The organism is Mycobacterium sp. 852002-51152_SCH6134967 (genome assembly GCF_001667105.1).
GTDB lineage: Bacteria > Actinomycetota > Actinomycetes > Mycobacteriales > Mycobacteriaceae > Mycobacterium > Mycobacterium neumannii_A.
Genome location: NZ_LZIK01000001.1, coordinates 1 through 57,671, shown reverse-complemented (window position 1 = coordinate 57,671; position 57,671 = coordinate 1). Strand labels below are relative to the sequence as shown.

Genomic DNA, 57,671 nt, shown 5'->3' with positions numbered 1-57,671 from the left:
GTCTACCTCATCTATGGCATCGCGATCGTCGCGCTGCCGTTCGTGATCCTGGTCAGCCTGATCCTGTCGCGACAATGGAAGCTGCTCGCCGCCTACGCCGCAGCGGCCGTCATCGCCGGATCCGCATTGTCGATCAGCGGCCTGGGGCTGACCGCACCGCGCTGGCACTTCGACCTGTCCGGGCGCCTCGACACGTTCGCGTCCCAATTCGTCGACGACCCGCGCTGGATCGCGATGCTCGCCGCGGTGCTCACCGTCTCCGGCCCCTGGTTGCCTGCCCGATGGCGGCGCTGGTGGTGGACGCTGCTGCTGGCGTTCGTGCCAATCCACCTGGTCGTCAGCGCGGTGGTGCCGGCCCGCTCGCTCGTCGGGCTGGCGGCCGGCTGGTTCGTCGGCGCCCTGGTGGTGCTCGTCGTCGGAACCCCCGGGCTGGAGGTCCCCCTCGACGGCGCGGTGCGGGCGATGGCCCGGCGCGGATGCGTCGTCACCGGCCTGCGGGTGGTGCGCCCGGCAGGCGCCGGACCGCTGGTGCTGACCGCCACCTGCGAAGACCAGCAGACCGCGGCGGTGATGGAACTTTACGGACCCCACCAGCGGGGCGGCGGCGTGCTGCTGCAGCTGTGGCGAAAAGTGCGGTTGCGCGACCGCGAGACCGCGCCGCTGCACGCGTCGATGCGCCGCCTCGTCGAGCACCGCGCCCTGATGGCCATCGCGATCGGCGAGCTCAAGGTCGCCAACGCGTCGACGATCGCCGTCGCCGCGCTGGACCGCGGCTGGACGCTGTACGCCCACACCCCGCCCCGCGGAATTCCGATCAGCGAGTGCGCCGACTCGATACCCGTCGGCCGGGTGTGGGAGTCGCTGCGCGACCTGCACGACTGTCAGATCTCCCACGGCGACCTGCGCAGCAGCGAGATCACCGTGGACGGAGACACGGTGCTGTTCGGCGGATTCGACAACGCCGAGTACGGCGCCACCGACGCCCAGTTGCGCAGCGACATCGCTCAGCTGCTGGTGACGACGACGCATCTCTACGACGCGGGTTCGGCGGTGCGGGCGGCGATCGACGCGTTCGGCAACGACGCGGTGCTGACCGCATCGCGGCGGCTGACCATGGCCGCGATGCCGATGCGCATCCGCAACTCCGTGACCGACCCCAAGGCCGTCATCTCCGCCGCCCGTGACGAGGTGAAGCGTCAGACCCGCGTGGACGAGATCCGCACCGAGACCGTCACGCGGTTCACCCGCGGCCAGGTGATCCAGCTGGTACTGCTGGCCGCGCTGGTCTATGTCGCCTACCCGTTCCTCTCCTCGGTGCCGACGTTCGTCACCGAACTGCGCACCGCGAACTGGTGGTGGGCGCTCCTCGGCCTGGCCGCCACGAGCCTGACGTACCTCGGTGCGGCGGCGGCGCTTTGGGCGTGTGCCGACGGGCTGGTCAGCCTGTGGGGGCTGATCGTGATGCAGGTGGCCAACAAGTTCGCCGCCACCACGACGCCCGCTGGAGTGGGCGGGCTGGCGCTGTCCGCGCGGTACCTGCAGAAGGGCGGTGTCAGCCCGATGCGCGCCACCACCGCCGTCGCGCTGCAGCAGTCCGTCCAGGTCATCACTCACCTGGGGCTGCTCATCTTCTTCTCCACCGCGGCCGGCGTATCGGCCGACCTGTCGCGCTTCGTCCCCAACGTGACGCTGCTGTACCTGATCGGCGGTGTGCTGCTCGGGCTGGTGGGCACGTTCTTGTTGGTGCCGAAGCTGCGGCGGTGGCTGTCGACGGCGGTGCGGCCGCGGCTGGAGGAGGTGGTCGGGCACCTCATCGCACTGGCCCGGGAACCGCGACGGCTGGCGATCATCATGGCGGGCTGCGCCGCGACGACGCTGGGCAACGCGTTCGCGCTGTGGGCGGCGATCGAGGCCTTCGGCGGTGACACGTCGTTCATCACGGTCACCGTGGTGACAATGGTGGGCGGCACGCTGGCCTCGGCCGCACCCACACCGGGCGGGATCGGCGCGGTCGAGGCGGCGCTGATCGGCGGTCTGGCGGCGTTCGGGATGCCCGCCGCCGTCGCCGTACCGTCGGTTCTGCTCTATCGGGTGCTGACCATCTGGCTGCCGGTCTTAGTCGGTTGGCAGGTGATGCGCTGGATGACCAGGAATTCGAAAATCTAGGCCTGATGTCGTGGTGCCGCCCCTCACCACCGCAGCACTCGGAGGTACTGTTTCACCATCGTGTCGAGAAAAACTGCGCGATAGTCGAATATTCGTCCCTCGATCAGTTTCTAAGGGTGGGCCGTGGTGGGAACCTCAGATACACAGCAGAGCTCGACAGACCAGGCGCAGTCGAAGTGGCTGTCCAAATCCGCATCGCAGACGCGCGGATCGGACAAGGACGAAGTCCAGTTCCACTACGACATCTCCAACGAGTTCTTCAAGCTCTGGCAGGACCCGTCGCAGACCTACAGCTGCGCGTACTTCGAGAAGGACGACTACACGCTGGAGCAGGCGCAGCTCGCGAAGGTCGACCTCTCACTGGGCAAGCTGGGCCTGAAGCCCGGAATGACGCTGCTCGACATCGGCTGCGGCTGGGGTTCGACGATTCAGCGGGCCGTCGAGAAGTACGACGTCAACGTCATCGGCCTCACGCTGAGCGAGAACCAGAAGCGCCACATCGAGGAGAACCGGTTCGCCAACATCAAGAGCGACCGGAAGATGGAAGTCCGGCTGCAGCCGTGGGAGGAATTCGAGGGCCGGGTCGACCGGATCGTCTCCATCGGCGCGTTCGAGCACTTCGGCTTCAACAAGTACGACGACTACTTCAAGAAGACCTTCAACTGGATGCCCGACGACGGCGTGATGATGCTACACACGATCATCATTCCCGAGGACGAGGAGATCAAGGCAAAAGGACTGCCGCTGACCATGTCCCGGGTGAGATTCATCAAGTTCATCATGGACGAGATCTACCCCGGCGGACGTTTGCCGCTGGCCTCGATGGTGCGCGAGCACGCAAACAAGGCCGGCTATACGGTCACGCGTGAACAGCACCTGCAGTCGCACTACGTCAAGACGCTCGATACCTGGGCAGCGAACCTCGAGGCCAAGAAGGACGAGGCGATCGAAATCACCTCCGAGCAGATTTACGAGCGCTTCCGCAAATACCTGACCGGTTGTGCCGATCTTTTCCGCGACGGCTACACCGATGTCGCTCAGTTCACGTGCGAGAAGGCGGCTGCTTAGCCGGTTTAGGAAAAATGCGATATAAAGCTTGGTCGTTACGGGGTCGTCGGGGTCGCGTAACCGCATAGGAGGCCAAAGGAAATGTCGGATAATTCGGGGACGACGATGAAGGTCGCGTACGAGGACGTTCAAGCCCACTACGACCTTTCGAACGACTTCTTCGGCCTCTTTCAGGATCCGACGCGGACCTACAGCTGTGCGTTCTACGCGCGTGACGACATGTCCCTCGAGGAAGCGCAGTACGCCAAGATCGACCGCGCGCTCGCCAAGCTCGACCTGAAACCCGGGATGACGCTGCTCGACGTCGGCTGCGGCTGGGCTTCGGTGATGAAGCGGGCGATCGAGACCTACGACGTCAACGTCGTCGGGCTGACGCTGAGCCGTAATCAGCACGCACTGGGCCAGCAGATCCTCGACGCGGTCGAAACGGACCGGTCCCGGCGGGTGCTGCTCAAGGGCTGGGAGGAGTTCGACGAGCCGGTCGATCGCATCGTGTCCATCGAGGCGTTCGAGGCGTGGCCCAAGACGAAGTACAAGGCGTTCTTCGACACCTGCCACCGCGTCATGCCCGCCGACGGCCGGATGGTGCTGCAGACGATCATGGGGCACCCGCTCAAGCGCTGGCCCGAGCTGGGCATCCCGATCGTGATGTCGGACCTGAAGTTCATGCGGTTCATCGCCAAGGAGATCTTCCCCGGCGGCGCCGTGCCGTGCGACGAGGACGTCTACGAGTTCGCGGGGAACGCCGGCTTCACCGTCGCCGACTTCGACGATATGACCCCGCACTACGTCCGCACCCTGGACACGTGGGCCGACAAGCTCGAGGCCGCCAAGGATCAGGCGATCGCGGTGACGTCGCAGGAGGTCTACGACCGCTACATGAAGTACCTGCGCGGTTGCTCGGACTTCTTCAGCCGTAACGTCAGCTACGTAGGACAGTTCACGCTGACCAAGTAGCCGCTAGTAGGCGCCGAACACCAACGACACGTTGTATCCGCCGAGCCCGAACGAGTTGGTGACCGCGTACCGGTAGTCGGCGCGGCGCGGACTCTCGGCAACCACGTCGAGGTCGATCTGCGGGTCGAGGTCCTTGAGGTTGAGCGTGGGCGGTACGACCCCGTCGCGCAGCGCCTGCACCGTCAACACGGCCTCGATCGCACCGGCCGATCCCAGTGAATGCCCCAGCGCCGCCTTGGGCGCGTACACCGCAGGTGAGTGGTCACCGAGCGCCTTGCGGATGGCCTTGGCCTCGGCCAGGTCGCCGTGGACGGTGCCGGTGGCGTGGGCGTTGATGTGGTCGATGTCGGTCGGGCTGAGGCCGGCCAGTTCGACTGCCCGGGCGATCGCGTCGCTGGCGCGCTCGCCGTCGGGATCGGGCTCGGTGATGTCGTAGGCGTCGGAGGTCATGCTCGCGCCCATCAGCCGGGCCAGCGGTTGCGCCCCGCGCGCCTTGGCGTGCTCCTCGGTTTCGATGAGCATCAGCGCGCCGCCTTCGCCGAAAACCATGCCGTCGCGGTCCTTGTCGAAGGGTCGGCAGGCGCCAGCGGGATCGTCGTTGTTGGTCGACAACAGTTCCTGCAGGCTGAAGGCCGCAACCGGGACCGCCTCGATGTGGGTCTCGACGCCGCCGCAGATCACCATGTCGGCCTCGCCGAGGACGAGGTGTCGCCAGCCCTGGGCGATGGCCGCGGCGCCCGACGCGTCGGCCATCACCGGCGAGATGATGCCCGCCTTCGCCTTGCGATCCAGGCCGACCGCGGCGGCCGCCCCGTTGGGCATGTACATCTGGATGGTCAGCGGCGACACGGCGCGCAGGCCCTTTTGCCGCCAGAGGTCGTGCTGGAGCGGGATTTCTTCGGTGCTGCCGAGCGCGAGGCCGACCGACACCGCCAGCCGGCGGGTGTCGACGTCGGGGTTGCCCGCGATCTCCCAGAGCCTGCGGCTCAGGACGGTCGACATCTTCTGCATGTACGACGTCCGGCGCCGTTCGACGCGGTCCAAATGCTCGTCGAGATTCTCGAGGATCGCGCCCCCGATGCGGACCGGCGAGTCGAACTCGTCGATGAACCACTTGTCGAGCGCCCGGATGCCGCTTCTGCCCTGCTGGAGCAGCCTCCAGGTCTCTTCGGCGTCGGTGGCCAACGCTGTCGTCGAGGCGACAGCGGTCACGACGATGTCGGGAAATCCGTCGCCAGTCCTGAGCGCGGCCATGCCGGATGCTCCTCGTTCACTCGAATATGTTCGGGTAGTACTGAATATTAGGACCCTCCGAAACGATGGACGACTGGTGGCTGAACTCAATGTGCTCGGCGAGCCGCTTCAGCCGTGCAGTTCCGACCCGCTGACCGGCTTCTACAGGGACGGGTGCTGTTCAACCGGGCCCGAGGATCTCGGAAGCCACACGATCTGCGCGGTGGTGACGGCGGAGTTCCTCCGGCACCAGCGGTCGATCGGCAACGACCTGTCCACCTCGCGACCGGAGTACCGCTTTCCCGGTCTTCGGCCCGGCGACCGCTGGTGCGTGACCGCGGTGAACTGGTTGAAGGCCTACCAGGACGGCTTCGCCGCGCCGGTGGTGCTGGCGTCTACGCACGAGCGGACGCTCCAGGTGGTTCCGCTGGAGGCGCTGCGCGAACACGCCGTCGACGTGCCTGACGACCTCGGAAGCCTTTGACGCATTCGGTCGGCGAGCGATTGATTGCGCATGCCGCGTCGCCATGTCAGACCGGACGTCGGCGGCGGTCTGCAACCCGGTGTCCGTTGGTCCGCTCACAGCGCAATCAATGCACGGCGTTGAACTTCACCGAGAGGATCGCCCGGCCCGGTCAGCTGACTTGACGTCGGCTCGCGACCACGACGGTTGGGCCGAACGGGCGGGTGCGAAATTTGACGGTGATCTCCGGACCGGCGTAACGCGCGAGCGCACTCAATGCCGACGGACTGTAGGCACGTAGTGAGCTGATTACCCCGTCGTGCAGCAGCGGCATCAGCGGGCAGAACGGCAGCGTCGCTGCCAGCACAACCGCATGCACGGGCGCCGGCGGTCGGCGCAGGTCGATAATCATCAGCTTCTTCGCTGCCCGCGTTCCCTCGGCGAACACAAGTGCGGCCTGTGCGGGTGGCAGGTGATGCAACGACAACGCGAACACGGCGAGGTCGTAAAACCCGTCGGGGGCGTCGATTTCGGTGGCATCCATTTCCCGCACCGTGGCACGGGGATCACTGCCGAGCCCACCCGCGGCAACAATCCCGACGAAGGAGGGATCGATGTCGGTTACCGTGACCCGAGCAGTGGGGTGGCTCTCGAGCACTTTCTCCGACAGCCCGCCAAGGCCCGCTCCCAACTCCAGAATCTTCGGCGAGGAGAACTCGGCCACCTCGTCGAGCACGACCTTGGCGATCTTGCCGTAGACGCCCAACCGTCGTCGCCGCCCACCGCGGTCGAGGGCCACCACGACCTTTCGTTTCAACTCGTCGACGTCGTCGCGGTCGAGGTACTCGAGCCGATGCGTCTGCAACCGCCGGTCCAACCACGACGCCTCAGGACCGCCGCGGGGCATGTCGACTATGTCGAGTGTGCTATCGGTCATCGCGCTTCCAGTGCCTGCTTGAGTTGTCCGACATACCTGCCGAGCGACTCGCTCGTCAGCATCTCAAGGTGTGAGCAGTCGACAGCGTACGTCGTGACGTCACCCGTGACGTAGGGCTGCCAGGTCCGGACTGGGCATGTCACGTCGTCGTGGCTCGCAGAGAAGACGACCATGTCGCCGTCGAATACCTCGGGAACGTGATCCTGTAAGTACCGCTGATTTTCGCTGAGACACTGAACCATGAACTGCAGCAACTCTTTCGACGGGAGTACGAGCTCGGCCTCCTCGAAATGCCGATAAACCGATTGCACCGCCTCGGCGGAGGTCAGCGGTTCCTCTCGGTACGGGACGTCGATACCGTTCAGTTGCAGGATCTTTCGCAGGATGTCACCCGGTTCGGAGGCTTGCTCCGTCACCATCACTCGGTTCGCGCTGAACGCGTCGTCCAACAGGACCAGGCTCTGAACGACACATCCGCGGCGCTGCAGTTCGACGGCCACGGCCTGGGCCACCACACCGCCGAGTGACCAGCCAAGGAGCTTGTAGCGACCGTTGGATTGGAGGGCCTGAATTCTGTCGGCATAACGTGCCGCCATTTCGGAAATGGTTCGGGGCACCGTTTCGCCTTCAGGCGCGGCCTGGTTGATACCCATTATCGGGCAGTCCAGATGATCGGCGAGGATCCGATATACCCAGCTGAGTCCGAATCCTCCGTGAATGCAGCACAGCGGCACGCCGACACCATCTTTGAGTACCTCGACGGGCACGACCTCCGCAACGCTGTCCAGAGTCCCCAGTTGCCGGCTCAGGCCACGGACCGACGGTGCGTGGAACATCGTGCGCACCGCCAGGTCAGTGTCTAGCTCGGAATTGATCGCTGCAACAACGCGGATCGCGCCCAGCGAGTCGCCGCCGAGGTCGAAGAACGAGTCGTCAACGCCAACCCGCTCGAGGCCGAGGATCCGGGCGTAGATGTCACCGATGACCATCTCGGTGGCCGTTTCCGGCGCCCGGTAGGCCTTGGCCCCCTGGTATTCGGGCGGAGGTAGGGCGCGGACGTCAAGTTTGCCGTTAACGGTTAGCGGCAACGCGTCGACGACCACGATGGCAGCCGGCACCATGTAGCTTGGCAAGCGCTCGGCGAGTACGCGTCGGATGTGTGCGGGATCGATTGTAGCCGAGGAACATTCGGTCACATAGCCGACGAGGCGGTCGTCGCGTGCAACCACCGCAACCTGCTCCACGCCGACGACCTCGGCGAGCGCCGCCTCGATCTCACCTGGTTCGATGCGGTGGCCGCGGATCTTGACCTGCTCGTCGGCGCGCCCGAGGTAGCGCAGTTGCCCGTCGGCGCCCCACCGGACGACATCACCGGTGCGGTACATCCGTCGTCCCGATGCTTCCGCGTCGGCGAACGGACAGGCCACGAATCGTGAGGCGGTCAATCCGGCACGGTTCACATATCCGTAGGCCAGCCCGTCACCGGCCACATACAGCTCGCCGACCACGCCCGGAAGCACCGGCCGCAGCCAGTTGTCGAGGACGAAGAATGCCGCTCCCGAAATCGGTGCACCGATGGGTACCTCGTGCGATCCCGCCATTAGCGGCGCGCTGAATGACGTGTACCACGTCTCCGTGGGGCCGTAGCCGTTCACCATCAGCCGACCATCCGCCCACCGATCGACGAGGTTGGCTGGACAGGCCTCCCCTGCCACCACCAACGCCACTCCGTCGAGGCCGTCGGGGGAGAGCAAGCCTGCGGCCGACGGTGTCTGGTTCAACACGCTGACCTTTTCGTCGATCAGCAGCGCGTGGAAGTCCCGTGGCGACGATGCCACCTCCTCGGGGACGACCACCAGTCGACCGCCACGCAGGAGAGCACCGAATATCTCCCACACCGACACGTCGAAGGCGAGCGAATGCCACTGTGTCCACACCCCCGCCGGTGGCAGGCCGTCGTCGGTTGCCTGCACCAACTGGGTCACCGTGCGGTGGGCGACGGCCACCCCTTTGGGAAGTCCGGTGGTTCCGGAGGTGTAGATGACGTAGGCAAGGTCGTCGGCGGCGGGCAGCGGCAGCGCGGAACAGGGATGGACGTCGATGCAGGGCCCGGCGACATCGACGACCGGCATGTTGCGGCCGCCCAGCCGTGCGGCCAGCCCGGCCCGGGTGATCGAGGCGATCGGTGCGGCGTCTGCGAGCATGAACTCGAGGCGCGCGTCGGGATGCGCGGGATCGATCGGCAGGTAGGCCGCACCCGTCTTGAGTACCGCGAGAATGGCCACGACCGCCTCGGCGGAACGCTCCAATAGCAGCGCTACCGACTCGCCGGTCCGCGCACCCATGCTGATCAGCTTGTGTGCCAGCCGATTCGAGTCGTCGTCCAGTCGTCGGTACGTCATCGACCGACCGCCGCAGCTCAGCGCCTGCGCCTCGGGGGTGCGCGCCACCTGCGCGGCGAACAACGCCGGGATCGACACCTCGGGATAGGCTCCTCGCGCCAACACCGCGCGATTGCCGACCTCGTCCAGCAACGCTTGCTCGCCGGTGTCGAGCAAGCCGATGGACGACATCCGCTGCTGCGGGTCGGCCGTCATGGCCACCAGGACCCGCTCCAGCCGTCGGATCAGGGTTTCGATGGTCGCCACGTCGAATATGTCGGTGCGGAACTCGACCTCGCCGCGTATCCCCCCGGGCTCGCCGGTGTCGGTCCAGTTCTCGGCCAGGTGGAACACCAGATCCATTCGGGCGGTGCGGATGTCCACCGGCCTCTGGGTGACTTGCACATCACCGAGGCTGAGCCCGGCGGCGTTGCCGTGTTCACCCAGCACGTTCTGCCAGGCAAGCATCACCTGCACCAGCGGATGATGGGTCAGGCTGCGGGACGAATTGAGCCGGTCCACGAGTAATTCGAATGGCACGTCCTGGTTTTCGTAGGCGGACAGGCTACGCCTACGCACCTGGTCCAGCACTTCGGCCAGCGTCGGATCACCGCCGAGGTCGACCCGCAGAACCAGCGTGTTGACGAAGAATCCGACCAGATCGTCGAGCGCACGGTCGACCCTACCGACGATCGGGAATCCCACGGCGACATCGTTGTTGGCGGTGATCTTGGCCAATAGCACCGCGAGAGCGGACTGAAGCACCATGAAGCTGGTCCCGTTGTGTTCGCGCGCCACCTCGCGGACCAGATTCTGCAAATCGGCCGGCCAGTTCACGGCCACGCTGGCTCCGCCCTGATCGGCCACCGGTGGATAGGGCCGGTCGGTGGGGAGTTGCAGCCGTTCCGGCAATCCCGCCAGGGCATCCCTCCAGTACGCAAGTTGCCCGGCGATCGGGCTGTCGGCGGCATCGACATCACCGAATTCGCTGCGCTGCCAGAGCGTGTAGTCGGCGTACTGGACCGGCAAGGACGGCCAGTCGAGCGGCTGTCCGCTGCACCGTCTGGCGTACGCCACACCGAGGTCGCGCATCAGCGGGCTCACCGACGAGGCGTCGGCGGCGATGTGGTGCACCGCCGCAGCAAAAATGTGTTCCTGGTCTGAGACACGGAACAGCGTTGCCCTGAACGGCATTTCGCTGGCCAGATCGAAGGAGTGACGCACTGTGCGCTCGACGGCCTCTTCCAGCGTGGTCGCCGACCAGTTGCGGGCGTCGACGACGTGCCAGCCGTAGTCGGCGCGCTCGGGTGGTACCACCAGCTGGTAGGGCACCCCGTCGGTCGCCAGGAACAATGTGCGCAGCGTCTCGTGGCGAGCGACAACGTCGTGCAGTGCCAGGCCCAACGCATCGGCATCCAGGCGTCCGGACAGCTCCAGCACCACCGCCATGTTGTAAACCGGTGAGGGACCGTGCAATTGGTCGAGGATCCACAGCCTGCGCTGCGCGAAGGAGAGCGGGACCTCCGCGGGCCGTTCGGCGGGCACCAACGGTGCGCGCCGGCCGACCGCCTCGCTCACCCGAGGCGCCAGTTGCGCGACCGTGGGTACGTCGAACAGGGCACGCACGGAGAGCCCGGAATCGAATGCGGTGTTGATCGCCGCCACGGCCCGCATCGCTGACAACGAATCGCCGCCGAGGTCGAAGAAGGAGTCGTCGACGCCGACCCGCCCGACATTGAGCACCTCGGCGTAGATGTCGGCCACAATCTCCTCGACCGCATTGCCCGGGGCCCGATAACGCTCACCGCCGTACTCGGGGGGCGGCAGGGCGCGGGTGTCGAGCTTGCCGTTGACCGTCAGCGGCAGAACGTCCAAGACGACCACGGCCGCCGGAATCATGTACGCCGGCAGCCTTGTGACCAGCTGGTCGCGAATGTCGGAGGAGTCTGCCGTCCCGACCACGTAGCCCACGAGGCGTTTGTCGCCGCAGTGGTCCTCGCGAGCGATCACCGCCGCCTGCTCGACGCCGTCCAATTCGACCAGGGCGGTGCGTACCTCACCGAGTTCGATGCGGTAGCCGCGGATCTTGACCTGCTCGTCGGCGCGGCCCAGGTACTGAAGTTGCCCGTCGTCGCCCCACCGCACCAGGTCTCCGGTGCGGTACATCCGGGCGCCCGGCCCACCGAATGGACAGGCGACGAACCGCGCGGCCGTGAGCCTAGACCGCCGCCAGTACCCCTCTCCCACGCCGCGGCCGGCTACGTACAGTTCGCCGACCACGCCGGCGGCCGTCGGCCGCAGCCACCCGTCGAGCACGAACAACGCTGCGCCTGCGACCGGGGCGCCGATCGGCACCGGACCCGGCCCCGCCGTCAACGGCGCGCTGATCGTCGCGTACACCGTCGTTTCGGTGGGCCCGTATGCGTTGATCAGCACCGCGTTCTGCGCCCAGCGCTCGACCAGCTCCACTGGGCAGGCCTCCCCGGCGACCACCAACGCGGTCGACTCCAGTCCCTCGGGCGAGAGCATTGCGGCCGCCGAGGGGGTTTGGCTGAGCACGCCCACGTCTTCGGCCAGCAGCAACTCGCGCAGGTCTTCCGATGACGCCGCCACCAGGTCGGGGACCACGACCAGCCGGCCGCCGCGCAGCAGGGCGCCCCAGATCTCCCACACCGAGACGTCGAAGGCCAACGAATGCCATTGCGCCCAGACCGCCGTCAGCGGCAGGCCGAGGTCCAGTGAATCAAGGTGCTGCGTGACGTTACGGTGCGAGATGGCAACACCTTTGGGCACGCCAGTGGTGCCGGAGGTATAGATGATGTAGGCCAGATCGTCGGGTGCCGGCGGTGTTAGCGCCTCGCTCGGTTGCGCGTCGATCGCGGGGTCGTGCACATCGATGGTGGGCGACCCCGACCCGGCGAGCCGATCGACCAGTCCGGCAGACGTCACCGTGGCGATCGGCGTGGCGTCTTCAATCATGAACCTGATTCGGTTCGGCGGTAGCGCGGGGTCGATCGGCAGGTAGGCCGCACCGGCCTTGAGCGTCGCGAGTATCGACACGATCGCTTCGGCCGACCTCTCCAGCAGGAGTGCCACGCACTGCCCCGGTCCGGCACCATGCTCAATCAGCAAGCGCGCGAACCGGTTCGACGCATCGTCGAGCTCGTCGTAGGTCCACGAGCGCGTTTCGTCACTCAGGGCGACCGCATCAGGTGTGCGCGCGACCTGCGCGACCCACAGAGCCGGAATCGACGCGAGCGTCGCAGGCTGATGCAACACCTCGCGGTTACCGAACCGGTCGAGCTGGGCGTGTTCGGCGGCATCGAGTACATCCATCGACGACAGCCTTTGGGTGGGATCGGCGGTCATCTCCTCGAGCACCCACTGCAGGCGTCGCATGAGCGCGTCGACTCGGGTCCTGTCGAACAAATCGGCGTCGAACTCGATGCGCAACCGCAACTCCTCGGCCGACCGTGCCTGCAGCATCAGAGGATAATGCGTGGACTCGGTGCCGACGATCTCGGTGATCGCCAACTCGGTCACGTCTGCCAGGGCGCTGGTGTCAACGGGGTAGTTCTCGTATACGAACAGGGTGTCGAACAACTGGTCGCAGCCGGTGACTTTGTGAATCTCGTTGAGCGCTAGATGGTGGTGCTCGAGGGTGTCGACGTGGGCCCGTTGTAGTTGGGTGAGCAGGTCGCCGACGGTGGTCGCTGCGTTGGCGTCCGCGCGCACCGGCACCGTGTTGATCAACAGCCCGACCATCGTTTCGGCCCCGACCACTTCGGTGGGTCGCCCGGAAACCGCGGCGCCGAACACGACGTCGTGGTGGCCGGTCGCCGACATCAGCACCTGCGCCCAGGCGGCCTGCAGTACGATGTTGACCGTGGTGCGTTGCGCGCGCGCGAAATTGTTGAGGGCGTGGGTGTTTCGTGCCGGCAGTGAGATCGAGGCGGTGCCCCGCGGCCCCGGCGTCAGTCGGCCCGGTGAACCGACCAGGGTGGGTGTGTCGAAACCGGCCAGCACTTCGCGCCAGGCGGCACGAGCCGCGTCGATGTCCTGTTCGGCCAGCCACGCGACGAAGTTCCGGTACGGCGTCGCCGCGGGCAACCGCTGCCCGTAGTAGGCGGCGAAGAGCTCCTGCATCAGGACCGGCAACGACCAGCCGTCGAGCACGATGTGGTGATTGGTGAGCACGAACCGGTGCCTGTCCGGCGCGACGCGGATCAACGCCGCTCGGAAGGCCGGCGGCCGGGTGAGGTCGCAGACCGCGGCGCGTTCCTCGGTGCGGACCTCCTCGACGTGATCACCGGGGTTTCGGCCGTTGTGGGTGAGGTCGATGTACCGCCAGGCCGGTGCCGGGTCGGCCGGGATGATCTGCACCGGTTCGTCGGATTGCCCGCAGAATCGCGCGGCGAGGTTGGGGTGGCGGATGGCGACGTTATGCACCGCGTCGCGGAGCCGGTCGCGGTCGAGTGGGCCGGATATCGCGATGTCGAGCTGCATCGCGTAGACGTCGTCGGCCGCGCTTGTCGTGGTGCTGGCGTGGAAGAGCAGTCCCTGTTGCAGTGGGGTCAGCGGCAGGATGTCGGCGATGCGCTCGTGTGCCTCCAGCTCGTCGATCTGGTTTTGGCTGAGCCGGGCGGGGGCGATGTCGGAAGGCGTGAGCCCACCGCCGCCACTCGCGACATGAGCGCAGATGCCGCGCAACGCTTGGAAGAACAGCATGCCGAACCTGCCGGCTTCGGTGTGGTCCAGCGCTGAGCGCGCGAACGTCCAGTTGGCCCGCAGAGTAGGACCATCGGCGGTTTCGACGGCTGCGGCGTTGAGTTCGAGGGTGTGGGCCAACGGCATGGGTACGGCTGCGGCAGCTTCAGCCAGTGTCAAGCCGCCGTGGCTGACACTCCACATCTCCTCGGACAGCTGCGCAGCGCCAGCACCGAGGCGACCGAGGTAGTTGAACCCGAGCGACGGGTCGGGGCCGGCCAGGTCCACCTCGGGGTTGAGGTAACGCAGTAACCCGTAAGTGAGCGGATCTGGGTGGGTGCGCAGTTGCTCCTTGAGGTCTTTGACCACCGCTCCCAGTGTTGCGTCTCCGGCGGTCACGTCCTGCCAGTTCAGCTTCCGCACTGTCAGCGCGACGGGATGTTTCGTGGTGAACCATCCCACCGTGCGGGACAGGTCGACATCCTGGGCGAGGTGTTCGTGGCGGCCGTGGCCCTCGACGTCGATGCCGACCGACGCTGCGCTGCCGACGAATTCGGCGCACGCCAGCGCGTACGCGATCAACAGGATGTCGGAGATGCCCGCGTGGAACGCGGCAGGCGCCTTAGCGAGCAACGCGCGAGTGCTGGCGACGTCCAGCGACAGAGACAGATGCCCGGCGTCAGCGTAGGTGTCGACCTCGGGTGCGGGAGCGGGCAGCGTGGGATCGGTCGCGGTGATCTGCCGCCAGGCCTCCGCGTGGGCCAGCGTCGCTGCATCCTGGGCATAGTCGGCCAGCCGGGCGGCCCACTGCCGGAACGAGGTGCCGGTCGGCGCCAGCGCGATGGCTTGGCCGTTGTGGTGTTGAGCCCACGCGATGTTGATGTCTTCGATGAGAATCGGCCACGAAACCGCGTCGACTCCGAGGTGGTGAATGCTCAATGCCAGTTGTCCGGTGGACGGCACCCACAGCGCCGCCAGCATCCTGCCCGCGGCTGGATTCAGTTGCGCGCAAAGGTTTTTCATCGCAGATTGGGTCAGTTCGTCGGCCATGTGCAGACAGTCCGTGGACTTCACCGACCCCGGCGCGGGAACGGTCATCTGGCCGTTGTCTGCGACGTGCAACCGCAGCATGGCGTGCCGGTCCAGTAGCGCCTGCAACAGCATGACGACGTCGGCGTCGGTGACTCCCGCGGGCGCCTGCAACACCATCGTCTGGTTGAACTGATCGACCGGGCCGTCGACCTCGCGGAGCCAAGCCATGATCGGGGTGGGCTGCACGGGTCCGGTGCCGTCATCGACCGTGGCGGCCGCGCCGCCCGCGGCATCGGCGACCCGGGCGAGCCGCGCCACCGTCTGCTCGACGAAGACATCACGCGGCCGACACCGAAGCCCCGCGGCCCGGGCGCGGGCCACCACTTGCATCGACAGAATGCTGTCGCCGCCCAGATCGAAGAACGAGTCGTCGACACCTACCCGCTCCAACCCGAGCACCTGCGCGTAGATGCCGGCCAGCACCTCCTCGACCGCATCGGCCGGGGCGCGGTACTGCGGCGCGCTCTGGTAGTCGGGCGCGGGCAGGGCGCGAGTGTCGAGTTTTCCGTTGACAGTCAACGGGATCGAATCGACCGCAACCACCGCGGCAGGCACCATGTAGGCAGGCAACCGCTCGGCTAGCGCGGTGCGCGCCGCGGCGGGGATGGCGGTGCCGGTGGTGTAGCCGACCAGACGCTTGTCGCCGGGGCGGTCCTCGCGGACGACGACCGCTGCCTGTTCGACGCCGTCGACTTCGGCCAGCGCGCTTTGGATTTCACCGAGTTCGACGCGGAATCCGCGGATCTTCACCTGCTCGTCGGCGCGACCGAGATATTGCAGTTGACCGTCGGCGCGCCAGCACACCAGATCCCCGGTGCGGTACATGCGTATGCCGGGCCGGCCGAACGGGCAGGCCAGGAACCGTCCCGCAGTGAGCCCGGCCCGGCCGAGGTAACCCATTGCCACGCCTCGGCCTGCCACGTACAACTCGCCGACGACGCCCGCCGGCACCGGCCGCAGCCACTCGTCGAGCACGAACAACGCCGCGGTCGGGACCGGCGCACCGATCGGCGCGGCCCCCGACCCGGCACTCAGCGCACGGCTCATCGTCACATAGACCGTGGCCTCGGTCGGCCCGTAGGCGTTGATCACCACCCGGCCCGGTGCCCACCGATCGACCACCTCGGCGGGACACACCTCACCGCCGAGCAGCACTGCCACCTCTTCGAGCCCCAACGGATTCAATGCGGCAACAGCGGAGGGGGTTTGGGTCAGCACGTTGACCCGTTCACGCACCAACAGCTCGTGGAAGTCGTCGGGCGAAGCGGTGACCGCTTCGGGGACGATCACCAGTCGTCCGCCGCCGAGCAGCGCCGCCCAGACTTCCCACACCGAGAAGTCGAAGCCGTACGAGTGACACTGTGTCCAGACCTGCTGGGTGGGTAGGGCCGTGGGCATCGACTCGGCCAGATGAGCCAGGTTCTGGTGGGTGATCGCCACACCTTTGGGGGCGCCGGTCGTGCCCGACGTGTAGATCAGGTAGGCGATGTCATCGACCGCAGGCGACGGCAGCGGTGCGCACGGGTATTCGGTGACGGCGGGGTCGTCGACGTCGACCACCGCGACGTCGCTTCCCGTCAACAGTTCGGCGAGCGTGGCCGTGGTCAGGACCGCGATCGGCTCGGCGTCGGCCAGTAGGAACTCCCGGCGCGCGGACGGCAGCGCCGGATCGATCGGCAGGTACGCCGCCCCGGCTTTGAGCACCGCCACCATGGCGACGATCGCTTCGCAGCATCGCTCGAACAGCAGCGCGACACGCGAGCCGGGTTCGACTCCGCGCTCGCTGAGCAGGTACGCCAACCGATTCGACGCGTCGTCGAGGTCGCGGTAGGTCAGCGTGCGGTCCGCGCCACGGACCGCCACCGCATTTGGGTGACGCCTCACATGTTCGGAGAACAACTCCGGGACCGACCGCGACGGCGGTGCGGCTGCGTTCAGCACCGGTCGATTACCCAGCTCTGCCAGTCGGTGGTGCTCGGAGGGCTCGAGGAGGTCCACCGCGGAGACGCGGCGGTGGGGATCGGCGGTCATCGTCGTCAACACCCGCTCGAAGCGGCCGACGAGCGCCTGGATGCTGGTCGCATCGAAGATGTCGGTGCGGAACTCGACCGCTCCCCGAATGCCGTCCGGCAGACCGGAATCAGTGAAGTGCTCCGACAGCGAGAACGTCAGATCCATTCTGGCAGTGTGGGTTTCGACGGGTAGCTGCATGACGTCCAGGTCGCCCAGCGTCAAGGCGGCCGCGTGATCACCGCCGAGGCCGGGCAGGTTCTGCCAGGCCAACAACACCTGAACCAGCGGGTGGTGCGCCAGTGACCGCATCGGGTTGAGCCGCTCTACCAGCAACTCGAACGGCACCTCCTGGTGGTCGAACGCCGCCAGACTGCGCCGCCGCACCTGGTCGAGCAGTTCGGCGAAGCTGGGGTCGCCGGTCAAATCGACCCGCAACACCAACGTGTTGACGAAGAAGCCGATCAGCTCGTCTAGAGCGGGATCACTGCGTCCCGCAATCGGGAAGCCCACCGCCACATCGGGGCTCGCGCTCAGCCGCGACAACAGCACCGCCAATCCGGCCTGCATCACCATGAAAGTGGTCGCGTTGTACTCCGCGGCCGTTTCGCGCACCCGTTGCTGCAACTCCGCGGGCCAATGCACCGTCATGACGGCGCCGCGCTGATCGGCGAGCGCTGGATAGGGTCGGTCCGTTGGCAACTGCAGGCGCTCGGGCAGGCCGGCCAACGCCTGCTGCCAGTGCTCCAGTTGCGCGGCGATCGGACTGTCGCTGTCGTCAAGGTCACCGAATCGCGCACGCTGCCACATCGTGTAGTCGACGTATTGCACGGGCAGCGGCGCCCACCCGGGAGCATCTCCGTGTCGGCGTGCCTCGTAGGCAACGCCCAGGTCGCGTACCAGCGGGCCCAACGACCAGCCGTCGGCGGCGATGTGGTGCACCACGCCGACCAACACATGGTCGTTGTCGCCGATACGAAAGACGCCGGCACGCAGTGGGATATGCGTAGACAGGTCGAACGGCTGAGCCGCCGCGGCGCCGATGGCCGCCATCAGCCTGTCTTCCGACCATCCGCGGGCCTCGACGACCTGCCAGCCCACATCGGCGCACCCGGCGGCAAGGACCAGCTGTTGCGCGGTGCCGTCGGGCGCCACGAACAGCGTGCGCAGGCTTTCGTGGCGGTCCACCACGTCACCCAGTGCCGCGCGTAGTGCGTCGCCATCGAGGTGACCGCGCAGCCGCAAAGCCACCACCATGTGATAAACCGGCGAGGGGCCGTGCAATTGGTCGATCACCCACAGTCGGCTCTGGGCGAACGACAGCGGAACGACAGCGGGTCGCTCACCAGCGACCAACGGCGGGCGACCACCCGCGCAGCGGCTCAGGCGTGGCGCCAGCCCACCGATCGTCGGCGCATCGAACAACGCGCGTACCGGGAGGTCGGCGTCCAAGCCCGCATTGATCGCGGCGACGACCCGCATCGCCGACACCGAGTCGCCGCCGAGGTCGAAGAAGGAGTCGTCGACACCCACGCGTGGCAGCCCGAGCACACGGGCATAGATACCGGCCAGCATCTCCTCGATGTGGCTGGCTGGAGCGCGATACCGAACGGCGTCGACATACTCGGGGGCCGGCAACGCGGCGGTGTCGAGCTTGCCGTTGACCGTGACCGGCAACCCGTTGAGCACCACCACCGCCGCCGGCACCATGTAGGGCGGTAGCCGGTCGGCCAACGCCGCACGCACCGCCGCCGCATCCACCGCGCCGGTCACATAGCCCACCAGCCGCTTGTCTCCGGGGCGGTCCTCGCGCGCGATCACCACCGATTGCTGCACCCCGGCCAGCCCGGCCAACGCCGCCTGCACCTCGCCCAGTTCGATGCGATAGCCGCGGATCTTGACCTGCTCATCGGCGCGCCCGAAATACTGCAACTGGCCGTCTGGACGCCAACACACCAGATCCCCGGTGCGATACATCCGCTGCCCCCCGCCGGCGAACGGACACGCCACGAACCGCGACGCGCTCAACCCCGCCCGACGCCAATACCCCACGCCCACACCGCTGCCCGCGACGTACAACTCCCCGACCACACCGGGAAGCACCGGCCGCAACCACCCGTCGAGGACAAACAACGCCGCTCCTGTGACAGGTGAGCCGATCGGCGGCGCACCCGAACCCGGCGTCAGAGGCGCGCTCTTGGAGGCGCACATCGTGGTTTCGGTGGGGCCATAGACGTTGAGCATCACCCGACCCGGCGCCCACCGGTCCACCAACTCGGCGGGGCAAGCCTCAGCGCCGATGACCAACGCGGTGGAGCCCAGGCCTTCGGGCGTGATTCCCCTCACGGCAGAGGGTGTCTGGGTAAGCACGCTGACGTGTTCGTACCGCAACAGTGCGTGGAAGTCTTCCGGCGCATGGGCCACGGTCTCGGGCACGATGACGAGTCGCCCACCATGCAGCAGTGCGCCCCAAATCTCCCACACCGAAAAGTCGAACGCATAGGAGTGGAACTGCGTCCACACCTGTGCCGGTGTCAACTCCAGGCCGGTGTCGAGTCGGTCGAACAGTTGCACGACGTTGTACTGAGTGACTGCAACACCTTTCGGCACACCGGTGGTCCCGGAGGTGTAGATGACGTGCGCGATGTCGTCCGGACGGGGTGCGGGCGGCGCGGTGCTGGGCTGGGTGTCGACGCGCGGGTCGGCGGCGTCGATGACCTCGATGTCGCACTCATCGAATCGGTGCGCCAGAGCGGCGGTGGTGACTGCTGCGACCGGCGTGGCGTCCGCGATCATGAACTTGATCCGGGTGGAGGGGTGGGCGGGGTCGATCGGCAGATACGCCGCACCGGACTTCAGCACCGCGAGGATCGCAAGGATGGCCTCGGGGCAGCGCGAAAACAGCAGCGCCACAGACTGACCCGGGCGAGCACCGTGTTCGGCAAGCAGGTGGGCCAGCCGATTGGACGCCTCGTCGAGTTCCCGGTACGACCACGCAGACTCGCCACAGTTCACCGCGATCGCATCGGGGGTGCGAGTCACCTGGGCAGCAAACACGGCCGGAATCGACGACGGCGTCGCCGCCGGTTGCGTCAGCACCGCGCGGTTGCCCATCTGGTCCAAGCGGGCATGCTCGTCGGCGTCGAGCAGGTCGATCGACACGAGCTGCCGCGCCGGGTCGGCGGTCATCGCGACCAGCACCTCCTGCAGACGCCCGATCAGCGTGCGTACTCCGGCCGGGTCGAACACCTCGGTGTCATACTCGAACCGAAGCGCGAGTTCGCGCCCCGGCATGGCCTGCAGCGTCAGCGGATAGTCGTTGCGCTCGCGGGTGCTGAACTCGGTGACGGCCAGCCCGTCGAAGTCGAGCAAATTCGCCGTGTCGACCGGGTAGTTCTCGTAGACGAAGAGCGTGTCGAACAACTGGTCCAGCCCGGTGATCCGGTGGATCTCGGCAAGCGAAAGATGCTGGTGCTCAAGGGTGTGGGCATGGGCTGTCCGAAGTTGTTTCAGCACATCGGACGTCGTGGTGTCCGGCGTGAAGGTCGCCCGGACGGGCACCGTGTTGATCAGCAGCCCGACCATCGACTCCGCGTCCGCGAGGTCGGCCGGACGGCCGGACACCGCAGTGCCGAACGCGACGTCCCGCCGGCCGGTCAACCACGTCAACAGATGCCCCCAAGCGGCCTGAAGCACGGTGTTGACGGTGGTGTGCTCTGAGCGCGCCAACACCTCGACGGCTCGACTGAGGTGCTCGGACAACCGATGCGACTCAACCCCCCGGCGCCCGGGCCGGCCGGGCGGGGCGACCATGGTCGGCGTGTCGAATCCGGCGAGGACTTCGCCCCAGGCCGCCCGCGCCGAGTCGACGTCACGCTCTGACATCCAGGTGACGTACCGGCGGAACGATCCGGCGGCCGACAACCGCTGCCCGAAGTAGCTCGCGAACAACTCTTGCGCGAGGATAGGCAGCGACCAGCCGTCGATCACGATGTGGTGGAAGGTCAGTACGCAGCGATGCCGATCCTCGGCGATGCGAATCAGCGCCGCACGAAACGCCGGTGCGTCGCTGAGACGGCAGACCGCGGCGCGTTCGTCGCCGCAAACCCGCGCGACCCGCTCGTCGGCGTCCTTGCCTGCCAGGTCGAGATACTGCCAGGCCGGTCGCGCATCGGCGGGGATGATCTGCACCGGTGGGTCGTACTCTCCGCAGAATCTAGCGACCAGGTGCGGATGGCGTGCGGCCACGGCGTGGACCGCCGCTTCCAGGCGATCGCGGCCCAGCGGACCGGTGATCGTGATGTCGAGTTGCATTGCGTACAGGTCGTCACCGCTGCCCTGTGCGGTGCTGGCGTGGAAGAGGAGGCCCTGCTGCATCGGGGTCAGCGGGAGGATGTCCGCGGGGCGGAATTGCGTCTCGAGCCGGTCGATTTGGTGTTGGTTGAGCCTGGCGGGCGTGATGTCCGAAGGGCTCAGCCCGCCGCCGCCCTTCCGGACGTAGGCGCAGATGCCGCTGAGTGCGCCGAAGAACAGGTCGCTGAGGCGGGTGACGTCGGCCTGGTTGACGGATGACGGAGCCCATGCCCATTTCGCCTGCAGCTGCGGTCCGGTGTCGGTGTCGACGGCCGCGGCGTTCAGCTCGACGGTGTGGGCCAGCGGCATGGGGATGGCCGCGGCGATGTCGACGAGCGACAAGTCATCTCTGCTGACCGTCCACAGTTCGCCCAGCCCTTTGGGCTCCGCGCCGCCGAGGCGGCCCAGATAGTTGAACCCGATCGACGGGTCGGTCGCCGGCAGCTCGATCTCGTCGTTGAGGTAACGCAGCAGTCCGTATGACAACCCCTCGGGCAGGCTGCGAAGTTGTTCCTTGGCGTCTTTCACCACGGCGCCCAGCATCGCGTCACCGGCGACGGTCTTGGTCCAGTCCAACTCTGGAATAGCCAGGGCGACGGGGTGTTTGAGCGTGAACCACCCCACTGTGCGCGACAAGTCGAGATCCGGCGCGAGATCGTCGTACCGGCCGTGGCCCTCGACGTCGATGCCCACGGGTTCGCCGCCGGTGTCGAGGAACCGCGACCAAGCGATCGCATATGCGATCAGCAGGATGTCCCCAATACCGGCGTGGAAGGCGGCGGGTACGTCGCCGAGCAGAACGCGGGTGGTGTCGGTGTCCAGCGCCGCGGACAGCTGGCCGGCACCGGCGTAGGTGTCGATGTCGGGCTGCGGCGCGGGGAGTGCGGGCGGCGCTACGGCGACATGCCGCCACGCGTCCGCCTGGCGCAGTACCGCGGGGTCGTGGGCACGCTCCGCCAACAACGAAGCCCACCGCCGGAACGACGTTCCTGCCATCGGCAGGTTGACCGGCTGCCCCTTGCGGTGTTGCGCCCAAGCGATGTTCAGGTCCTCGAGAAGGATGCGCCATGACACCGCGTCGACGGCCAGATGGTGGATGATCACCGCCAGCCGGCCGGTGGCGGGCACCCAAAGCGCGCTGAGCATCCGACCTGTGGCGGGGTCCAGCCGCGACCGCGCCGCTCTCACCGCCTCCTCAGACAGTTCGTCGACCGCGTCGACGCACGCGTCGGCGTCGACCGACCCCGGAACCGGTACGTGCAGTGACCAACCGCCGGCCCCGCCCTCTACCGCGTGCAGGCGCAACATGGCATGTCGGTCCACCAGCGCCTGCAGCACGGTGCCGACGTCGGCACGCGTCACCCCGCCGGGGGCATCGACGATGATTGTCTGGTTGAATTCCCGTACCGGGCCCTCGATTTCGCGCAGCCAGCGCATGATCGGTGTGGCTGCCACTTCTCCGAGGCCTTCGTCGATGGGGCCGGTGTCCGCGGTCAGCACCCGTGCGGCACGGGCGAGCCGGGCCACCGTCTGCTCGACGAAGATGTCCCGCGGCCGGCACGTCACGCCCGCTGCCCGAGCCCGCGCCACCACCTGCATCGACAAGATGCTGTCACCGCCGAGATCGAAGAAGGAGTCGTCGACGCCGACTCGCTCGAGTCCCAGCACTTCGGCGTAGATGCCGGTCAGAATCTCCTCGACCGCGTCGGCCGGCGCGCGGTACCGGTCACTGTCCTGGTAGTCGGGCGCGGGCAATGCGCGGACGTCAAGCTTGTTGTTCGGTGTCAGCGGCAGACTCTCCAACCGCATCACCGCGACCGGCACCATGTAACCCGGGAGCCGCCGGGCCAGGACCGCGCGCGTTTCGGCGGGGTCTGCCGCCCCGGTGAGATAGCCGACCAGCCGTTTGTCGCCGGGGCGGTCTTCGCGAGCGACGACGACTGCCTGCTCCACGCCGGCCAGTTCGGCGAGCGCGGCCTGGATTTCCCCGAGTTCGATGCGGTAGCCGCGGATCTTGACCTGCTCGTCGGACCGTCCCAGGTACTGCAGTTGGCCGTCAGCACACCAGCGCACCACATCACCGGTGCGATACATCCGCAGTCCCGCGCCGCCCCTGGACGGACAGGCCACGAAGCGCGACGCGGTCAGTCCGGGCCGGCCGAGGTAGCCGACTGCGACTCCCGCCCCGGCCACGTACAGTTCACCGACCGATCCGGGCGGCACCGGCCGTAGCACGTCGTCGAGAACCAACAGCGCCGCCCTGGACACCGGCGAGCCGATCGGCACGCTCGAGCCCGGCGCCAGTGGGGCGCTGATGGCCACACACATCGTGGTCTCGGTCGGGCCGTAGGCGTTGAGCATCACCCGCCCAGGCGCCCACTGCTCGACGACCTGGGCCGGGCACGCCTCACCGACCACCACCAACGCGGTCGACTCCAACCCCTCGCGGCGCAGCATCCCTGCGGCAGAGGGCGTTTGGGTCAGTACGCTCACTTTCTCGGTGGTCAGCACCGCGTGAAAGTCGTCGGGCGAGGCGGCGACGCTCTCGGGTACGACGACGACCCGTCCACCGCGCAGCAGTGCGCCGAAGATCTCCCAGACCGAGACGTCGAACGCCAACGAATGGCACTGCGCCCATACCCCGGGCCGCGGCAGTCCGGCGTCCAGCGACGACAACAGCTGGGTCACGTTGTGGTGGGTGACCGCAACGCCTTTGGGCACGCCGGTGGTGCCCGAGGTGTAGATGACGTACGCGAGGTGTTCGGCGGGGGGCGGCGGTAGCGCGGTGTCCGGCGGGGTCGCGATGCCGGGATCGTCGACGTCGACAACGAGCACGTCGCAGCCATCGAGGCTGTCGCGCAGGGCCGCCGTGGTGACCGCGGCGATCGGTGCGGTGTCGGCGATCATGAACTCGATACGCGCCGACGGCAAGCCCGGATCGATCGGCAGGTACGCCGCTCCGGTCTTGAGTACCGCAAGTATCGCTGCGATTGCCTCGGCCGACCGGCTCATCGCCAGCGCCACGCATCGTCCCGGTTGCGCCCCGCAGCCGATCAACAAGTGCGCCAGCCGGTTCGAAGCCTCGTCCAGTTGCCGGTAGGTCCAGGAAGTGTCCAGACAGCTGACCGCGACCGCATCCGGTGCGCGCGCCACGTGTTCGGCGAACAACGCCGGAATCGAGTCCGGCGCAGGCCTCGGGGCGGTCAATCCGACGAGGTTGCCGAACCGCTCGAGTTGCGCGTGCTCTTCGTCGGCGAGCACGTCCACCGCCGACAACCGCCGCGAGGGATCGATCGTGATCGCAGTCAAGACCCGTTGTAGCCGTGCGACCAGGGTCTCGACGGTGGCGGCGTCGAACACGTCGGTGCGGAATTCGACCGTCCCGCCGATCCCGTCGCACTCACCAGTGTCGGTCCAGTACTCGGACAGGGAGAACACCAAGTCCATACGAGCGGTGTGGGTTTTCACGGGCATCCGGGTGACCTGCAGATCGCCGAGCGTCAGCCCGCCGGTATCGTCGGCGCCTCCGATGGCCGTCTGCCAGGCCAACGCAACCTGTACGAGCGGGTGATGGGTCAGGCTGCGGGCCGGGTTGAGCCGATCGACCAGCACTTCGAACGGCACATCCTGGTTCTCGTAGGCGTCCAGGCTGCTCCGTCGCACTTGCGCAAGCAACTCCGCGACCGTCGGGTCGCCCGCCAGATCCACCCGCAGCACCAAGAGGTTGACGAAGAAACCGACGAGGTCATCGAGCGCGGGATCGCGGCGTCCGGCGATCGGGAACCCAACGGCGACATCGTAGCTGGTACTCAGCCGGGACAGCAACGCAGCCAAGCCGGCTTGGACGACCATGAAACTCGTCGCATTGTGCTGCGCGGCCACATCCCCCACCCGACGTTGCAACTCGGCCGGCCACTGGACGGTCACCGTGGCGCCGCGCTGCTCGGCCACCGGGGGGTAAGGACGGTCGGTCGGTAGCTGCAGCCGTTGGGGCATCCCCGCCAGCGCGTCCTGCCAGTACGCCAGTTGGGCTCCGATGGGACTGCTGTCGTCGTCGAGATTGCCGAACTGCTCACGCTGCCACAGCGTGTAATCGGCGTACTGCACCGGCAATTGCGACCACGCCGGTGGCCGCCCCGCGCACCGGCTCGTGTATGCCGCGTTGAGATCGCGTATCAGCGGGGCGATCGACCAGCCGTCGGCGGCGATGTGGTGCACTACGCCCGCCAACACGTGTTCGTCTTCACCGACGTGGAACAGCCGGGCTCGCAACGGGATCTGCGAAGAGAGGTCGAAGGCCAGGCGTACCGTCTCCTCGATGGCGTCGCTGCGCCGCTCCGCCGACCAGGCAGTGGCGTCGACGACCTGCCATCCGAAGTCGGCGTTGTCGGCGGCCACGACGTGCTGCTGTGGGACCCCCTTGGGCGCTCGGAACAACGTGCGCAGGCTCTCATGGCGGGCGACGAGGTCGTGTAGAGCCGCTTGCAGCGCGTCGATGTCAAGCTGCCCTTGCAGATTCAGCGCGACAGTCATGTTGAAAACGGCTGAAGGACCCTGTAACTGGTCGAGGAACCACAGCCGCCTCTGGGCGAACGACAATGGGATCACCGGGGGACGCGCGACCGGGACCAATGGTGCGCGCCGGCCCCCGTCACCGCCGAGACAGCGCGCCAGCCCGGCGACTGTGGGCGCGTCGAACAAGGCACGCACGGAGAGATCGCCGTCGAGGCTGGTGTTGATGTCGGCGACCACGCGCATCGCCAAGATACTGTCCCCACCGAGGTCGAAGAAGGAGTCGTCGACACCGACGCGTTCGAGTCCGAGCGCCCGCGCGTAGAGGCTGACCAGGATCGCCTCGATGGGAGTGGCCGGGGCGCGGTAGTGATCGACGCCCTGGTACTCCGGTGCCGGCAAGGCACGGACGTCGAGCTTGCCGTTCGCCGTCAGTGGCATTACGTCGAGCACCACCACGGCTGCGGGCACCATGTAGGACGGCAACCGCTCGAAAAGGGCGGCCCGCGTCTCCGCCGGATCAATTGTCCCAGGGATGGTTTCGGTGAGGTAACCCACCAGGCGTTTGTCACCGGGGCGGTCCTCGCGGGCGATCACCGCGGCCTGCTCGACGCCGATCAGCTCAGCAAGCGCGGTGCGCACCTCACCGAGTTCGATCCGGTAGCCGCGTACCTTGACCTGCTCGTCGGCGCGACCCAGGTACTGCAATTGCCCATCTGCGCGCCACCGCACTAGATCACCGGTACGGTACATCCGTGCGCCGAGCTCACCGCCGGGACATGCGACGAACCGCGATCCGGTCAGGCCAGGCCGACGCCAGTATCCGACGCCGACCCCTCGGCCCGCCACGTACAGCTCGCCCACCACCCCGGGCGGTACCGGGCGCAGCCACCCGTCGAGGACGAACAGCGCGGCGCCCGGCACGGGTGCACCGATCGGCACCGTGTCCGATCCTGCCGTCAGTGGCGCGCTGATTGTCGCGTACACGGTGCTCTCGGTCGGCCCGTAGCCGTTGAGCATCACCCGGTCCGACGCCCAGCGGTCCACCACCTCGGCCGGGCAGGCCTCACCGGCCGCCATCAACGTGACGGCTGCCAAGCCCTCGGTTGAAAGCGCCTGCACCGCCGTCGGTGTCTGACTCAGCACGGTGACGTGCTCACTGCGCAACAAAGCGTTCAGGTCCTTCGGCGAGCGGGCCACCGACTTGGGCACCACCACAAGCCGTGCGCCGAACAACAGCGCGCCCCAGATCTCCCAGACCGAGAAGTCGAAGGCCAATGACGAACACTGGGTCCACACCTGATACGGCCCCAGCTCGAGGCCGACGTCGAGGGAGTCGAAGAGGCGAGTGACGTTGTGATGTGTGACCGCAACGCCTTTCGGTACGCCCGTGGTCCCCGATGTGTAGATTATGTGCGCGATGTCGTCGGCGGCCGGTTCGGGCAGCGCGCAGGTCGGCTCTGCGGATATCGTGGCATCGTCGAGTTCGACGACAGGGACGTCGATGTCGTGCATCCGGTCCGCCAGGTCGCCGGTGGTGAGCGCGGCGGCCGGTGCGGCGTCGGCGACGATGAACTCGATACGAGCCCTGGGCGTCGACGGGTCGATCGGCAGGTAAGCTGCCCCGCTCTTGAGCACGGCCAGTATCGCCACGACGGCCCGTGCCGAGCGCTCGGACACAATCACTACACACCGGCCCGGGCCGGCTCCATGTCGAACTAGCAAGTGGGCGAGTCGATTCGACGCCTCGTCGAGCTCGCCGTACGACATCGACTCACGCTCGAAGGTCAGCGCGACCGCCTGCGGGTCGCGCGCCTTCTGCGCGGCGAAAAGCGCCGGAATCGTTGTCGGCGCCGAGGTCTGGGTCAACACCGCTATGTTGCTGTGCCGGTCGAGAACCGCGTGCTCGTCGCGGTCGAGCAGATCGATCGACGACAACCGGCGCGTCGGGTCGGCGGTCATCGCCTGCAGCACCCGCTGAAAGCGCCGGCTGAGCTCGTCGACCTCAGTCGCCTCGAACACGTCGGTGTCGAACTCGATGCGCATTCCCAACTCCGTGCCCGGCTGCGCGACGACCGCGAGCGGGTAGTGGGTGGATTCGCGTCCGTTGACCTCGGTGATGGTCAGCCCGTTGCTGAGCAACGTGCGGGCGTCGACGGGATAGTTCTCGTACACGAAGACGGTGTCGAACAGCAGATCCTGGCCGGTGGCGTGGTGAATCTCGCTCAGCGCGAGGTGCTGGTGTTCCAGTGTGTGGTTGTAGCTGCGCTGCAGTTGGTCCAGCAACTCGCCGACAGTCGTCGCCGGAGTGGTGTAGGCGCGCACCGGCACGGTGTTGATCAGCAGGCCGACCATCGATTCAGCGCCGATGATGTCGGTGGATCGCCCGGACACCGCAGTGCCGAATGCGACATCGTGGTGGCCGGTCAGTGACACCAGCAACTGCGCCCAGGCGGCCTGCAGCACCGTGTTGACGGTCGTGTGGCATGAGCGTGCCAGCTCGCCGAGCGCCCGCGTCGAGTCCTCGCCGACCCGGAACGCGGTGGTCCCTCGCGGCCCGAGCCTCAGCCGGTTCGGAGGGCCTACCAGAGTGGGCGTGTCGAAGCCGGCCAGCACCTCACGCCAGGCCGCACGCGCCGCGGTGTTGTCCCGTTCGGCAAGCCACATGACGTATCGGCGGTAGGAACCGGCGGCGGGCAGTCGGTGTCCGTAGTAGCTGGCGAAGATCTCTCGGGCGACGATCGGCAGCGACCAGCCGTCGAGCACGATGTGGTGGTTGGTCAGCACCAGTCGGTGTCGGTTCGGCGCCGTCCGCACGACGGCCGTCCGGAAGGCGGGTGGACGGGTGAGGTCGCAGACCGCGGCACGTTCGTCCGCGCACAGCTTCGTGATCGCCTCAGCCACATCGGTTTCGAGGGGCCGGTAGACCGCGTCCGTGGTCGCTGTATCGGTCGGCGGCGCACCGGGGGTCAGGCCGGCAGCCACCGCGGCGGCGGCCGCATCCATGCCGACATCCATGCCGACATCGATGCCGGTGGCACCAAGGTCGAAGAACGTCCAAGGGATGACGGGGTCGGCGGGAATGACCTGGATCGGTTGCCCGTAGTGGCCGTCGAACCGGGCCGCGAGGTTGGGGTGGCGCTTGGCCACCGTCTCGATGGCGTGTCGGAGTCGCTGCGGATCGAGTGGGCCGTCGATGGAGATGTCGAGTTGCATGGCGTAGACCGCGTCGTCTGCGCTGGCCGTGGTGTTGGCGTGGAAGAGCAACCCCTCCTGAAGCGGGGTCAGCGGAAGGATGTCGGCGACGCGGTCCTGCTTCTCGAGCTGGTCGATCTGGTCCTGGTCGAGGACGACGGGTGTGATGTCGGAGGGTGTCAACCCACCGCCGCCGCGTACGACGTGGCGGCAGATGCCCTTCAGCGCGTCGAACCATAGACGGTTGAGCCCGTCGACTTGGCTTTCGTCCAAAATCGATGCCGCCCATGTCCAATTGGCCTGTAGCAGCGCCCCATTGGCGCCCTCGACGGCCGCGGTGTTGAGTTCGACGGTGTGTGACAGCGGCATGGCTACCGCCGTGACGGCATCTGCTAACGCCAACCCGTCATCGCAGAGCCGCCACATGTCCTCGGACATCTGCACGCCGCCTGCGTCCAGCCGTCCGAGGTAGTTGAACCCGACGGCCGGATCAGTCTCGGGCAGCTCGACACCGGTGTTGAGGTAACGCAATAGTCCGTATGTCATGCCGTCCGGTAGGGCACGCAGTTGTTCCTTGGCGTTCTTGAGCACAGCGCCTACCGCGGCGTCACCGGCGACCACCTGACCCCAGCGCAGCGGATCGAGGGTCAGCGCCACCGGGTACTTCGACGTGAACCAGCCCACCGTACGGGACAGGTTGAGCTCGGGAGCCAGGTCTTCGTTGCGCCCATGGGTTTCGACATCGATGACGACGGAGTCGTTCCCTGCGAGGAACGTTCGCCATGCCAACGCGAACCCGATCAGCAGGATGTCCTGCACGCCGGCGTGTAACGCGGAAGGCACCTGCCCCAACAGCAGTCGCGTCGTCTCCGGATCCAGCGACGCTGACAACCGGCCCGCGGTGGCATAGGTATCTTTCTCAGGTCGTACGCGGGGCAAAGCCGTTGGCATGGTGGACGCTTTGCGCCAGGTGTCGGCGGAGGCGATGACCGCCGGACTGTGAGCTTGCTTGTCGAGCAGCGCCGCCCAGCGCTGAAACGAGGTGCCTAACGGTGGCAACTCGATCGGCTGTCCGCTGTGGTACTGCGTCCAGGCGATGTTGAGGTCTTCGAGGAGAATCCGCCACGAGACCGCGTCTACGGCGAGGTGGTGGACGATCAAACCCAACTCGCCGGTGCTCGGCGCCCACAGACCGCTGAGCATCACGCCCGCGGAGGGGTCGAGTCGAGAACGCCCGGCCACCAACGCATCTGTCGTCAACTCTTCTACGGTGTGCAGGCTTGCCGCGGCGTCGACCGACCCAGGCTCGGGCACGTACAGCGACCAGCCCGTCTCGCGGTGTTCGGCACGCAGCCGCAAGGCGGCGTGGCGGTCCAACAGCGTCTGCAGCATGGCGACGACATCGGGGTGGGTGACCCCTGCCGGCGCCTGCACCACCACGGTCTGGTTGAATTCGTCTATATCGCCGGATATTTGATTCAGCCAGCACATGATGGGCGTCGCATTGACGGCACCGACGCCCTCGTCGGCAGGGCCGATCTCATCGCCGGCTATCCCGGCGACCCGGGCCAGCCGGGCAACGGTCTGCTCGACGAAGATGTCGCGGGGCCGACACCGCAGACCGGCGGCGCGGGCCCGGGCCACCACCTGCATCGACAAGATACTGTCGCCGCCGAGATCGAAGAACGAGTCGTCGACGCTGACCCGCTGAACACCCAGCACCTGCGCATAGATGCCGGCCAACACCTCTTCGACTGCGTCGGCAGGTGCCGAGTAATGCTGCGGGCTCTGGTAGTCGGGGATCGGCAGTGCGCGGGTATCGAGTTTTCCATTGACGGTCAAAGGCAGTGCGTCGAGAAGCACCACCGCCGTCGGCACCATGTACGCGGGCAACCGGTCGGCGAGCACGGGCCGCACGGAGGCCGGATCGACTGTCCCGGGCACACTTTCGGTGAGGTAGCCGACCAGCCGTTTGACCCCGGCCCGGTCCTCGTGGGCTATGACGGCGGCCTGCTCGACGCCGTCGAGGGCGGCGAGGGCGGCTTGGATCTCGCCGAGCTCGATGCGGTAGCCGCGGATCTTCACCTGCTCGTCGGCGCGACCCAGGTACTGCAGTTGACCGTCGGCGCGCCAGCACACCAGATCCCCGGTGCGGTACATGCGTGTGCCGGGCCGGCCGAACGGGCAGGCCTGGAACCGGCTTGCGGTCAGCCCGGACCGCCCCAGGTAGCCGAGGCCCACGCCTCGACCGGCGACGTACAACTCGCCGACCACTCCGGCCGGAACCGGGCGCAGCCACTCGTCGAGAACGAACAGCGCCGCAGTCGCCACCGGCGCACCGATCGGCGCCGCCCCGGTGCCTGCCTGCAGGGGTGTGCTCATCGAGGCGTACACCGTTGTCTCGGTAGGGCCATAGGCGTTGATCACCACGCGGCCGGGGGCCCAATGGTCTACGACATCGGCTGGGCACGCTTCGCCGCCCAGCAGTACGGCCACGGACTCCAACCCGTCCGAATTCAGAGCCGCCACTGCGGATGGAGTCTGGGTGAGCACGTTGACCTGTTCGCGCACCAGCAGGGCGTGGAAGTCCTCCGGTGAAGCGGCCACCTCTTCGGGCACCACCACGAGCCTGCCGCCGCCGAGCAGGGCAGCCCAGATCTCCCAGACCGAGAAGTCGAAACCGTAGGAGTGACATTGCGTCCACACCTGCGCTGCAGGCAGACCCGGTGGTGTCGAGGCGGCGAGATGAGCCAGGTTGTGGTGGGTGATGGCCACGGCTTTGGGAGTTCCGGTGGTCCCCGAGGTGTAGACGACGTAAGCGATGTCCTCGGGTGCCGGTGTCGAGAGCGTGGAACCGCGCTGCGCGTCCTCGCCGGGGTCGACGGCGTCGAAAACGGTGAGCGTGTAACCGTTGAGGCGCTGTCGCAGATCGGGGGTGGTGAGCGCGGCCACCGGTGTGGCGTCGGTGAGCATGAACTCGACACGGGCGTCCGGGTGGGCCGGGTCGATCGCCAGATAAGCGGCGCCGGTCTTGAGTACCGCCAGCATCGCCACGATCGCCTCGGCGGAGCGTTCCAGCAGCAACGCGACAGTCTCACCGGGACCAGCACCATGGGCAGACAGCAGGTGTGCCAACCGATCTGAGACTTGGTCGAGTTCGAGGTACGTCCACGAATCCCGTCCGCAGCTGATCGCAACCATCTCCGGACGGCGCATGACGTGCTCGGCGAACAGCTGCGGTATCGACGCGGCCGCAGGAGCCGCGTCGGCGAGCACCGCGCGGTTGCCGATCTGATCCAGCCAAGCGAACTCGGTGGCGTCGAGCAGCTCGATCGACGACAAGCGCGCTGCCGGATCGGCTGTCATGGCCGTCAGGATCCGCTCGAACCGTTGCAGCAGAGTCGTGATCGTGTGCGGGTCGAAAACGTCGCTGCGGAATTCTACTTCCCCCGAAATGCCAGCTGGCTCAGCGGTTTCCGTCCACCGCTCGGCCAGCGAGAATGACAGGTCCATGCGCGCGGTGTGAGTGTCGACCGGAATCTGGGTGACTTGGAGCCCGTCCAACGTCAACGGGGTGGGGGCGCCCGCATTGCCGGGCAGGTTCTGCCAGGCCAATAACACCTGGACCAGCGGGTGATGGGTCAGGCTGCGGGTCGGGTTCAGGCGTTCGACGAGCGCCTCGAAGGGTACGTCCTCGTTTTCGTAGGCGCCTATGCTGCGTTGGCGTACTTGCGCGAGTACCTCATCGACCGTGGGGTCCTCCGCCAGGTCAACCCGCAGAACCAACGTGTTGACGAAGAAACCCACTAACTCGTCGAGTGCAGGATCGGTGCGGCCGGCGATCGGAAACCCCATCGCTACATCCGGACTGCCACTCAACCGCGACAGCAGTACCGCGAGCGCGGCCTGCACCACCATGAAACTGGTCGCGTTGCAATTCGCGGCCAACTGACGTACCCGCTGCTGCAGTGACGCCGGCCAGTCCACTGGCAAGGTGGCGCCCTGCTGGTCGGCCACTGGGGGATAGGGCCGATCAGTTGGAAGCTGGAGCCGTTCGGGCATGCCCGCCAAGGCCTCGTGCCAGTAGTCCAGCTGTGCGGCGATCGGGCTGCGGCTGTCCGCCAGATCGCCGAACTGTGCACGCTGCCATAACGCGTAGTCGACGTACTGCACCGGTAACGCAGACCACTCGGGCTCTCGGCCCTGTCGGCGGGCTTCATACGCCTGACCCAGATCGCGCGCCAGCGGTGCCACTGACCATCCGTCAAACGCGATGTGGTGCACCACGATCCCCAACAGATACTCCTGGGGGCCAATCGCATACAGTTGAGCGCGAAGCGGAATCTCCACCGACAGATCGAACGGATAGACCGCCAGTGCCGTCAACTCGCCGAACGCCTCGCGCTCGGACATCGATTCCACCGGCATGCCATAGCGCCGCCACATCGCAGCATCGGCGGACAGCACCTGTTGACATGGCACACCGTCGGTTTGGAAATACACGGTGCGCAACACTTCGTGTCGCGCAACGACATCGTCCAGGGCGGTAACGAGTGCCTTGACGTCCAGTGGGCCATTGATCCGCAGCACGGTCGGCATGTTGTAGGCACCCGCCTGCAGCTGGTCCAGGAACCACAGCCGACTCTGGGCGAACGACAACGGAATCACCGCAGGCCGCTGGCCGGCCACCAACTGCGGGCGCCGACTTCCGTCAGCTCTGACGCGGGATGCCAACAGGGCGACCGAGGGCGCATCGAACAACGCGCGTACGGTCAGGTGGGCGTCGACGGACTTGGCGATCATGCCGACCGCGCGCATCGCCGACAAGGAGTCGCCGCCGAGGTCGAAGAAGGAGTCGTCGACACCCACGCGTGGCAGCCCGAGCACACGGGCATAGATACCGGCCAGCATCTCCTCGATGTGGCTGGCTGGAGCGCGATACCGATCGGCGTCGACATATTCGGGGGCCGGCAACGCGGCGGTGTCGAGCTTGCCGTTGACCGTGACCGGCAACCCGTTGATCACCACCACCGCCGCCGGCACCATGTAGGGCGGTAGCCGGTCGGCCAACGCCGCACGCGCCGCCGCCGGATCCACCGCGCCGGTCACGTAGCCCACCAGCCGCTTGTCTCCGGGGCGGTCCTCGCGCGCGATCACCACCGATTGCTGCACCCCGGCCAGCCCGGCCAACGCCGCCTGCACCTCGCCCAGTTCGATGCGATAGCCGCGGATCTTGACCTGCTCATCGGCGCGCCCGAAATACTGCAACTGGCCGTCTGGACGCCAACACACCAGATCCCCGGTGCGATACATCCGCTGCCCCCCGCCGGCGAACGGACACGCCACGAACCGCGACGCGCTCAACCCCGCTCGACGCCAATACCCCACGCCCACACCGCTGCCCGCGACGTACAACTCCCCGACCACACCGGGAAGCACCGGCCGCAACCACCCGTCGAGGACAAACAACGCCGCTCCTGTGACAGGTGAGCCGATCGGCGGCGCACCCGAACCCGGCACCAGCGGAGCACTTCTCGATGCGCAGATGGTCGTCTCGGTCGGCCCATAGCCGTTGAGCATCACCCGACCCGGCGCCCACCGGTCCACCAACTCGGCGGGGCAAGCCTCGCCGGCCACCAGCAGCGCCATCGATTCCAGGCCCTCCGGCGCAAGTGTTCCCAGCGCCGAGGGTGTCTGGCTCAGGACGCTGACGTTCTCGGCGACGAGCAAGGCGTGCAGGTCTTGCGGGGAGGCCGCGACCTCCTCGGGCACGATCACCAACCGCCCACCGTGTAGCAAAGCGCGCCAGATCTCCTCGACTGAGGCGTCGAAGCCATACGAATGCCACTGCCCCCACGCGCGGGCGGACAGATGCTCATCGGGTGGACCAAGTAATCGGGTGAGGCTACGGTGCGTGATCGCAACACCTTTGGGAGCCCCCGTGGTGCCGGAGGTGTAAATGACGTGGGCGATGTCGTCGGGATCGGGTGGCGGCAACGAGTCGTCGGACTCTAACCGCGTCGCCGCGTCGTCGACGTCGATGACCGGCAGCCCGTATCCGGAGAGCGACGAGGCCAACTCAGCGGTCGTCATCGCGGCGACGGGCGCAGCGTCCTCGATGATGTATCCGATCCGGGCCGCGGGCGTCGCCGGGTCAATCGGCAGGTACGCCGCGCGGGTCTTCAAGCACGCCAGGATTGACAGAATCGCCTCGGCACTGCGCGAAAACAGCAGCGCCACTATCTGTCCTGGCCGCACTTTGCGTGAGACCAGCAGGCGAGCCAGTCGGTCGGACGCCTCGTCCAACTCCCGATAAGTCCACGTGCGGTCGCCGCATACCAGCGCGATCGCATCGGGCGTGCGTGTCACCTGCGCAGAGAACAGCGCAGGGATCGACGACGTGGGTGGGGCCGTGGTCAGCACCGCACGATTACCACATTCGTCGAGGCGTGCCTGATCGTTCGATCCGAGGACAGTCAACGACAACAACCGACACTCGGGAGCGGCTGCCATGGCCGTCAACATCCGTTGCAGACGTTCGGCCAGATCCGGTGGCGTGAAGTCCGCAAACGGTTGCCCTGCCCCCGCCGAAAAGAATGACTGCTGATCACCGACTCCGACGAAGAACAAGCCGAAGTGCCCGACCGGGCCGAATGTCGTGTACGTTGCCGTCGCCGGCACACCGGCGAGGTTCAGCGACAGGCGGGAGGGAACGAAGTTGAGCACGACCCGGTCCGGCACTTGTCGCAATCGGCGGTGGTCACCGCCGAGCTCGAGGGATCGCACCGGAAAACGTTGATGAAGCAACATTTCTCGAGTTCGCTTGTCGACCTGCCGGCAGAGGTCGGCGACTGTGGCGTGCGGCGACATTTTCACGACCAGCGGGACGACTCCGGCGAGCATTGCGGGAAGCGTTTTCGTCTTTGCATCCACCCGCCTGCTGACCGGGAAGTCGAGCACCACCTCCGAGTCGCCGTGGCTGCAGCCGCGCACCAGCAGCGCGCACGCCGCAGTGAGGACGGACGACCGCCGGATGCCCAGTGCCTTGGCCAACTCTTTGACGCAACCGGCGACCGCCGGATCGAGGTGGATCGAAGGGGATGGCCGGTGCGAATCGGTCGTGCTCTCGGTTCGCGGTAGCCGGAAGTCTGGTGCGGATTCCGACGGGAGGTTCTCCCGCCAGTACGCTTCGTCATCTTGGTAGTCGGTCGACGACTCGTACTCCAGCTCGCTGCGCACGAAGTCCCGAAGAGAGCCGAAGAAAGCGGGCGAGGCGGGCGCGCCTGCGACAAGTGCTGAGTAGATCGCGGCGATGCGCCTGCCCACCAGTCCCATGCTGATGCCGTCGATGACGATGTGATGACAGCATGCGAACCAGTAATACTCGTTGGGCCGCGTTGCAAACAGCGCAAACTTCATCAGCTTGCCGTCGAACGGCATCGGGGTGCGTTCGATCGCTGTCGCAATCTGCCGGGCTTCCTGCTCAGCGTCGTACGAGCCGATCAGGTCGTAGCGAGCCAACTCGACGTCGGAGTAGTCGATCGCTCGCTGGACTACTTGACCGTCCTTCTCGAAGAAGGCGGCGCGAATCGGTTCGGCTTCCTGCAGCCCCAGCCTGATCGCCTGTTCGAAGACGTCCGGCTGGATGGCGCCCTCGATTTTGACGAACATGCCGAGCTGCCACTCGGTGCCGGAGTGGCCCGACTGTTGGGCAAGCCAAATGTCAAGTTGCCGGCGCGTCAACGGCAATGCCTGGTTGTCAAGCTCCATTCGAGCCCCGCTCCAGAAGATATTGAAGGGAAGCAGATCAGGCTTGGTGTGCCCTGAGCCGCGTGCGCAGGCTCTTCAGCCGTGTTTCAGACCAGTTCTGTTCGAGGTAGTCCAGACACGTAACGCGGTCCGCTCCCCCGTGAACCACCCTCCAGCCAGCTGAGACCGCCGCGAAGGCCGGCCACACGCCGTGCTGCGCCTCGTCGTTGACCACGACGAGCAAATTGCCGTTTTCGTCGTCGAACGGGCGCTCGCTCATCGGTTCTCTCCAAACCCCCGCTTGAGTAAAACCAGTTCGACGCTAACTCGTCCTCGACGCGCTTATGCAGTTTCGGCAAAAAATTGTCGTCTCCGTAAGTAGCGGCTGATCCGCGATTTGTGGTTACATCAGCTAGCAAACGCCAGGACATGCGGGAGCGCTTCGCTGGGGGTCTAGAACCTGTATTGGAAGAGTCGATCGTAATTTCGGGTCGTGCGGATCAGGCTCTGTATCCGGTACAGAAGTCGCGGGGTCGTGAGCGGTATTTTTTCGAATCCAGCGATGACCGAGCTGTCGTCGATCAGGCGTAGTCGGGCATCCCACCGGGTGATCTCCCGACCGTCGCGCGTGCCCCATTTGATAATGCCCGATCTGGACAGTCGAGGTCCCCAGGGCGACAGGAGGTCGGCGAGGAGCTCTCCGCTATCGAAGCGATCGAGTAGCTGGGGCAGCAGCCGCTTCAGGTCATCCGGCGTGAGATACATCAGAACACCCTCTGCGACGATCAGAGCGGGACCGCCTTTCGGGATCTGGTCAAGCCACAACGGGTCGGTGACCGACGAACCGATCATGTGATAGCGACCGGACTCGGCGTACAGCTGCCGACGCAACGCGATCACTTGCGGCAAGTCGACGTCGAACCATCTCACGCCAGGGGGTATTGTCAAACGTGTTGCGCGGCTATGCAATCCACAACCTAGATGCAGTACGGTGGCATTCTGATGGGCGGCCAGGTAGTTGGTGACCAGTGCGTCGAACTGCGCGCCACGCAATGCCACGCCGAACTGATTGATCGCCGGGCGTACGGCACGGTGGACACGCTCCCAGTCGTAATCGATGCGTGCGACGTGCTGTGCGGCGAGCTGGTCGTCCAGTATCGGTTGGGCCGATCGGCTCTCGCAGGCCCGCAGGTAAAGCATGCACAGTAGCGTCCACTCGACCGATCCCCAACGCACGCCGGTGAAGTCGACCCTGCCGCGATGAGCGTCGACCGGCTTTGGCGTTCCGGGATTCGTCGCGTCCTCCCTCGGCTCGCTCTACGCTTCTTGTCCCTCGGCGTTCGATGTGCTTGCCGCGTGGTCAGCGTAACGGCTTACGGTCGACGGCAGGTGGCACTTGCGACGAACCGTATTCGGTGGCTGGGGGCGCCATAACCTGGCTGCGGCGTTGCTCCCAATCTCTTCTCGGTGATTCTCGCCGTCGTCGAACAGGATCTTCCGGCGTTCCTTTCGGAGACGTACGGGCGTTTGCGGCGGGTCGGGCGAATATTCATCGACCACCGAATTCCACGATCCAGCGGGTGACGGCGGAGTTCCTCCGGCACCAGCGGTCGATCGGCAACGATCTGTCCACCCCGCGGCCCGAGTACCGCTTCCTCGGCCTGCGGCCCGGCGACCTCGGATCGCTCTAGCCTCTTCCGTCGCGCGTCACGCCCTTCGGTACGGCGCGCGGTGGGTCGGGAAGTCGATGTCGCGCTCTGGCGGCGGCTTCGGGAGCGGGAGGACCACCGCATCGTTGTCGACGGTCACCGGCTGACCGTGGTGGGTGAGGTGTACCGGATCACCCGACTGAAGGCGATACGTCGCCTCATGCGCGGTGACTTCCACCGCTAGGCAACTGTTGCGCCAGGTGAGCCTGAACGTCAGCCGGTTCAGCGCCGGCGGAAGTGCGGGGGCGAACGTCAGCTCGTCTCCGCGACAACGCATTCCGCCGAAGCCCGCCACGCAGACCAGCCACGTCCCGGCGAGCGCGGCGATGTGCAGCCCGCTGGACACGTTGTCGTGGAGGTTGTGCAGGTCGATGAACGCCGTCTCGACCAGGTAGTCGTAGGCGAGCCGCAGCTGGCCGACCTCGGCAGCCAGCACCCCTTGTCCGCAGGCCGACAACGATGAGTCCCGGACGGTCTGCGCTTCGTAGTACTCGAAATTGCGCAGCTTTTCCTGCGGAGTGAAGGCGTCGCCCCGCAAGTACATCGCCAGCGTGAGGTCCGCCTGCTTGACGACCTGTGTGCGATACAGCTCGAAGTACGGGTAGTTCAGCAGAAGCGGGTACGCGCTCGGCGGCGTCTCGGCGTAGTTCCACAGGGCCATCCGGGTGAAGCTCTCCGACTGCTCGTGCACTTCGAGGTCGTCGTTGAACGGCACCACCATGTGCGAGGCCGCGACGCGCCATACCGCGGTCTCTTCCGCGCTCACGCCGAGGCGGCGGGCCACCACCGGATTGCGCTCACAGGCGGCGGCGGCTTCGGTGAGATTGTGTTGGGCCATCAAGTTGGTGAACAGGTTGTTGTCCACCAGCGCGGTGTACTCATCAGGTCCGGTGACGCCGTCGATCCGGAACTGCCCCGTTGAATCGTGGTGACCGAGGCTGACCCACAGGCGTGCGGTCTCCACCAGCAGCTCGACGCCGTAGTCGTTCTCGAATTGCCGGTCTCCGGTCGCAGCGACGTATTGCGCTGTTGCATAGGCGATGTCGGCTGTCACGTGCACGGCCGCCGTCCCAGCCGGCCAGTAGCCGGAGCACTCGTCACCGTTGATCGTCCGCCACGCGAACATCGCTCCGTCATGGGCGAGTTCGCGAGCCCGTCGCTTGGCGCTCGGCAACGTGGAGTGCCGCCAGCGCAGTGCAGCGGCCGCCGCTTCCGGCATGGTGTGGATCAGCATGGGCAGCACGTAGATTTCGGTATCCCAGAAGGCGTGTCCGCCGTATCCGGTTCCGGTGAGGCCCTTCGCCGAGATGGGTCGGCTTTCACCGCGGGCCCCCGCCTGCAGCACTTGGAACAACGCGTACCGGATCGCCTGTTGGAGTTCTGGATCGCCGTCGATCTCGATATCGGCGTGGGACCAGAACGCATCGAGGTATTCGCGTTGCGCTGACAGAAGATTGTCCCACCCGGTCTGTTTCGCCTGCGCGAGCGCGGCCTCCACCTGCGCCCGCAACGCCTCCGTCGAGCGTCTGCTCGACCATCCGTACGCGATGAACTTCGTCATCCGCAGTACCTGGCCCTTGGCGACGTCGACCGCGACGGTCATGCGCGCCAGGTCGTCTTCGGCGCGAATATCGCACGCGCTGCCGGACGGAAGGTCGAGCTGATGATCCATGCCGGCGGCGACACGCAATCCGGAATGTCTTGTGTGATGGACGAGCACTGCGGAACTTCGCTCTGCGAACGCGAATTCAGCGACCAGGGGATGATCCAGTGCGGCCGCCAGCCGCGGATCGTCACTCGCGGTGACCACCGCCTCGTTGGCCAGCAAGTCGGACTGCACTGCCAGTTCCAAGGACGAGTCCAGCGGCTCCACCTCGTAGCGGATCGCGGCCACCGCGCGCTGGGTGAACGAGACCAAGCGCTCGGAGCTGATTCGGACGCACCGTCCGGTCTGTGACGCCCAGACGGTGTTGCGGCGCAGCGTTCCGGTCCGGAAGTCGAGGATGTGTTCGTGTTCGACCACCCTGCCGTAGCGCATATCCATCGGCGAGTCCTGGACGAACAGCTGGATGATCTTTCCATCGGTTACGTTCACGATGGTCTGGCCATCCTCGGGATAGCCGTATCCACCTTCTGCATAAGGCAATTCGTGGTTCTCGTAGAACCCGTTCAGAAACGTGCCCGGTGTGCCAACCGGCTCTCCCTCGTCGAGGGATCCACGCAGACCGATGTGGCCGTTCGAGAGGGCGAAGATCGATTCGACGTCCGGCAGCAAATCGAGATCGAAGCCGGACCACCGCAGTTCCCAGGGGGCAATCTCGAACTCAGGATGGGCTGCCATGACGCCATTATCGCCACACCTCGGCGATCGCATGCCGTGATCGGCGAACGATACGGCGTTCTGGAGCGGTCGCCTTTCGACGCGCGGCGTCGTGAAATCACCGCGGAGTCGTGGTCATCCCCGCGATAATCGACCACAGCGTGCGTCAGACCACCTCGGAACGCCGTACAACAAGCGCAGGTGAAACGATCGAAAGTCCACAGAATGTCTGAAGCAACACTGAGCTTGGTGATCGTCGGGGTCGCCGTCGTGTTGTTCATCTGGAACCGGCTCCCCGTCGAGGTCGTCGCGATCGGTGTGGCGTTGCTGCTGTACTTCACCGGGCTGGTCGACACGAGGACGCTGTTCAGCGGATTCGGCGATGCGGTGATCGTGTTCATCGCGTCGCTCTTCGTGGTCAGCGAGGGCCTCGAGGCATCCGGGGTCACCGCCTGGGTGAGCCGGACGCTGACTCGGTTGGCAGGGCGGGCATACGCCCGCTTGACGGCCACCGTAATGTCTCTCGGCGCAATGGTCAGCGCGGTGATAACCGTCAACGGTGCGGCCGCGGCACTAGTCCCGGTGACGGTGTCGGTGGCGCGACGGGCGCGGATCGCGCCATCGAAAGTATTGATTCCGTTGGCGTTTGGCGCCAGTGCGGGGGCGCTGCTCACGCTGGGCGGCAGCCCGGTGAACGTCCTCATCTACGACGCATCGCGCGACCACGGCGGTTCCGGGTTCGGCTACTTCGAATTCGCGCTGGTCGGTGTCCCGCTGGTGCTCGTGACGGTGCTGGTTGCGGTGGTGTTCGGCCGTCGGTTGTTGCCGGAGCGGGAGTCGACCACCCTGCCCAGCGACTTCAGCGGGTACCTGCCGCGCCTCATGGAGCACTGGGGGCTGAATCGCCGCCTCTTCCGGCTCACGATCGATGAGGGGTCGGCTGCAGTGGGTGTGCCGGTGCGCGACGTTGTCAGTCCGCACGGTGCAGACTCGGAGCCGACCGGCGGGAATCTGATATTGGTGGCGGCGCAATCGCGCGGCGGTCGGATCGTTGACGACCATCACCGGCTCGAGCCGGGAGATGTGCTCACCGTGGACGGGAACGACGAGGTAGTCGCCGCATTTGGGAAACGCACGGGGGGCTCGGTTGAGCATCTGCCGGGTGGACAATCCGACGACCTGTTGGGCCCCGACACCGGGCTCGCCGAGCTGGTGGTTCCACCCCGGTCGGACTGGTTGGGGCAGCAGGCTTTCCCCGGGCTCGCCTGGAGCGGACTCACCGTCCTGTCCGTGCACCGGATGAACTCCGATGTGGGCGCCCGCGTTGTCGAACTGGCACAGGGCGACACCATCCTGGTCCACGGCCGATGGGCGGCGATCGACCGCTTGACATCATCGGGCTTGCTTGTCGTGGATTCCACCGAAGAGGTGAGGCGTCAGACGGTTGCGCTGAACCGCACGGCACCCCGGGCGCTTGCTGTTCTCGCGGCGATGATCGTTTTACTCGTGACGGGAATCGTGCCGCCGGCGGTGGCGGCATTGCTGGCCGCACTGGCGATGGTGGCGTCGCGCGTGGTGCGCACGGACCAGGTGTACCGCGCAATCCCATGGCAGACGATCATTCTCATCGGTGCGCTGATCCCGTTGTCCACTGCGATCCAGGCCAGCGGGGCGGCAGAGCAGATCGCCCGTCCGATCGTCGATCTGGTCGGCAACCGCAGCCCCTACCTGTTGCTCGCCGTGCTCTTCGTGCTCACGGCGGTCCTCGGACAGTTCATCTCCAACGTTGCCACGGTGTTGGTCGTGATACCGATCGCGGTGGCTGCGGCCACCGACAGCGATATCTCAGTGCACGCGACGCTGATGCTCGTGGCGCTCGCGGGTGCGGCATCGCTGCTGACTCCGATCGCCACACCGGCCAACATGATCGTGCTGAACCCGGGTGGTTACCGCTTCGGCGACTACTGGCGGCTCGGCATCGTCACGATGGTGGCGTGGTTCGCGGTCGCGATGGTGGTGATTCCGGTCTGGTGGCCGCTGTATTGACTCCTGGCCGGAGGACGGAAAGCCCGGCGGCAGGCTCATTTCCGTCCTATTTCCGTCTGGATCCATCCGGAACAGGCCCGCATCGTCGACTATGGAGCCATGAGGAAGACATCGCAGGGGCTGTCGAACAAGGTCAGCATCGTCGGGATGGGCAGCGTCGGCACCGCGATCGCCTACGCCTGCCTGATCCGGGGCTCCGCGGGTGCCCTGGCGCTCTATGACATCAACGCCAAGAAGGTCCGCGCCGAGTTGCTCGACCTCAATCACGGCAGCCAGTTCGTACCTCACTGCCCCACCATCGGCTCTGATGACATCGGCATCACCGCCGGTTCGAGGATCATCATCGTCACGGCAGGCGCCAAACAGGACGAGGGGCAGACCCGACTGGACTTGGCGACCACCAATGTTGCGATGGCGCAAGCGTTGACGCCACAGCTGCTCGAACAGTCACCCGGCGCGGTCATCGTGTTCGTCACCAACCCGGTCGACGTCGTCACCTACGCCGCGGTCGAGGCGGCGGGCACTGACGATGGCCGGATATTCGGGTCCGGGACGGTGTTGGATTCCAGCAGGTTTCGATATCTGATCGCTCAGCAGGCTGATCTCGCCGTCGCCAATGTGCACGGCTTCATCGTGGGCGAACACGGCGATTCGCAGATTCCGCTGTGGTCGAGCGTGTCGATCGGCGGGGTGCCTGCCGAGAACTTCCGCATCGACGGCACTGTGGTGTTCGACGAACCGACCCGTAACGAGATATCGGCGGCCGTCGTCAACGCGGCCTACGAGGTCATCGCCGGTAAGGGCGCGACGAGCCTGGCCATCGGACTGTCGACCGCCCGGATCATCGAGGCGATCCTCTACGACCAACACCGGGTGTTGCCGGTGTCGACCGTGCAGCGCGGCGCCTATGAGATCACCGATGTCTGCCTGTCATTGCCGACGGTCGTGACGGCCGCGGGCGCGGGCCGGGTGCTCGAAGTGCCGCTGTCGGTCTCCGAACTGCTCAGCTTGCAGGGTTCTGCGGCGACCCTCAAGCAGGCGCAGACGTCGCTGGGTCTGTAGTCGACTCGTCGGTGGAGCCGCGGTCGCGGGGCGTGAGGGCGACCAACACCGCACCGGCGCCGAACAGCAGCGTGGCGAGCAGCGGAAAACGCCCATCGGGCGCAAAGCCGTTGACCGTGAACAACAGGGTGGCAGCCGACGCGATCAACGCCCCGGCGAACAAGGCCGCGGAACCCCAGCGTCCACCGAGCGGTATCACAAGGGAGGGCAACGGCGCGGCGAACAATGCTCGCTGCCACCACAGCAACGTCATCAGCGCCACCGCCACAATGGAAATCGCCATAACCCAGACCAGGCGAACCAGCCACCATTCGGAGGTGCCGAGAGGCGGTTGAGGCAGGAGCCCCGTCGGATACCCGGCCAGTGCCACGATGACGACGGGCACCATATGCCACAGGTACAGCCCCATCACCGCGCTGTTGGCCGCCGCCAGCGGACGCTGCGCGCGGATCCTCTTGAGCCCACGATCGATGAACGGTGCGGCGGCCAGGAGAAGCCCGGCTTGAGCCGCGGCGAACGCCACCAAAGCCAGGGAGGGCGGAGCGGTGTTCTGCAGGTCCTCGCCCGGAATGCCGATCATGCTGACCGGATACGGGCCCCACGCGAGCAGCACCGTCAGCACAACGGCCGAGACCCCTCCCAGCGCTAGCGGTCGGTAGCCCGCCAACCTACCGCTGTGCCAAGCGATCCCGAGTTGATAACTCACCGCCCAACCCAGCACATAGTTGAGATAGCCGACGTAGGGTACGTCGGCGCCGATGTAGGCGACGTCGATGGCGCCGACCGCGATGGCCAACGCGGCCGGCACGGCAAGCCCCCATCGGTTGTCGGCGGCCATCGCCGCAGGCGTCGCCAAGATCACGAGCACGAAGGTGACCAGGAACCACAGGTGGTAGGCGACCGCCCACCCGCCGAACGCCAACTTCGAACTGCCCACACCGATTCCGAGCAGTACCAGCACCACGATCAACACCGCTGCCACGTACGCCGCAGTCGGACCCAGCGTCCTCGACAGCCGGTACCGCAACCACGTTTGTGGCGGCTCCACCCCGGCATTCTGCCGACGCGTCCATGAGACCGCGCTCGCGTAACCAGCCATCAGGAAGAAGGCGGGGATCACCTGGAACAGCAACGTCAACCACTGCGTCCACGGCAACTCCTCCAGCAGGTTCTGCAGACCGAATTCACCGTCGTGATAGGTCGCAGACGCAGCAAGCCAATGCCCAACCACGACAAGTCCTATGGCCGACACGCGATAGAAATCCACGGACAAGTCACGTTCGGTCATATCCACCTCCGTGCGCCCCTACCACGACATCGCCCACGGCATATATCTGCGGCCCACGCATTTGGCTGTCTCGATGGTCAGAAAGACCGTGATGGACAACGCGATTGCGACCGCCCATCCCCGGAATGTGATCGGTGCCGAATGGAACCAGGTGTTCATGAACGGTGCGTAGGTGAACACGATCTGCAGCACGATCATGGCGCCGGCCATCCGCCATACCCATGGGTTGCCCCGAAACACCTGGGGTCGAAGGCTTGACGAGGTGACGAACCGGCAGTTGAGCAGGTATGCCAGCTGGCCGAGGGCCAACATGTTCACCGCGGCGGTCTGGGCGACGGCCAGTGGGTACCCGCCCGCCCGCGCGACGAAGAACTCCGCGAGCGTCGCGCCTGCGACCAGTACCGACACCAACGAGATCATCGCGAGGTCAGCCCGGTTCACCAGCGCCTGGCCGGCTGTGCGGGGCGGGCGCTCCATGAGGCCCTCTTCGGCTTTCTCGAAAACCAGCGCGAGCGACAAGGTCACGGACGTGACCATGTTGATCCACAGGATCTGCACCGGCTCCAGCGGGAGCGAGAATCCCAGCAGAATCGCGACCAGGATGATCAGCGATTGCGCGCCGTTGGTTGGCAGCATGAACAACACGGATTTGCGGATGTTGTCGTAGATCCGCCTGCCTTCTTCGACGGCCCGCGCGATGGTTGCGAAGTTGTCGTCGGCCAGGACGATTCCCGCGGCCTCCTTGGTGGCTTCGGTGCCCTTGATGCCCATCGCCACGCCGATGTCGGCGCGGGTGAGCGCCGGTGCGTCGTTGACGCCGTCCCCGGTCATCGCGACCACCTTGCCCTGCGCCTGCAGGGCGCTCACGATGCGCAGTTTGTGCTCCGGGCTGGTGCGTGCGTAGACATCGACGTCGTCGGCCACCTGCCGCAGCCGGGTCTGGCTCATGGCCTCCAACTCGGCTCCGGTGACCACGCGCGGCTCTTCACCGGTTGCGACGATGCCCATTTCGCGAGCGATGGCGCGAGCGGTACCGGCGTGGTCGCCGGTGATCATCGTGACCTGGATACCCGCGGTATGGCAGGTCGCGATGGCCGAGATCGCTTCTGGCCGAGGCGGATCGACGATGCCGACGACGCCCAGGAATTCCAGTCCGGCGCTGACGTCGTCGAGGTCCGGAATGTCCGCATCCGCAGGTCGACGAGCGGCGGCCAGTACCCGCAGCCCTTGGTCACTGAGCTCGTCGATGCGCGCCTCCCAGAGTGGGCGGTCGAGGGGCTCAGCGGACGTCGGGCCCGCCTGGGTGGCGGACCGGTCGAGAAGCCGATCCGGTGCACCCTTGACGTAGAGGTAGCGCTCACCGCCCGGAGTCGCGTTGAGGGTGATCATCAACTTGTTGACCGACTCGAACGGCACCACACCGAGCCGGGGCCAGCGCGCGTCGTCGAGCCCGGCCTTTTGCGTCAACGTGCGCAGCGCACCCTCGGTCGGCTCACCCACCACCCGCCATTGCCCGTCGGCCTCGTGCAGCCGCGCGTCGTTACAGACGGCCATCGTCGTCAACACCGCCGCCAGGTCCGGATAGTCGTCGGGCGCGACCGGCGCGCCGTCGAGTTCGATGCCGCCCTCGGGGCGGTAGCCGGTGCCGGTGACGTCGAACCGGTGGCGCGCGGTCACCACGGTGCGCGCGGTCATCTCGTTCTGGGTGAGTGTCCCCGTCTTGTCCGAGCAGATGACGTTGACCGCGCCGAGCGCCTCGACGGCGGGCAGCTTTCGGGTGATCGCTCTTCGGCGTGCCATCTGCTGCACACCAAGGGCCAGCGTGATCGTGACGACGGCGGGCAGCCCCTCCGGAATGGCGGCGACAGCGAAACCTATTGCCGCCGTGATCAAGTCGCTCACCGAGAACTGGTGCAGCAGCTTGCCGATGATCAGCATCACCGTGGCCATGCCTAAGATGGCGACCGACAATTGACGGCCGAACCGAGCCAGCTTGCGGGTCAGCGGTGTGTCGATGGTCGCGACGTCGGCGATCAGCGACTGGATGCGGCCGATCTCAGTGCTGGTGCCGGTGGCGGTGACGACGCCGGTACCGGCGCCCGCCGCGACGATCGTGCCCGAGTACACCATCGACATGCGATCACCGAGACCGGCGTCCGCGCCGACTTGTCCGACATCCTTCTTGGCAGGCAGGGATTCACCGGTGAGCGCCGATTCCTCCACGCGCAGATTCGCCACCTCGAGCAGACGCATATCGGCCGGGATCCTGTCGCCCGACCCGATGCGCACGACGTCGCCGGGAACCAACGTCTGTGCGTCCACCTTCTCCCAGTCCCCGTCGCGGCGCACTTGTGCGGTGACGGACAACATCCCCCGGATACTGTCGAGCGCCCGTTGAGCCCTGCCTTCCTGGATGAAACCGACCGATGCGTTGATTACCGCGACGGAGATGATCACCACGCAGTCCACCCATTCGTTGAGGATGGCTTTGAGCACGCCCGCCGCGATCAGGATGTAGATCAGGACGTTGTTGAAGTGTGCGAAGTACCGAAGAACAGCAGGCCGCGGCTTCTTCTCCGGAAGTTTGTTCGCGCCGTAGACGGCCAGGCGCTCGCGCGCGGTGTCCCCGTCGAGCCCGTCGGGGGAACTGCCCAACAGCGCAAGGACTTCGGCGGCGCTACGGGAATGCGCCAGCGCGCTGTCCAAGTCGTCTTCTGTGGGGGCGGTTGTTTCCGCCATATTCGGATACTGCCCGGCCACACCATGTTGCGCAATCACGAGTTTCGCATCATGGCCGCCCTTTTAGTCGCGCATGACGTCAGCCAGGTGACGATGGTCCCACCACTGCTGTTCGACCGGTCGCTGAGCGTTGTTCTCGATGAGCGTCGGGTAATGCGCGAGATCGGTGAATCGCAGTTCGCCGGACTGAAATCCGAGCATTGCGCCGGCGCGGCCACCGGACGAGAGCTGTTCTGAGAGGAATCCGATACAGCGGGCGGTCATGATCGTCGCCTGCACCCGGTCGAACGGCGACGGGTTGCCGCCCTCCTGGACGTACCCAAGAACCTCCTCCCGCGCATCGAACAACTCCGCGCCTTCTTTCTCGAACAGTGCGGTAATGAATCTGGTGGTGTAGACGCGGTCGGAACCTTCGCTGCGCACGATCAGGCCCACCCGCTTGCCGGCTCGGAAACGGTCCGCGAGCGCGTGGACGTCGGCGGTCAGGGCGTTCAGTGTGATGCCCTCCTCCGGTAGGTAGACGCGATCTGCACCGGTGGCCAGCCCGCTGACCAGGGCAAGATAACCGCAGTCGTGGCCCATCACTTCGACAATGAACACTCGTCGCGTGGCGACCGCGGACTGCCGTATCTTGTCGACGTCGGAGACGATGCTGTTCAGCGCGGTATCACTGCCGATACTCAGTTCACTTGCCGGGACATCGTTGTTGATGGTCATCGGCATGCACACGAGTGGGATGTCAAGGGCGTCATACTCCTGCCGATGCCGATAGAGCTCGTGAGCGGCCCGGTAACCCGCCCATCCGCCGGCGACGATGAGCCCGTCGATGCGGTGAGCGGCTATCTGTTCGGCGATTCGGGCGATACCGGCCCGGTCGGGCACGTAGCGATTGGTGCCGATCTCGGCGCCCCCCTCGGACACCCAGCCGCTGACATCCATCCAACCCATCTCGTGTATGTCACCGTTGGCTAATCCCCGAAACCCGTTCTTGACCGCCAATACGGTGTGGCCGCGATCCAGGCCGAGTCGGACGGCGGCGCGCACCGCGGTGTTCATCCCGGGCGCCGGTCCGCCGGCGTGTACAACGGCGATCCGGAAGCGCTTCGCCTCGGCGGGCCGCGGCGCAGCCTGTTGGATGGTGTCCAGGACCCTGCACGATTCCGCGAAATGCCCCCCGCGCGCCTGAATCGCTCCCGCATAGTCCCGTGACTTCATACGTGTGGCGACTTCTTGGGTCCGCTCCACGCACTCCATCAGCGGCGAGGCGACCACGCGGTTACCCCGCAATCCGATCAGTTGCGCGGGCGCGTCGGGCGTGTCGGCAAGCAGTCGTTCCACAGCCAGAAAGCCGAAGTGCGTTGCCAGGTAGCGGTCGAAAGCGCTTGGCGCACCGCCACGTTGAACGTGACCCAAGACGGTGATGCGGACATCCTCACCGAGTTCGTCCTCCAGCAGTTGTCTGACCTGTTCGGCCGTGATCCGGTTGCCGTCGCGGTCGTGGGCACCCTCGGCGACGACGACCACGCTGTGTCGACGGCCGATCGATCGGCCCGCCTCGATGTCGCGACACATCTGCTCTCGCCAGCCCTCGCCTGGCGGTTGTTCGGGTATGAGGACCCAACTCGCGGCGGTCGCCAGCGACGACATGAGGGCGAGGTAGCCGCAGTTCCTGCCCATCACCTCCACCACGAAGGTGCGCTGGTGGCTGGCAGCGGTGCTGTGCAAGGCGTCCAAGGCCTCGATGATCCGGTGCAACGCCGTATCGGCGCCTACCGTCATGTCGGTGCCTGCCATGTCGTTGTCGATCGACCCGACCAAACCAGCAAGTCGCAGAAAAGGATGTTCATCCGCCAGGTCCTGCGAGATGTCCCCGGCCTCAACCAATTCAGCGAGCAATCCCGACCACTCCTGACGGAACAGGTTTGCCCCTGCAAGACTGCCGTCGCCGCCGATCACCACGAGGGCGTCGATACCGTGCTCGACCAGGTTGCGCGCGGCCGATCGTCGGCCTTCACGAGTTCTGAACTGCTTCGATCGGGCGGTGCCGATGACAGTACCGCCCTGGTGCAGGACTGCCTCGACATCAATCGGTTCCATGCGCCGGATGAGGTCACCACCTGTGACGAGCCCGTGGTATCCCTCGTGGACCGCGTACACGTCGATGCCGTGGTGCGCGGCGGTAAGCACGACGGCGCGCACCGCTGCGTTCATGCCGGCGGCGTCGCCGCCGCTGGTCAGGACACCAATACTGGATGGTGCGGACTGGACTTCAGGCATGTACCCGCCTCCGTGCCGTTCGGGGATGCTCCACGACCATCTTGCACGGCTGGAGCCGACATGAGGACCGGACCAACCCACGTCGGCGTAATCTCCCGCTCGAACCACAGGCGTCACATCAGCGTCACCAGCGTTGGGCCCGCTCATCGACGGTGCTGGGCACGTGCGCTGACTTTGGCGAGAACCGCTTCTGCTGGACCGCCCCGTCATACCGTGACATCCATGGCAGAACAAACCCCCGCTGTCACGGCGGCGCACCCGTCCGACAGGGTGCTGCGGATCGTGAACCCCTTGATCGGCAGGTTGCTGCGCACTCCCCTGGCCGGACCACTGCGCAGCCGCATGATGGTGGTCAACGTCGTCGGCCGCAAGAGCGGACGCCGATACTCAATCCCGGTGAGCGCCCATCGAATTGACGGCGAACTGTATGCGTTGACCTCAGCGGGATGGAAGAACAACTTCCGCGACGGGGCGACCGCGGACATACTGCTCGACGGTAGGACGACGACGATGCGCGGTGAACTGCTGACCGACACCGCGCTCGTCGCCGAGTTGTCGCACCGCTGCGCGAAAGCCTGGGGTGCCAAGCGTGCCCCGACGATGATGGGGCTGAAGTTCCGCGACGACGGCATACCGTCGGCCGAGGATTTCGCGGATGTGGTTCGCCGGGAACGTATCGCGGCGGTGCGGTTCAGACCGGCGTGAAGCGTTATCAGCCGCCGTCGGCCGAAAGGCTCTGCTCGAAGGCGAACACATTCTGAGGGTCGTATTTCGCCTTGATCGCGCGCAACCTTTCGACGTTGTCCCCCCAATACGCCGATTCCCATTCCGGCATACCGGCATTCGGGACATTGACGTAGGCACCACTCACATACGGCTGCAGGGCTTCTCCGAATTCGGCGCACCACCTCAGACACTCGTCCGTCAGCGGATCGTCGGCGGCCGGTATTCCGCCGCGAACACCCCACCCCGCGCCGGGCTCGGCGTAGAACAGCGCATCGCGATGCGCGAAAGCAGAACCGCCGGGCGGCTCACTTGCTCGCACTGTGCCACCGAAGGCGTTGGTGAAGTAGTTGCAATCCGGCGTCGGGGCCTTCGCCATGAACGATGCGACGAGGTCGATGGCTTGCGGCGGATACGGTGCATAGACGAACTGCGACAGGAATTTCCAGTTCGCGGCTTCATCGGCTGGTGGTATCTGGAAGCCGGCGTAGACATCGGCCCACCGCGCGTCGTCGGTCGAGACTTGTGGCTTGCCGACTGCCAGGATCGGCGCCAGTATCTGCTGGGCCTCGGCCGAGGACCCGTCGACCAGCACCGCGACCAGCACCACCTTGTCGGGGCGGATCTCCAACTGGCTGGTGAGCCGATCGTCGGCATGTGGGGCGCTGCGCTGCCAGGCCTCGAAGACGGGCGAAAGCTGCTCGAGCCCCGGCCACGTCGCCACGACATGGATGGTGTGCGTCACGGGATGGATGCGGTACGTCAGCGACGTGACGATCCCGAAATTGCCGTTGCCGGCTCCCCGTAACGCCCACAACAGGTCCGGGTTGTTCTGCTCGTCGGCGATGATCGCCGTCGCGCCGCCGTCGGCCGAGGCCACGACGACCTCCGCCGCGAGCAGATTGTCAGACGCCATGCCGTACCGGCGGGTAAGCAGCCCGAAGCCGCCGCCCAGCGTCGCGCCGACCAGCCCCACAGTGCCCTCGGTTCCCGTCGGCGCGGCGAATCCGGCCGCGCCGAGCGCGGTGACCGTTTCCAGCTGAGTGAGCCCGGCACCGACGGTGGCAGTCCGGGAGGCCGCGTCGATCATGGCCGACTTCATCCGGCTCACATCGATCACCAGGCCCTCGTCGGCAGCCGACCAGCCCTCGAGGCAGTGGCGTCCGCTACGCACCCGCAGAGGCAGGCCGCTGCGCCGTGCCCATGACACGGCGTCGACCACCTCCTGTGTGTCGGCGCAGAACACGATCGCGTCGGGTTGCGGGGCAAACAGTTGGTTGTAGCCCATTCGGGCCGCGTCGTAGCCCGAGTCTCCAGGTCGCACAACGTCTCCCGTCAACCCCGAGGGAGCGTTTGAGTTCCGGCTCGTAGCCACAGTCCTCACCGTTTCGTCTGCGTCTGTTTCGTCCGGTGCAACCTCTGTCATGACCGTTGACCTTCCGACGACTGAGGACAGTTCTCCGAACGTACAGATCAGCGGCGAAGATAATCACCGAATTGACGACCGCGGAATATCCGGTGCCATACTGTTCACCTAACTTCAGAAGGGATGGGTGGATGACCATAGAGGGCGTCGTGCAGGGTCAATCCGCCGATGACGAGTCTCGAGAATGCGGTTATACGCCCGAACTGAAGCGGAGTCTCGGCTCGTTCCAGGTTTTCGCGATCTCGTTCGCGTTCATCTCGGTTGCGGTCGGCGTCTTCGCCAGTTATGGCGCGGTGCTTCAGAGTTCAGGACCCGTCGGCATCTGGCTGTGGTTGGTCGCGGCGGCCGGGCAGACCCTGGTGGCACTTGTCGTCGCCCAGTTCGCCGCTCGGATCGCGCTCAGCGGCTCCTCCTATCAGTGGGCATCGAGGCTGGCGAACCCGAAGGTCGGCTGGTTCTTCGGGTGGTTGACGTTCTGGTTTCTGGCCATCGGCGTGGTGGCCATGGACAACGCGCTCGCCAGCCAGGCGCTCATGCCGCTGCTGGGTATGGCGCCCGACGAGGATGTGGCGCGGGTGATCACGCTGGCGGTGTTGGCGACGCAAACGGTGCTCGTCATTGCCTCGACCCGACTGCTCGGAATGGTCACCTCGACGGCGGTGGCCCTGGAGCTGACGATCGTCGTGGTGCTGGTGCTCGCGCTCGGTGCGGTGATGATGTTCAGCGGCAGCGGAACCGTCGACAACGTGGTCTCGCAGGGCATCGCCGCCGGCTCACCCGACTACTTCGCGATCGGCGGCGGCTTGATGGCCGGGATGGTCATGGGACTGGTGACGCTGGTCGGCTTCGACTCGGCGGCCAACCTGGCCGAGGAGGCCAAGGACCCCTACCGCAGCGTCCCGCGTGCGATCGTCACCTCGGTGCTGGCATCGGCCGTCCTGGGGTTCATCTTCATCTTCACCCTCACCGTCGGCATCAAGAGCATTCCGGAGGTCAGCAACAGCGAATCGCCGGTGGCGACGATCATCCGCGATCAGCTGGGATCCCTCACTGAGCGAATCCTGTTGTCGGGAATCGCGTTTGCGATGTTCGGTGCGGGGATGGTGATGTTGGCCTCGTGCTCTCGCATCGTGTTCGCCATGGCTCGTGATTCCCGCTTCCCGGGCTACACCTTGTTCCGCCGAGTCAACCCGCGCACCCGCACGCCGATTCCCGCGACCGTGCTGATGTTCGTCGTAGGCGTCGCTCTCATGGTGGCGCTGCCGGGTCAGGCCTTGCTGCAGCTGATCGTCGGGTCGACGATCCTTCCGGCGCTGATCTACGGAGCCATCTCCGTGTTGTACCTGTCGGTGCGAAAGCGGCTGGGCCGCAGGGAGGGTGCGTTCGGGTTGGGACGCTTCGAGGTGCCCGTGGCGATCGCCGCCATCATCTGGGTGGTGTTCTCGTTGGTGGCGCTGATGTCGCCCTCGGACTCACTGGTCCCCGACCTGATCGTCCTAGGCGTCGTGGCGGCGGGCGGGCTGTACTTCGCCAAGATGTTGATCTTCAACCGTGAGGTGCTCGAAACCGAACCCGGTGATCCCGACGCGTTCTGAGTTGCGACCCTTACCTGGCGGATAGGAAAGGCTTCCGAACGCGGAGCCGAAACTGGCTCAGCGGCCATTACGCGCGGGGCGTTTGACGCCGACGATTGGTCCAAGACCAAGCGAAGGAACTGACGATGTTCGAAGCGACGTACTCCGTTGAGGATCAAACCGTGGACTGGCTCGCCCTGGCGGACCAGCTTTTTCCTGCCGAGGCGCTGGTCACCACTCGGCCGGCTTTCGGTTCGCGGGTGGCGCCCTAGCGCCGAGTTTGCACACCGGGTTGCTGCTTCGGCTTTGCAGCAACCCTGGTGGCAATGTCGCCTACGGTTGCTCCAACAACCGCAACGGGTGCAGACCGTCGACGGCGCCGACGAACGGCGGATGAATGCTGTAGCCGATCATGCGCCGAATGTCGTCGGAGACCTCTCGCGCCGTGTCGCGGGAGATCGAGAGGGTGAAGGCCTCCATCGGCCGCAGCCACGGCTGGCAGTACTGGGCGGTGACGGCCAGTCGCGCGTTGTCGGTGGTGTTGGCGCCGCCGCCGTGCCAGAGGGTGCCGACGAAGAAGACGCACGAGCCGGCAGGCATCACGACGGGGATCGCGGGGTCGCCCCGCTCGGGCCGTCGCCTGCCCCAGCGGTGACTGCCCGGGTAGAGGACCGTGGCGCCGTTGTCGGCGGTGAAGTCGTCGATCGCCCAGATCGTGGCGGCGGCGAGCGGAGCGCGGGGCCGCGGAATCGGATAGAACCCGTCGTCGTGATGAGGCAGTTGCGCGGTCTCGCCGGGCTGGATGTTGATGGCTTGTAGGGCCGACAGTAGGTAGTTGTCCATCAGCAGCCGGTCGAGGACCGCGAGCACCCGCGGATGGTCGACGAGTCGGTCGCACATGCGGGTCCTGCTCAGCAGGCTGTAGATGCGCTGGGTGCGGTGCCCTTCGAAAGAGTTGCGGCCGGTGTGCGAGAGCCAGGGTGCGACCGTCGCTTTGATCTGCCGGCATTCGTCGGCGTCAAGCAGGTTCTCCCAGATGAGGTAGCCGTCCCGGTCGAGGGCCGCCATGTCGGCGTCGACGACCGCCGGGTCCACCGAGGCGCCGCCGCTGGGTGTCCATTTGTGCCGGCGAGCCAGATCGCTGCGCAGATCGTCGAGCGTGGTGACCGGATCGTCGTCAATGCTCATGAGCAGTCCTCACTGGCCGGTGCGCGGTTGGCGGCCTATGCAAACAGTGAACCTCGCGCGGGCACTGGTCAAGGACCGGGCGCCGTGGGGCCTGTCCCCCATTTGTGCGTCTGACGACGATTTCGGCCCAAGTCCGTCGTCAGATTCACAAACGGCAGCTGGGCCGTGGCCGTTTCAGCGGGAAAGCGGGGCGAAGTTGCCGTGGAACCCCTGCGGGATGTGGTGGCGCAGGTTGGCGGCGGCGATCGGGCCCGCGGCGATGTCGGCGGCGTCGAAGATCACCAGGCGCGACGCGTGAGTGCGAGATTGGTACTCGACCGAGAGCACCCACCCCTCGTCCTCCGCGGTGGCGTTGGGTTTGGCGACAAATACCGGCTCGCAGAAGCTGTTTCCGGCCTCGGGCGAGGTGTACGTCGCCGCCGAGGAGTCGGTCAGATCGAGTCGGGTGATCGAATCGTAGAACGAGACGAGATTGTGGCGCGTGTTGAGGTAGGCGTACCGATGCTTGCGACCCTCGAATGCGTCGTTGTGGCGGGGGAATTCGCAGGGGATCTCGGAGAGAGGTTCGGCGAGGACGCGTCCCGATCGCGTGATGCGGTATCGCATGAACGTCGAGGGTGCACCATCGAGTGGTGCGACGTGAAATCGGTTGAGCCGCCCCAGGAGTCGCCCGTCGTCGTAGGTAATCGCGTCGATGACGATGTCGCCGTCATCGTCGTGGGCGTTACTGAGGTGGAACATCAAGACGGCGTCGTATTCGATGGTGCGTATCTTGCTACCGTCCCGCGGCACCAGGACGAACACGCTGCCCCGCTCGGGTCGGTATCGCATGGCGTCGCCCATCGGCTTGAGCCCCAACAGCACCGGTAGCGCTGCCGGGATGATCGGTGAAACCACGAACACCAGGTGGCTCTCCGTCATCGCGAAATCGTGAACCATGGCTACGAAGGGCAGTCGCGCCGAGCGGAAGTGCTTCAACCGCCCCGTAGGATCGGTGCGATAGATCCGCAGGTGTGGCCGCGGGATGAATTCGACGCCGAAGTTGTACATCTCCCGGGTGCGCGGACAGAAACACGGATGTGCCGAATACGAGCCCACCCAGCGCAACTCGCCGCCGAATCGGCGGACGCCGACGGTTTCCAGTGTCTCGGGGTCGATTTCGTGGGGCGGTCCGCCTTCCCACAGTGCGTACAGCCGACCGGCGTGTTCAACGACGTTGGTATTGGCCAGATTTGGTGGAAGACGACCGATGTTGGATTTGATGCCGCCGGGCGCGGCGGTGCCCATGTGGTTCAGCCCGGTCTTGCCGAGATAGTGGTTGGTCCGCACGTACCTGTCCTTGTAGTGGACCGAGCCGTCGGCGATGGTGAATGCCGAGAGCATGCCGTCGCCGTCGAAGAGATGGTGAAGAGGCCGGCCGCTGTGGTCCTGCCACCGGCCCGGCCCGTTGCGGTACAGGGTCCCGGCGAGGTCCGGCGGAATGGTTCCGTCGATGTCGTCCACCCGGTAGTCGTATTCGGACAGTTGTGGCTCGCTGACTCCGAGGCTTCGAAGGTCGGCGTCGCTGAGCGTCGCGAGCTGGGCCATCAGCTGGTCGCGCTCGCTGACCGGAAGGGTCGCGAGGTATCGGTCGAGTTCGGGCAGCGCGGGTCCATCGGTTGACAAGATCGGAGTCTGGGTCACCGGTCGCGCTCCTCTACTGAGACTGATCGCCAATCTAGTCTCAGTTTGAGGTCGGCCGCAATGGTGCTGCGGTAGAAAGAGTCGTGGCCAGGACTCGTTCGTCGTCACAACTGGTGCAGGCCGCACTGGACCTGATCGCCGAGGGCGGCCTCGATCGGCTGACCTTGAGCCAGGTCGCCGAGCATGCCGGCGTCTCGCGGGCCACGGCCTACCGCGAGTTCGGTGACAAAGACGGGCTCCTGGGCGCGATCGCTGAGCAGGAGATCGGCGCGATGATCGCCGCGACGCTCGCAGCCTTCGACCCGCAGGCCGACCTCCCTGCGCAGACGGCCGCGATCGTCACCACCGCGCTGCGCTACCTCCGCAATCACAAGGCGTTCGTCTACGTTCGCGACCACGAACCCCACTGGTTGCTTTTCGCCGGACTGCCCGTCGGCAACAACCGAATGAATCTGGTGCAGACGGTGGCGGCGATGGTCGCGCAGGCGATACCGAGTTCAGACGAACTCGCCCTGACTCCGGTCGCCGCCGCCGAAGTCGTCGTCCGGACCGTTCTGTCACACACGCTGATCGAGGACAGCGCGCTGACCGAAGGGGAAGTAGCCGAAGTGGTCAGCCGCGCGATCACGCGGCGCTGACGATGGGGATCGCCCGACGGCTGCGCTTCGCGTCAAGTCGATTTGGCTTCGCACTCGGCACTAAGGACGGCAGCCGTCTCAGAGCAGAGTGGCAGGTGCAGTGTCTGATTCCACGACATAGTTGGCAGCTGTCTCGCGACATAGTTGACACCTCAGCTCAGCCTGGAGGTCGGCT

22 protein-coding genes and 1 pseudogene (1 of these 23 running past the window's edge) are annotated in these 57,671 nt (G+C 66.3%); 11 read left to right on the top strand and 12 right to left on the bottom strand.

Going from position 1 to position 57,671, the window contains the following annotated elements:
* The 3 genes from A5790_RS00105 to A5790_RS00095 form a co-directional block, all read left to right on the top strand.
* On the top strand, nt 1-2,166 hold the 3' portion of the coding sequence (locus A5790_RS00105; RefSeq protein WP_066840386.1) for a lysylphosphatidylglycerol synthase transmembrane domain-containing protein. It extends 210 nt beyond the left edge of the window; the window shows 2,166 of its 2,376 coding nt (coding positions 211-2,376); its start codon lies off the left edge, out of view; the stop codon is at nt 2,164-2,166.
* 123 nt (nt 2,167-2,289) lie between these two features.
* Nucleotides 2,290-3,234 (top strand): cyclopropane mycolic acid synthase family methyltransferase, encoded by a 945-nt coding sequence (locus tag A5790_RS00100; RefSeq protein WP_064396577.1) that lies wholly within the window; start codon nt 2,290-2,292, stop codon nt 3,232-3,234.
* Nucleotides 3,235-3,315: 81 nt separating this feature from the next.
* Nucleotides 3,316-4,191 (top strand): cyclopropane mycolic acid synthase family methyltransferase, encoded by an 876-nt coding sequence (locus A5790_RS00095; protein WP_197696677.1) that lies wholly within the window; start codon nt 3,316-3,318, stop codon nt 4,189-4,191.
* A 3-nt stretch (nt 4,192-4,194) separates the two neighbouring features.
* On the opposite strand, the gene A5790_RS00090 is transcribed toward A5790_RS00095, so the two are convergent.
* Nucleotides 4,195-5,445, bottom strand: a complete 1,251-nt coding sequence (locus A5790_RS00090; protein ID WP_066840381.1) for a KasA/KasB family beta-ketoacyl-ACP synthase — start codon at nt 5,443-5,445, stop codon at nt 4,195-4,197.
* 76 nt (nt 5,446-5,521) lie between these two features.
* Between A5790_RS00090 and A5790_RS00085 the strand changes: the two genes are divergently transcribed.
* A complete protein-coding gene (locus A5790_RS00085; protein ID WP_066840379.1) occupies nt 5,522-5,908 on the top strand; it encodes a DUF2237 family protein in 387 nt (128 codons plus the stop codon).
* A gap of 151 nt (nt 5,909-6,059) precedes the next feature.
* Here A5790_RS00085 and A5790_RS00080 read toward each other — a convergent pair whose 3' ends face one another.
* The 4 genes from A5790_RS00080 to A5790_RS00065 all read right to left on the bottom strand — a co-directional run bounded on the left by A5790_RS00080 (nt 6,060) and on the right by A5790_RS00065 (nt 38,023).
* Complete coding sequence (locus A5790_RS00080) at nt 6,060-6,824, bottom strand: methyltransferase domain-containing protein (protein WP_066840377.1); 765 nt, start codon at nt 6,822-6,824, stop codon at nt 6,060-6,062.
* Nucleotides 6,821-36,844 (bottom strand): non-ribosomal peptide synthetase, encoded by a 30,024-nt coding sequence (locus A5790_RS00075; protein ID WP_066840375.1) that lies wholly within the window; start codon nt 36,842-36,844, stop codon nt 6,821-6,823. Before A5790_RS00075 ends, A5790_RS00080 begins: the two co-directional genes overlap by 4 nt.
* 37 nt (nt 36,845-36,881) lie before the next feature.
* A complete protein-coding gene (locus A5790_RS00070; RefSeq protein WP_066840373.1) occupies nt 36,882-37,103 on the bottom strand; it encodes an MbtH family protein in 222 nt (73 codons plus the stop codon).
* 173 nt (nt 37,104-37,276) lie between these two features.
* On the bottom strand, nt 37,277-38,023 hold the full coding sequence (locus A5790_RS00065; protein WP_082961499.1) for a class I SAM-dependent methyltransferase: 747 nt from the start codon (nt 38,021-38,023) through the stop codon (nt 37,277-37,279).
* 380 nt (nt 38,024-38,403) lie between these two features.
* Here A5790_RS00065 and A5790_RS25630 point away from each other — a divergent pair.
* Nucleotides 38,404-38,499: pseudogene (locus tag A5790_RS25630) on the top strand (DUF2237 family protein); the annotation flags it as partial.
* A 31-nt stretch (nt 38,500-38,530) separates the two neighbouring features.
* On the opposite strand, the gene A5790_RS00060 reads toward A5790_RS25630, so the two are convergent.
* On the bottom strand, nt 38,531-40,873 hold the full coding sequence (locus tag A5790_RS00060; RefSeq protein ID WP_066840367.1) for a glycoside hydrolase family 65 protein: 2,343 nt from the start codon (nt 40,871-40,873) through the stop codon (nt 38,531-38,533).
* Between the two features lie 204 nt (nt 40,874-41,077).
* Between A5790_RS00060 and A5790_RS00055 the strand changes: the two genes are divergently transcribed.
* Nucleotides 41,078-42,898, top strand: a complete 1,821-nt coding sequence (locus A5790_RS00055; protein ID WP_066840365.1) for an SLC13 family permease — start codon at nt 41,078-41,080, stop codon at nt 42,896-42,898.
* Nucleotides 42,899-42,997: 99 nt separating this feature from the next.
* Entirely contained in the window at nt 42,998-43,960 is a 963-nt protein-coding gene (locus A5790_RS00050; RefSeq protein WP_066840362.1) for an L-lactate dehydrogenase, read from the top strand.
* Here A5790_RS00050 and A5790_RS00045 read toward each other — a convergent pair.
* From A5790_RS00045 to A5790_RS00035, 3 genes are all read right to left on the bottom strand, one after another.
* Nucleotides 43,929-45,248 carry an acyltransferase gene (locus A5790_RS00045; RefSeq protein WP_066840360.1) on the bottom strand — a complete coding sequence of 440 codons (1,320 nt, stop codon included), beginning with the start codon at nt 45,246-45,248 and terminating at the stop codon, nt 43,929-43,931. The two genes, A5790_RS00050 and A5790_RS00045, sit on opposite strands and share 32 nt — an antisense overlap.
* Before the next feature lie 18 nt (nt 45,249-45,266).
* Entirely contained in the window at nt 45,267-47,987 is a 2,721-nt protein-coding gene (locus A5790_RS00040; protein ID WP_066840357.1) for an HAD-IC family P-type ATPase, read from the bottom strand.
* Nucleotides 47,988-48,050: 63 nt separating this feature from the next.
* Nucleotides 48,051-50,264, bottom strand: a complete 2,214-nt coding sequence (locus A5790_RS00035; RefSeq protein WP_066840354.1) for a 6-phosphofructokinase — start codon at nt 50,262-50,264, stop codon at nt 48,051-48,053.
* A gap of 222 nt (nt 50,265-50,486) precedes the next feature.
* On the opposite strand from A5790_RS00035, the gene A5790_RS00030 reads away from it, so the two are divergent.
* Entirely contained in the window at nt 50,487-50,969 is a 483-nt protein-coding gene (locus A5790_RS00030; RefSeq protein ID WP_064425817.1) for a hypothetical protein, read from the top strand.
* 7 nt (nt 50,970-50,976) lie between these two features.
* Here A5790_RS00030 and A5790_RS00025 read toward each other — a convergent pair whose 3' ends face one another.
* Complete coding sequence (locus tag A5790_RS00025) at nt 50,977-52,311, bottom strand: FAD-binding oxidoreductase (protein WP_231987552.1); 1,335 nt, start codon at nt 52,309-52,311, stop codon at nt 50,977-50,979.
* 233 nt (nt 52,312-52,544) lie between these two features.
* Between A5790_RS00025 and A5790_RS00020 the strand changes: the two genes are divergently transcribed.
* Together A5790_RS00020 and A5790_RS26345 are read left to right on the top strand one after the other, a co-directional pair.
* Complete coding sequence (locus A5790_RS00020; protein ID WP_066840348.1) at nt 52,545-54,008, top strand: APC family permease; 1,464 nt, start codon at nt 52,545-52,547, stop codon at nt 54,006-54,008.
* A 125-nt stretch (nt 54,009-54,133) separates the two neighbouring features.
* Nucleotides 54,134-54,259, top strand: coding sequence for a hypothetical protein (locus A5790_RS26345; protein WP_255361445.1), 126 nt, complete (start codon nt 54,134-54,136; stop codon nt 54,257-54,259).
* A gap of 61 nt (nt 54,260-54,320) precedes the next feature.
* Here A5790_RS26345 and A5790_RS00015 read toward each other — a convergent pair whose 3' ends face one another.
* Both A5790_RS00015 and A5790_RS00010 read right to left on the bottom strand, forming a co-directional pair.
* The gene (locus A5790_RS00015; protein WP_066840346.1) at nt 54,321-55,175 is read right to left on the bottom strand and encodes a phytanoyl-CoA dioxygenase family protein; all 855 of its coding nucleotides are present in this window, start codon (nt 55,173-55,175) and stop codon (nt 54,321-54,323) included.
* A 174-nt stretch (nt 55,176-55,349) separates the two neighbouring features.
* Nucleotides 55,350-56,840: a carotenoid oxygenase family protein gene (locus A5790_RS00010; RefSeq protein ID WP_231987551.1), complete on the bottom strand. Its 1,491-nt coding sequence runs from the start codon at nt 56,838-56,840 to the stop codon at nt 55,350-55,352.
* A 101-nt stretch (nt 56,841-56,941) separates the two neighbouring features.
* Here A5790_RS00010 and A5790_RS00005 point away from each other — a divergent pair, with 101 nt between their 5' ends.
* Nucleotides 56,942-57,496, top strand: a complete 555-nt coding sequence (locus A5790_RS00005) for a TetR/AcrR family transcriptional regulator (protein ID WP_066840342.1) — start codon at nt 56,942-56,944, stop codon at nt 57,494-57,496.
* The last annotated feature ends 175 nt before the right edge of the window (nt 57,497-57,671 follow it).

Excerpts from the sequence above, each read along its gene's own strand:
- A5790_RS00095 (WP_197696677.1), top strand. The coding sequence starts at position 3,316 with ATGTCGGATAATTCGGGGACGACGATGAAGGTCGCGTACGAGGACGTT.
- A5790_RS00090 (WP_066840381.1), bottom strand. The coding sequence starts at position 5,445 with ATGGCCGCGCTCAGGACTGGCGACGGATTTCCCGACATCGTCGTGACC.
- A5790_RS00080 (WP_066840377.1), bottom strand. The coding sequence starts at position 6,824 with ATGACCGATAGCACACTCGACATAGTCGACATGCCCCGCGGCGGTCCT.
- A5790_RS00075 (WP_066840375.1), bottom strand. The coding sequence starts at position 36,844 with ATGGAGCTTGACAACCAGGCATTGCCGTTGACGCGCCGGCAACTTGAC.
- A5790_RS00070 (WP_066840373.1), bottom strand. The coding sequence starts at position 37,103 with ATGAGCGAGCGCCCGTTCGACGACGAAAACGGCAATTTGCTCGTCGTG.
- A5790_RS00065 (WP_082961499.1), bottom strand. The coding sequence starts at position 38,023 with ATGCTTTACCTGCGGGCCTGCGAGAGCCGATCGGCCCAACCGATACTG.
- A5790_RS00060 (WP_066840367.1), bottom strand. The coding sequence starts at position 40,873 with ATGGCAGCCCATCCTGAGTTCGAGATTGCCCCCTGGGAACTGCGGTGG.
- A5790_RS00055 (WP_066840365.1), top strand. The coding sequence starts at position 41,078 with ATGTCTGAAGCAACACTGAGCTTGGTGATCGTCGGGGTCGCCGTCGTG.
- A5790_RS00050 (WP_066840362.1), top strand. The coding sequence starts at position 42,998 with ATGAGGAAGACATCGCAGGGGCTGTCGAACAAGGTCAGCATCGTCGGG.
- A5790_RS00045 (WP_066840360.1), bottom strand. The coding sequence starts at position 45,248 with ATGACCGAACGTGACTTGTCCGTGGATTTCTATCGCGTGTCGGCCATA.
- A5790_RS00040 (WP_066840357.1), bottom strand. The coding sequence starts at position 47,987 with ATGGCGGAAACAACCGCCCCCACAGAAGACGACTTGGACAGCGCGCTG.
- A5790_RS00035 (WP_066840354.1), bottom strand. The coding sequence starts at position 50,264 with ATGCCTGAAGTCCAGTCCGCACCATCCAGTATTGGTGTCCTGACCAGC.
- A5790_RS00030 (WP_064425817.1), top strand. The coding sequence starts at position 50,487 with ATGGCAGAACAAACCCCCGCTGTCACGGCGGCGCACCCGTCCGACAGG.
- A5790_RS00020 (WP_066840348.1), top strand. The coding sequence starts at position 52,545 with ATGACCATAGAGGGCGTCGTGCAGGGTCAATCCGCCGATGACGAGTCT.
- A5790_RS26345 (WP_255361445.1), top strand. The coding sequence starts at position 54,134 with ATGTTCGAAGCGACGTACTCCGTTGAGGATCAAACCGTGGACTGGCTC.
- A5790_RS00015 (WP_066840346.1), bottom strand. The coding sequence starts at position 55,175 with ATGAGCATTGACGACGATCCGGTCACCACGCTCGACGATCTGCGCAGC.